The 57,671-nt window shown below is 56.1% G+C and carries 44 protein-coding genes (2 of these 44 cut by a window edge); 27 read left to right on the plus strand and 17 right to left on the minus strand.

Annotated elements, in window-relative coordinates; all coding sequences use genetic code 11:
• Both mupP and ACI7MX_RS12090 read left to right on the plus strand, forming a co-directional pair.
• Positions 1–351, plus strand: the 3' portion of a protein-coding gene (gene mupP / locus ACI7MX_RS12085; protein WP_314488133.1) for an N-acetylmuramic acid 6-phosphate phosphatase MupP. Its footprint begins 321 nt before the window's first position; 351 of the gene's 672 nt are visible here — the last part of the coding sequence; the start codon falls outside the window, past its left edge; it ends in the stop codon at positions 349–351.
• Positions 352–387: 36 nt separating this feature from the next.
• Positions 388–1,128, plus strand: a complete 741-nt coding sequence (locus ACI7MX_RS12090; RefSeq protein ID WP_405587566.1) for a YciK family oxidoreductase — start codon at positions 388–390, stop codon at positions 1,126–1,128.
• 82 nt (positions 1,129–1,210) lie between these two features.
• On the opposite strand, the gene ACI7MX_RS12095 is transcribed toward ACI7MX_RS12090, so the two are convergent.
• From ACI7MX_RS12095 to ACI7MX_RS12125, 7 genes are all read right to left on the minus strand, one after another.
• Positions 1,211–1,996, minus strand: a complete 786-nt coding sequence (locus ACI7MX_RS12095; protein ID WP_314488127.1) for an iron-containing redox enzyme family protein — start codon at positions 1,994–1,996, stop codon at positions 1,211–1,213.
• A 44-nt stretch (positions 1,997–2,040) separates the two neighbouring features.
• A complete protein-coding gene (locus ACI7MX_RS12100; RefSeq protein WP_405587569.1) occupies positions 2,041–4,500 on the minus strand; it encodes an EAL domain-containing protein in 2,460 nt (819 codons plus the stop codon).
• A 125-nt stretch (positions 4,501–4,625) separates the two neighbouring features.
• Entirely contained in the window at positions 4,626–6,425 is a 1,800-nt protein-coding gene (locus ACI7MX_RS12105) for an ABC transporter ATP-binding protein (protein WP_405587962.1), read from the minus strand.
• Between the two features lie 10 nt (positions 6,426–6,435).
• Positions 6,436–7,068, minus strand: coding sequence for a DsbA family protein (locus ACI7MX_RS12110; protein ID WP_405587572.1), 633 nt, complete (start codon positions 7,066–7,068; stop codon positions 6,436–6,438).
• Between the two features lie 2 nt (positions 7,069–7,070).
• Positions 7,071–8,009, minus strand: a complete 939-nt coding sequence (locus tag ACI7MX_RS12115) for a rhodanese-related sulfurtransferase (RefSeq protein WP_314488120.1) — start codon at positions 8,007–8,009, stop codon at positions 7,071–7,073.
• Positions 8,010–8,376: 367 nt separating this feature from the next.
• Positions 8,377–8,673, minus strand: a complete 297-nt coding sequence (locus tag ACI7MX_RS12120) for a BolA family protein (RefSeq protein ID WP_405587575.1) — start codon at positions 8,671–8,673, stop codon at positions 8,377–8,379.
• Positions 8,674–8,684: 11 nt separating this feature from the next.
• Positions 8,685–9,200 carry a DUF2059 domain-containing protein gene (locus ACI7MX_RS12125; protein WP_153377322.1) on the minus strand — a complete coding sequence of 172 codons (516 nt, stop codon included), beginning with the start codon at positions 9,198–9,200 and terminating at the stop codon, positions 8,685–8,687.
• Between the two features lie 195 nt (positions 9,201–9,395).
• Between ACI7MX_RS12125 and ACI7MX_RS12130 the strand changes: the two genes are divergently transcribed.
• Positions 9,396–10,787, plus strand: coding sequence for a class II fumarate hydratase (locus ACI7MX_RS12130; protein WP_314488113.1), 1,392 nt, complete (start codon positions 9,396–9,398; stop codon positions 10,785–10,787).
• A 56-nt stretch (positions 10,788–10,843) separates the two neighbouring features.
• Here the strand turns inward: ACI7MX_RS12130 and pap are convergent, their stop codons facing one another.
• Positions 10,844–12,358 carry a polyphosphate:AMP phosphotransferase gene (pap, locus tag ACI7MX_RS12135; RefSeq protein WP_405587580.1) on the minus strand — a complete coding sequence of 505 codons (1,515 nt, stop codon included), beginning with the start codon at positions 12,356–12,358 and terminating at the stop codon, positions 10,844–10,846.
• A gap of 139 nt (positions 12,359–12,497) precedes the next feature.
• On the opposite strand from pap, the gene mnmC reads away from it, so the two are divergent.
• Positions 12,498–14,474 carry a bifunctional tRNA (5-methylaminomethyl-2-thiouridine)(34)-methyltransferase MnmD/FAD-dependent 5-carboxymethylaminomethyl-2-thiouridine(34) oxidoreductase MnmC gene (gene mnmC / locus ACI7MX_RS12140; RefSeq protein ID WP_405587583.1) on the plus strand — a complete coding sequence of 659 codons (1,977 nt, stop codon included), beginning with the start codon at positions 12,498–12,500 and terminating at the stop codon, positions 14,472–14,474.
• Here mnmC and ACI7MX_RS12145 read toward each other — a convergent pair.
• On the minus strand, positions 14,461–19,287 hold the full coding sequence (locus ACI7MX_RS12145; protein WP_405587586.1) for an NEL-type E3 ubiquitin ligase domain-containing protein: 4,827 nt from the start codon (positions 19,285–19,287) through the stop codon (positions 14,461–14,463). The genes mnmC and ACI7MX_RS12145 overlap by 14 nt on opposite strands.
• Before the next feature lie 317 nt (positions 19,288–19,604).
• Between ACI7MX_RS12145 and ACI7MX_RS12150 the strand changes: the two genes are divergently transcribed.
• The 3 genes from ACI7MX_RS12150 to ACI7MX_RS12160 all read left to right on the plus strand — a co-directional run bounded on the left by ACI7MX_RS12150 (position 19,605) and on the right by ACI7MX_RS12160 (position 24,384).
• The gene (locus tag ACI7MX_RS12150; RefSeq protein ID WP_405587589.1) at positions 19,605–21,377 is read left to right on the plus strand and encodes an N-acetylglutaminylglutamine amidotransferase; all 1,773 of its coding nucleotides are present in this window, start codon (positions 19,605–19,607) and stop codon (positions 21,375–21,377) included.
• 3 nt (positions 21,378–21,380) lie between these two features.
• Positions 21,381–23,126: an N-acetylglutaminylglutamine synthetase gene (gene ngg, locus ACI7MX_RS12155; RefSeq protein ID WP_405587592.1), complete on the plus strand. Its 1,746-nt coding sequence runs from the start codon at positions 21,381–21,383 to the stop codon at positions 23,124–23,126.
• Positions 23,127–23,196: 70 nt separating this feature from the next.
• On the plus strand, positions 23,197–24,384 hold the full coding sequence (locus tag ACI7MX_RS12160; RefSeq protein ID WP_405587594.1) for an osmoprotectant NAGGN system M42 family peptidase: 1,188 nt from the start codon (positions 23,197–23,199) through the stop codon (positions 24,382–24,384).
• A gap of 259 nt (positions 24,385–24,643) precedes the next feature.
• On the opposite strand, the gene cysG is transcribed toward ACI7MX_RS12160, so the two are convergent.
• The 6 genes from cysG to ACI7MX_RS12190 are packed head-to-tail and all read right to left on the minus strand — an operon-like array spanning position 24,644 to position 32,139.
• Entirely contained in the window at positions 24,644–26,038 is a 1,395-nt protein-coding gene (gene cysG / locus ACI7MX_RS12165) for a siroheme synthase CysG (RefSeq protein WP_405587597.1), read from the minus strand.
• The gene (gene serS, locus ACI7MX_RS12170; RefSeq protein WP_405587600.1) at positions 26,039–27,319 is read right to left on the minus strand and encodes a serine--tRNA ligase; all 1,281 of its coding nucleotides are present in this window, start codon (positions 27,317–27,319) and stop codon (positions 26,039–26,041) included.
• Between the two features lie 16 nt (positions 27,320–27,335).
• Positions 27,336–27,710 carry a fluoride efflux transporter CrcB gene (gene crcB / locus ACI7MX_RS12175; RefSeq protein ID WP_314488087.1) on the minus strand — a complete coding sequence of 125 codons (375 nt, stop codon included), beginning with the start codon at positions 27,708–27,710 and terminating at the stop codon, positions 27,336–27,338.
• The gene (locus tag ACI7MX_RS12180) at positions 27,707–29,032 is read right to left on the minus strand and encodes a replication-associated recombination protein A (RefSeq protein ID WP_405587603.1); all 1,326 of its coding nucleotides are present in this window, start codon (positions 29,030–29,032) and stop codon (positions 27,707–27,709) included. The genes crcB and ACI7MX_RS12180 overlap by 4 nt, the downstream gene beginning before the upstream one ends.
• A gap of 29 nt (positions 29,033–29,061) precedes the next feature.
• Positions 29,062–29,685 (minus strand): outer membrane lipoprotein chaperone LolA, encoded by a 624-nt coding sequence (gene lolA, locus ACI7MX_RS12185; RefSeq protein ID WP_405587606.1) that lies wholly within the window; start codon positions 29,683–29,685, stop codon positions 29,062–29,064.
• A 51-nt stretch (positions 29,686–29,736) separates the two neighbouring features.
• Positions 29,737–32,139: a DNA translocase FtsK 4TM domain-containing protein gene (locus ACI7MX_RS12190; protein WP_314488078.1), complete on the minus strand. Its 2,403-nt coding sequence runs from the start codon at positions 32,137–32,139 to the stop codon at positions 29,737–29,739.
• A gap of 417 nt (positions 32,140–32,556) precedes the next feature.
• On the opposite strand from ACI7MX_RS12190, the gene aat reads away from it, so the two are divergent.
• The 3 genes from aat (at position 32,557) to infA (ending at position 34,350) form a co-directional block, all read left to right on the plus strand.
• Positions 32,557–33,243: a leucyl/phenylalanyl-tRNA--protein transferase gene (gene aat / locus ACI7MX_RS12195; protein WP_405587610.1), complete on the plus strand. Its 687-nt coding sequence runs from the start codon at positions 32,557–32,559 to the stop codon at positions 33,241–33,243.
• Positions 33,244–33,325: 82 nt separating this feature from the next.
• Entirely contained in the window at positions 33,326–34,033 is a 708-nt protein-coding gene (locus ACI7MX_RS12200) for an arginyltransferase (RefSeq protein WP_405587613.1), read from the plus strand.
• A 98-nt stretch (positions 34,034–34,131) separates the two neighbouring features.
• Entirely contained in the window at positions 34,132–34,350 is a 219-nt protein-coding gene (gene infA, locus ACI7MX_RS12205; RefSeq protein ID WP_002553999.1) for a translation initiation factor IF-1, read from the plus strand.
• Positions 34,351–35,215: 865 nt separating this feature from the next.
• Here infA and clpA read toward each other — a convergent pair.
• Together clpA and clpS are read right to left on the minus strand one after the other, a co-directional pair.
• Positions 35,216–37,486, minus strand: a complete 2,271-nt coding sequence (gene clpA, locus ACI7MX_RS12210; protein ID WP_405587624.1) for an ATP-dependent Clp protease ATP-binding subunit ClpA — start codon at positions 37,484–37,486, stop codon at positions 35,216–35,218.
• A 29-nt stretch (positions 37,487–37,515) separates the two neighbouring features.
• The gene (gene clpS / locus ACI7MX_RS12215; protein WP_122784569.1) at positions 37,516–37,878 is read right to left on the minus strand and encodes an ATP-dependent Clp protease adapter ClpS; all 363 of its coding nucleotides are present in this window, start codon (positions 37,876–37,878) and stop codon (positions 37,516–37,518) included.
• 227 nt (positions 37,879–38,105) lie between these two features.
• Between clpS and ACI7MX_RS12220 the strand changes: the two genes are divergently transcribed.
• The 17 genes from ACI7MX_RS12220 to nuoH all read left to right on the plus strand — a co-directional run.
• Positions 38,106–38,384: a cold shock domain-containing protein gene (locus ACI7MX_RS12220; RefSeq protein WP_405587628.1), complete on the plus strand. Its 279-nt coding sequence runs from the start codon at positions 38,106–38,108 to the stop codon at positions 38,382–38,384.
• 510 nt (positions 38,385–38,894) lie between these two features.
• Positions 38,895–41,117: an NADP-dependent isocitrate dehydrogenase gene (locus ACI7MX_RS12225; RefSeq protein ID WP_405587631.1), complete on the plus strand. Its 2,223-nt coding sequence runs from the start codon at positions 38,895–38,897 to the stop codon at positions 41,115–41,117.
• Between the two features lie 255 nt (positions 41,118–41,372).
• Complete coding sequence (locus ACI7MX_RS12230) at positions 41,373–41,819, plus strand: NUDIX hydrolase (protein ID WP_405587634.1); 447 nt, start codon at positions 41,373–41,375, stop codon at positions 41,817–41,819.
• Between the two features lie 59 nt (positions 41,820–41,878).
• Entirely contained in the window at positions 41,879–43,012 is a 1,134-nt protein-coding gene (mnmA, locus tag ACI7MX_RS12235; RefSeq protein ID WP_405587637.1) for a tRNA 2-thiouridine(34) synthase MnmA, read from the plus strand.
• A complete protein-coding gene (gene hflD, locus ACI7MX_RS12240; RefSeq protein ID WP_405587640.1) occupies positions 43,009–43,632 on the plus strand; it encodes a high frequency lysogenization protein HflD in 624 nt (207 codons plus the stop codon). The genes mnmA and hflD overlap by 4 nt, the downstream gene beginning before the upstream one ends.
• A 128-nt stretch (positions 43,633–43,760) precedes the next feature.
• Positions 43,761–45,131: an adenylosuccinate lyase gene (purB, locus tag ACI7MX_RS12245; RefSeq protein WP_016780205.1), complete on the plus strand. Its 1,371-nt coding sequence runs from the start codon at positions 43,761–43,763 to the stop codon at positions 45,129–45,131.
• Positions 45,132–45,214: 83 nt separating this feature from the next.
• Positions 45,215–46,381, plus strand: coding sequence for a cupin domain-containing protein (locus ACI7MX_RS12250; protein ID WP_314492897.1), 1,167 nt, complete (start codon positions 45,215–45,217; stop codon positions 46,379–46,381).
• On the plus strand, positions 46,374–46,796 hold the full coding sequence (locus ACI7MX_RS12255) for a GNAT family N-acetyltransferase (protein ID WP_153377297.1): 423 nt from the start codon (positions 46,374–46,376) through the stop codon (positions 46,794–46,796). Before ACI7MX_RS12250 ends, ACI7MX_RS12255 begins: the two co-directional genes overlap by 8 nt.
• Before the next feature lie 219 nt (positions 46,797–47,015).
• The gene (locus tag ACI7MX_RS12260) at positions 47,016–47,759 is read left to right on the plus strand and encodes a secretin N-terminal domain-containing protein (protein ID WP_405587645.1); all 744 of its coding nucleotides are present in this window, start codon (positions 47,016–47,018) and stop codon (positions 47,757–47,759) included.
• Between the two features lie 233 nt (positions 47,760–47,992).
• Positions 47,993–49,318, plus strand: a complete 1,326-nt coding sequence (aceA, locus tag ACI7MX_RS12265; RefSeq protein WP_048365296.1) for an isocitrate lyase — start codon at positions 47,993–47,995, stop codon at positions 49,316–49,318.
• 630 nt (positions 49,319–49,948) lie between these two features.
• Complete coding sequence (locus ACI7MX_RS12270) at positions 49,949–50,362, plus strand: NADH-quinone oxidoreductase subunit A (protein WP_003446990.1); 414 nt, start codon at positions 49,949–49,951, stop codon at positions 50,360–50,362.
• Positions 50,363–50,372: 10 nt separating this feature from the next.
• Positions 50,373–51,047: an NADH-quinone oxidoreductase subunit B family protein gene (locus ACI7MX_RS12275; RefSeq protein WP_016780200.1), complete on the plus strand. Its 675-nt coding sequence runs from the start codon at positions 50,373–50,375 to the stop codon at positions 51,045–51,047.
• A gap of 75 nt (positions 51,048–51,122) precedes the next feature.
• Entirely contained in the window at positions 51,123–52,907 is a 1,785-nt protein-coding gene (nuoC, locus tag ACI7MX_RS12280; protein WP_405587650.1) for an NADH-quinone oxidoreductase subunit C/D, read from the plus strand.
• Between the two features lie 2 nt (positions 52,908–52,909).
• Positions 52,910–53,407, plus strand: coding sequence for an NADH-quinone oxidoreductase subunit NuoE (gene nuoE / locus ACI7MX_RS12285; protein WP_405587653.1), 498 nt, complete (start codon positions 52,910–52,912; stop codon positions 53,405–53,407).
• Positions 53,404–54,759 (plus strand): NADH-quinone oxidoreductase subunit NuoF, encoded by a 1,356-nt coding sequence (nuoF, locus tag ACI7MX_RS12290; RefSeq protein WP_405587656.1) that lies wholly within the window; start codon positions 53,404–53,406, stop codon positions 54,757–54,759. The genes nuoE and nuoF overlap by 4 nt, the downstream gene beginning before the upstream one ends.
• 132 nt (positions 54,760–54,891) lie before the next feature.
• Positions 54,892–57,606: an NADH-quinone oxidoreductase subunit NuoG gene (gene nuoG, locus ACI7MX_RS12295; protein WP_405587659.1), complete on the plus strand. Its 2,715-nt coding sequence runs from the start codon at positions 54,892–54,894 to the stop codon at positions 57,604–57,606.
• Positions 57,603–57,671: the start of an NADH-quinone oxidoreductase subunit NuoH gene (nuoH, locus tag ACI7MX_RS12300; RefSeq protein ID WP_122784558.1), read on the plus strand. 939 nt of this gene lie beyond the right edge of the window; 69 of the gene's 1,008 nt are visible here — the first part of the coding sequence; it begins with the start codon at positions 57,603–57,605; its stop codon lies off the right edge, out of view. The genes nuoG and nuoH overlap by 4 nt, the downstream gene beginning before the upstream one ends.

The raw sequence follows: 57,671 nt of genomic DNA on the forward strand, positions 1-57,671 counted from the left end.
GTGGTTACGAACAAACCGTTGCGCTTTGCTCAGCCAATCATGGAGCGCCTGGGGCTGGCACAGCGCTCAGCCGTGCTTATCTGCCCGGATCATGTCACGCACAGCAAACCTGATCCCGAGCCCATGATCCTCGCCTGCAAAATGCTCGACCTTGATCCGGCCAGCGTCTTGTTTGTGGGGGACGACCTGCGCGACATTGAGTCCGGTCGCGATGCAGGCACAAAAACGGCTGCCGTACGTTTTGGCTATATCCATCCGGACGACAACCCGAGTCATTGGGGCGCCGATGTAGTGGTCGATCACCCGAGCGAGTTGCGCAAAGTGCTGGATAACGCCGTATGCAGTTGTTAAGCAGCGCGCCACTCCTGTTTTCTGCCGAGGGTCTTTATGTTTGATTATTGCGCACGCCCTAACTTGCTTCAGGGTCGGGTCATTCTGGTTACCGGTGCAGGCCGCGGCATTGGTGCTGCCGCTGCTAAAACCTACGCAGCCCACGGTGCAACCGTGTTGCTGCTGGGTAAAACCGAGGCCAATCTGACTGAGGTCTACGATGAAATAGAAGCCGCTGGCCACCCACAACCGGCTGTCATCCCGTTCAATCTGGAAACTGCACAGCCCCACCAATACGACGAGTTGGCGGCAATGATCGAGCGTGAGTTCGGCCACCTGGACGGGCTGCTGCACAATGCTTCCATCATTGGCCCACGCACGCCACTGGAGCAACTGTCTGGCGAGCACTTCATGCGCGTGATGCAGGTGAACGTCAATGCCACGTTTATGCTCACCAGCACCCTGCTGCCACTGCTTAAACTGTCTCAGGATGCCTCTGTGATATTTACCTCCAGCAGCGTGGGTCGCAAAGGCCGCGCGTACTGGGGTGCTTATGGTGTCTCGAAATTTGCCACCGAAGGGTTGATGCAAACACTGGCGGACGAAGTCGACTCTATCGCCCCGGTACGCTCCAACAGCATCAACCCTGGCGCTACCCGGACCAGCATGCGGGCCTTGGCTTACCCTGGGGAAAATCCGCAAAACAACCCTGAGCCGCACCAGATCATGCCGGTTTATCTGTATCTGATGGGCCCGGACAGTACTGGAATCAACGGTCAAGCATTCGACGCACAATAACCGCAACCAAAACAAAAACCGCAGGTTGCGAATGAAGCAACCTGCGGTTTTTTTTAATACAAAAACGCTATTCGTGGACCTGTCAGGCTTCCTCTAACAGATGCGCCTCACGGACAACCTGCTTTTTTTCGAACTCCAAGCAGCTCTGCAAGAAGAGGTACTTGTAGTCATAGCTCTTGCAGATGGCTTTGCGCAGTTCGGTCTGCAGCGCTTCGCTGGGATTCATCCCCGCCAGCGTACAAATAATTTCAAGCGCTTCCCATGGATGCTCATCATCATATTGAGCATGCATCTTCAGCCACTTCATGGTGCGTTTACGCCCTTCTTGAGGGAATGACTCTTCGTAAACATCTTTAGAACACACCACCGCAGCCCATTCACCCACCGCGCCTTCGATCGCATAGTTGGTTGCCGCCATGGCAACAGCCAACGAATCTGTTGCACAGCTATGCCAGCACCAATCGTTCAAGGCCTGGAATTCAGCCGGGATGTCTTGTGCGTTCATGTCCTCAACGCTTACACCATGCGCCTTTGCCCAATGCACCCAATAATCAGCATGGTTGAGCTCGACACGAATGTTGCGAATCAACCAGCGTCGAGCCATGTCCTCGCCGCGATGACGTCCATACCGGGTTTTGCCCAGGTTATGCCCCATATACAACGAAAACTGCTCAACGACTGGCCAGCCCCCAATCAGATACATACGCATGGTCTTCGGGCTAAGCGTGTTGTCACGCATTCGCTGAAAAATTTCGTGCTCAACAACCCGGCGCTTGCTTTCAAAGCAATCACGGATCAGCTGTTGGGCCCATTGCGGGTAGCTGGTTGCTTCCATGAGAGGCCCAGTTCTTTCGTATGCATCGATCACTATCGGGTTCCTTCTGAGAGGTGATTTGCAAAACAGGGCAGCACTTAACGTAAGGTGCCCGGTGACTTCAAAGCAAAAGCCTGTGGGCGCTTGGGCCGACAGCGCAAGCTGTCGCAGGTAAACACGCGCGGACGCTCAACGTTGTAGCCTTGAGCATAATCGACACCGATCTCGGCCAAAGCTTGCTCAATTTGCGGGTTTTCGACAAATTCGGCAATAGTCCGTTTACCCATAACATGCCCGATGTGGTTAATCACCTCAACCATCGCCCGATTAATGGGGTCGTCCAGCATGTCCCGGACGAAACTGCCGTCTATTTTCAAAAAGTCGACCGGCAAATGCTTTAAATAAGCAAAAGAAGACATACCCGCACAGAAATCATCCAGCGAGAAGTGACAGCCCAACCCTTTTAACTCATTAATAAAGCGGATAGCACTGCCTAGATTGGCAATTGCACTGGTTTCAGTAATTTCAAAACAAATGCGCTCGGGAGCAACCCCATAACATTCGAACTGCTCGTGCAGGAACGCCAGAAAATCCTCATCCCCAATGGTGGTGCCCGACAAGTTGATCGCGCACATGACCATGGGCTGATCCGGGTTGAGTGTCGTGCAAGTGGAAATAGTCTTGAAGACGTTTTCGACTACCCATCGATCAATTGATGTCATCAACCCATAACGTTCTGCCGCCGGAATGAAACTGTCAGGCATGATCATGCCGCCTTTTTCATCGCGCAATCGCAAGAGGATTTCAATATGCCCTGAGTCCTCATGTTCATGATTGAGCAGAGCGATTTCTTGCGAATACAGGCAAAACTGATTTTCTTCCAATGCCACATGCAAGCGTTGCACCCAGGCCATCTCACCAAAGCGCAAAGACAGCTCCGAATCATCGGCATGGTAAACCTGCACCCTGTTTCGACCTTTCTCTTTTGCCATGTAACACGCCATATCGGCGGCCCGCATGGAAGTTTCCAACGTCGCCGGGGCCTGATGGATATGAACTAGACCGATGCTGATCGTGTTCAAAAACGGGCGACCCTTCCAAGCGAAGTGCAAACTTTGAACCGTCTGGCGCAAGCCTTCTGCAATCTTTTCAGCAGCATCCGCAGGGCAATTCTCCAGCAGAATGCCGAACTCATCTCCGCCAAGGCGAGCCAGCGTATCCCCTTCGCGCAAACCTGACTGCAATAACGCACAAATATGGCGCAGCAGTTCATCACCGGCTGCATGACCGCATGTGTCATTAACCAACTTGAATTGATCCAGATCCAGAAACATCAGCGCATGCCTGCCTTGCTGACGAGACAGATTTTGCAGGATCAGGTCCAGGCGATATTCAAACTCACGGCGGTTGGCTAATCCGGTCAACGCATCGTGGGTGGCCTGCCAGGACAGATTGTCAATGAATTGGCGCTCCCGAGTCATGTCATGCAACACCAGCACGGCCCCAATGACGGTGCCTGCATGAAGTATCGGCGCGCCCACCAGCGTTGCTGACACCGTAGTGCCGTCCATGCGCTGGATCAGCTTGGAATGCTCACTGCTATTGCCCAACTGTCCGCTGAGAATTTGATCTATCAGCTTGAAACCGTCATCCAGCGCATGCTCATCGAGTAACTTGAACAATGCCGCCAGAGGAACACCCCGCGCCTGTTCGGACTTCCAATGGGTGAGTTGTTCGGCGGCCGGGTTCATGTAAACGATCGAGCCGTTCACATCTGTACTGATAACGCCATCACCTATGGACTCAAGCGTGACCTGTACACGCTCTTTTTCCACTTGCAGCGCTTCAGCAAATTCACGGCTTTGGGCAAGAATCTTGTGAGTGCGCAACAAGGCCAGAATGATCAAACCCAGTGCGGTCGTCAGATTGATAAACACCAACAATTGCAAAATAAAGCGCGAACCTTCACCCAGCGCATCACTAAATGCTTTTGCCGCCGGTGTCACACTTTCATTGATCGCGTAAATCTCGGACTTCCAGCGCTTGACGTCATCATTGCTGACTTGCTGGTTATTGATGAGTCTATGCATCTCCTGGGCCAGGTCATTGAGGCGAATGAGATGATCATCCCCCACTGTCCACTTCTCAATGGCCGTGTTCAGGTAGCTGAAGTTACGAAAATAACGATAAAGCCAAATGATGCTCGATACATCGTTCGGGTTGTTACCTCCCTGCAAAATACCTTCACGAGCTGCTTGCAAGTCTGGCGGAGATTGGTCAAGAGCAACGCGTAAACGGTGTCCGCCTTCCGGCACTTGAAGGGCTTGCTTGTATTTTTCGTAAATGGCCGGATCACGGCTGTCCGCATATAAGTTGAGGTAGTAGATCGCGTCTTTCTGACCCTTGCTCCACAGGCTTTCACCTGCAACATAGCCTCTCACCGCAGAGAGCATATAGAGGCTCATACAACCCAACAGCGCCTGAAACAGTACGACCGCAATAAAGGGCCACACAATTCCCAATAAGCGCGGCGTACCGACAGCACGTTTCTGCTTCATGAGTTCCCTATACTTCAGATCAAAATGAAAACCAGAGAAAAAGCCTCAGCAGGATTGAGACTAGGCTTATTTCTGACATTTATGAGGAGAACTCTGCCATTTATAACAACACCCTTATACACCCATCAGCTTTGCTGCAAATGCCCATATAGCTTGGCGTAAAGGCCTCCTTCGGCAATCAACTGTTGATGATCACCGTCTTCAGCGATACGACCACCGTCAAATACCAGCACTCGGTCAGCCTGTTTTACCGCAGATAAGCGGTGAGCAATGATCAAAGTTGTGCGCGCACTCAAGAATTTTCCCAAAGCGTGATGCAGGTTGTATTCCGTTGCAGCATCCAGCGCACTGGTCGCCTCATCAAGAATCACCACCTTGGGTTCGGCCAGTACCATTCTGGCAATCGCCAGACGTTGGCGTTGACCACCAGAGAGGCGCACGCCCGAGCGCCCCACGATGCTGTCGAGTCCCTGAGGCAAGTTCAATATGGTGCCATCGAGCTGGGCGATCTCCAGTGCCCGCCAACAAGCCTCATCGGTTCTCTCGCGGCCCATGGTCAGGTTAGCGCGCACCGTATCATTGAATAGCGCAGGGTGTTGCAGGACAACCGCGACATGCTCGCGGATGGTTTCAAGGCCAATGGCTGACTGGCTTTCTCCGGCGAAAAGAATACTGCCAGACTGTGGCGTATACAGCCCGAGCAGCAATTGCACCAAGGTGCTTTTACCCCCTCCGCTGGTCCCCACTATGGCGACCTTTTCACCCGGCGCGATGGTCAGGTTCAAATGATCCAGCACGCGCTCTTCGCCATAGCTGAAACTCAGGTCACGCACTTCAATGGACACCGTCTCGCGACCGGCAAACGGGTTTTTGCCGCCGGGGTACTGCGGCTCATCCGCACGCGCCAATAACTGGTTAATGCGCGTAATGGCTCCCCCCGCCGCGTAAAACGCATATTGCAGATTTAGCAACTGCTCGACGGGCCCAATCATGAACCACAGGTAACTGAACACGGCGAGCATCTGACCAATCGACAGGTCAGAGAACAGTACCGTGAGCATTGCAGCCGCACGAAAAATATCGATACCAAACTGAAATAACAAACCGCTGGCGCGGTTTGAAGCGTCGCTTTTCCATTGCGAGGCGACGGCAAAATCGCGCACTTCTTTGGCTCGGTGACCCAAGCGCCCCAAAAAGAAGCCCTGTCGATTACCCGCCCGTACCTCCTGAATGGCGTCCAGGGTTTCAGTCAAGGCTTGGGTAAAGCGTGCCGTGCTGTCGTTTTCAAGTTTTTTAAGGTGTTTGACCCGCTTACCCAACTGAACCGTGGCAAAAATGACCAACGGATTGAACAGCAGAATGACCAGCGCCAGCTGCCAGTGCATCCACACCAGAATCGCTGAGGTCCCCACAAGCGTGAGCATGGCCACCAAAAAGCGGCTTAACGTTTCCCCGACAAATTTGTCCAAGGTGTCGAGGTCGGTGACCAAATGCGTGGTGACCGTACCGCTGCCCAAACTTTCATACTCAGCCAGCGAAATACGCTTTAAGCGCTCGATCAGACTTAGACGGATGCGCAATACAATGTCTTTGGCGAGCCTTGAAAACAGTCGGGCTTGCAGCACGTTAAACAACAATGCGCCGCTGCGCAGCAACAGCGTCACGACCAGCATCAGACCGATATAACCGACCGAGGTTTGCCACGCAGAGGGCAGCGCGTGATTCATCACCTTGAGCGCTGCATCACCATTACCCAGCAACACTTCGTCAACCAGAAGAGGGAGCAGCAAAGGGATCGGCACGCTGCATAGCGTAGCCAGCACCGCCACGCCATTGGCAATCCATAAGGCTTTTTTATTGCGCAGGGCCAGACGCCTGATTTCACCCCATGTCAGCCGATCCGGTACAGCGGTAGCCTGAGGCAGATCTTTGGTATCAGACACTCGCAGCACGCTCTAACCAGCGGCCGAGCAAATCTGCAAGGGGTTCAAGCGGCTGATAGCCGTTGGTCAATAAAGCAAGCTGGCCATTACGCTCGGCCAGCAAAGTGGGAAATCCGGCTATTCCCAAACCTTGCACCCAAGCAATGTCGGCTGCGGTGGCAGCGTGTTGCTCGGCACTGTCAAAGGCTGCGGCAAACTCGATACGCGGCAGGCCGGCGGTTTCTGCCAACTCGACCAGCACACTGGCCTGGGTGACGTCACGCCCTTGCACATAAAAAGCCTGCTGGATCAGTTTTACCAGTTTCCAGGCACAGTCTGGCGCCAGGCTGCGGGCTGCTACCAGCGCTCGGCAAGCGGGTTCGGTGTCGTAAATGAACCCTTCGGGCAATGCACCCTCAAGGGTGAAGGGTTGCCCGGTGGCTTCATTGACGGCCTGCCAGTGCTCCAGAATATAGCGACGCTTGGCCGGTTCCAGGGCCGCGCCGCCCGTGCGCAAACCACCCACGACCACGTGCAGCTTCACACCCTGGGCTTGCGCTTGCTCAACCAACGCTTCGGCGACCGGGGAAAAACCCCAGCACCATGAACACATTGGGTCCATCACATAGAGCAAGCGCGCAGACATGGTCAGGCCTCAGCCGGTTTACGATAGTTGTGACCGATCGGGTGCGGCTGATTGCGGGCCTTGGCCAGTTCAATCTGCTTTTGACGATCAATGGCGCTGCGACGGGTTTTTTCGCTCAACGTGTCCCAGCAATGCGGGCAGCTGATGCCGGCCTGGTAGTGCTCGGACTCACGTTCTGCAACGCTGATCGGCGTGCGGCAGGCGTGGCACTGATCGTACTCGCCTTCGGTGAGGTCGTGGCGCACCGTCACACGGTTATCAAACACGAAGCAGTCACCTTGCCACTTGGTTTCTTCCTGCGGCACCTCTTCGAGGTACTTCAGAATCCCCCCTTTAAGGTGATAGACCTCGTCAAAACCCTGGCTGAGCATGTAGCTCGAGGCTTTTTCACAACGAATGCCACCGGTGCAGAACATGGCAACTTTCTTGTGCTTGGCCGGATCGAAATTGGCTTTGATGTAGTCTGGAAATTCGCGAAAACTGGTGGTTTTCGGATCGATGGCACCTTCAAACGTGCCAATCGAGACTTCGTAGTCGTTACGGGTATCAATCAACAAGACTTCTGGATCGCTGATCAACGCGTTCCAGTTCTCGGGGTCGACATAGGTTCCGACTTTTTTGTTCGGGTCTACGCCTTCAACGCCGAGGGTCACGATTTCTTTCTTCAGCTTGACCTTGGTCCGATAGAACGGCTGGTCTTCGCAGTAGGATTCCTTGTGGTCAATATCGACCATCCGCGGATCGTTCTTGAGCCAGGCCATCAGCCCGTCAATGCCTTCACGGCTACCGGAAACCGTGCCGTTGATGCCTTCTTCGGCTATCAGCAAGGTGCCCTTGATGCCGTTATCAACCATTGCCTTGAGCAAGGGTTCGCGCAGTTCGACGTAATCTTCGAGGGTGACGAATTTATACAGCGCCGCTACAACAATTGATGCAGTCATTGTGAATCTCTCCAGGTGGCTACCCTCGTAAAGGGCAAACCGGATGCAAAAAAAACGCGCCAATCAGGGTCTGTTGGCGCTTCATTGGGAGCCGCGTCGCTGGGTCAAATTTTGCCAGGCAAGACGCAGGGTGTAGAGAATGGTTGTTCCCTTCTCAAAATCTGCAACGCAGCCTGGCAAAATTTGACACACGACCCGAAGGGACAAAACCTCACGTGGCGCAGAGCTACGTTGCTCGCAGCTTATTTGGAACAACCAAACTACGCTGCTCGCGCCTTGCCCTGCACCACGTGAGATTTTGTCGCGCTCTCAATCAAGCGCCAACAGACCCTGAAGCGGCGCGTGCGGATTCTAGCAAAAAGACGACTTAGTGCCCACCGCCGGCACAGGTCGGCGATGCCGGGGCCGTGCCGATTTTCGCCCATTCTTCAGGCGTGTACGTGTGCAAGGCCAACGCATGAAATTCGCCCATCAAGTCACCCAGAGTGGCGTAAACCTTTTGGTGACGCTTGACGCTATTGAGCCCGGTAAACAGCTCGCTGACCACCACGGCCTTAAAATGCGTTTCAAGCCCGCGACTGTGCATGTGGCTTTCGTCCAGCACGTTCAAATGCTCGGGCTGCAACGCGTTCAGCGTCGATTCAATACGTTGTTGCATGCTCATTCAGGCTCCGCTTACTTCTTTTTGGCCGGGGCCGCTTTTGGCTCCAGCTCGGCGGTCATGTCAGCCAACAATTTGTTGACGACGGGCACTGCACTTTCCAGCTTGGACTGAGTCATCTGGGCCGATTGCTGAGTCAGTTGCGGCATCTTTTCCAGAACTTTCTTGCCCAATGGAGACTGGTAGAAAGCAACCAGATCCTTAAGTTCGGATTCACTGAAGTTAGTGGTGTACAGCTTGACCATGTCCGGCTTCAGCTTGTCCCAGCCAATGGCTTGGTCCAGAGCGGTGTTGGCTTTGGCCTGGTAAGTTTCCAATACGGCTTTCTTGGCTGCAGGGGCTTTGGTTTGCTCAAAACGTTGAGCGAACATTTGCTGCACTTGCATGTAGACCGGCGTTCCCAGCTTGTCGGCATGTGCCAGCTTCAGGAATGTTTCAGCACTGGCTGCATGGCTGGCAGCATCGGCAAAAACCTGGCCGCTGGCGCATACCAGAGCAACTGCAGTACAGATGGCGCGTAGACGAGTCATCGAATTTCCTTTATCTAGCAAACGAGGTCATACCCCAAGGCCGACCATTCTGCGCCTAACAAAGTGTGTCACTCAACCCCAAGGCTGATAGCGCTTCTCAATAACCCGACAAACGTCTCTAAAACCAAAGTTTGAACCTCTCTTTGTAAACACCGCCTAAGCTGATGGATCAACCCACTGAGGAGAAAGAGCACGATGAGCCGTATCGAAACCGACAGCCTGGGTGAAGTGCACGTTCCGGAGGAGGCTTATTGGGGCGCTCAGACCCAACGTTCGCTGATCAACTTTGCCATCGGCAATGAGAAAATGCCCCAGGCCGTGCTGCATGCGCTGGCGCTCATCAAAAAGGCTGCAGCACGGGTCAATGATCGCAACGGCGATTTGCCCGCTGACATCGCTCGCCTGATCGAACAGGCCGCCGATGAAGTACTCGACGGGCAACACGACGATCAATTTCCGTTGGCGGTCTGGCAGACCGGGAGCGGCACGCAAAGCAACATGAACGCCAATGAAGTGATCGCCGGGCGCGCCAATGAGCTGGCCGGCAAAGGCCGGGGCGGCAAATCGCCCGTGCACCCCAACGACCACGTCAATCGCTCGCAAAGCTCCAATGACTGCTTCCCGACCGCCATGCATATTGCAGTGGCCAAAGCGGTACACAATCAACTGCTACCGGCCATCAGCGAATTGTCCGGTGGTTTGGCGGAGCTGTCGGCCCGTCACATGAAACTGGTGAAAACCGGGCGCACCCACATGATGGATGCCACCCCGATCACCTTTGGTCAGGAAGTGTCGGCCTATATCGCACAACTGGACTACGCAGAAAGAGCTATTAATGCTGCCATGCCGGCCATTTACGAGCTGGCGCAAGGCGGCACAGCCGTGGGTACGGGGCTCAATGCCCCGCATGGCTTTGGTGAGGCCATTGCCGGGGAGCTGGCCGCATTGTCCGGCTTACCCTTTGTCACGGCGCCTAACAAGTTCGCCGCCCTTTCGGGCCACGAACCTTTGACCAATCTGTCTGGCGCCTTGAAAACACTGGCAGTCGCTTTGATGAAACTGGCCAATGACTTCCGCTTACTGGGTTCCGGACCGCGTGCGGGTTTGGCTGAAATCAAACTGCCAGCCAATGAGCCGGGCAGCTCGATCATGCCGGGCAAGGTCAACCCCACCCAGTGCGAGGCTCTGTCCATGCTGGCGTGCCAAGTCATGGGTAACGACGTCACCATCGGCTTTGCCGCCAGTCAGGGTCATCTGCAACTGAACGTCTACAAACCCGTCATCATTCATAACCTCTTGCAGTCCATCCAGCTTCTTGCGGACGGTTGCAGTAACTTTCAGGAACATTGCGTCAACGGCCTGGAGGCCGATGCGGCGAAAATGGCTGAACATCTGGAACGAGGCTTGATGCTGGTCACGGCACTCAATCCGCATATTGGCTACGACAAATCTGCCGAAATTGCCAAGAAAGCCTACGCCGAAGGATTGACCCTGCGCGAAGCCGCCCTGGAGTTGGGTTATCTGACCGATGAAGAGTTTGATCAGTGGGTGCGGCCCGAGAATATGCTGGGTACAGGTAAGCACTGACAGGGTTTAGGGCGACACGGTCGCCCTATCGCCGTCTTCGCTTTTTCAGGGTGCGCTTATTTTTTGTGCTTTTTATCCTGCTTGTCGCGTTTTTCGAACGCGGCTTCCAACGAATCATTAATCGTGCGCAACACCTTGACTCGCGCCCAACGCTTGTCATTGGCCTCTACCAATGTCCAGGGTGATATCTCGGTGCTGGTGCGATCAACCATGTCGCACACCGCCTTGCGGTACTGGTCCCATTTTTCACGATTGCGCCAGTCTTCTTCAGTGATTTTGTAACGCTTGAACGGTATGGTTTCACGTTCTTGAAAGCGTTGTAGCTGGGTATCTTTATCAATCGCCAACCAAAATTTGACGACAATGACCCCTGCATCACTGAGCTGTTCTTCAAAGTCGTTTATTTCACCGTAGGCACGCATCCAGTCGGCCTGAGTGCAGAATCCCTCTATCCGCTCGACCAGCACGCGGCCATACCATGAACGGTCAAAAATGGTGAATTTGCCGCGTGCCGGAATCTGTCGCCAAAAACGCCAAAGATACGGTTGTGCCCGCTCATCTTCAGAGGGGGCGGCAATGGGCACGATGCTGTATTGACGGGGGTCCAGTGCCGCCGCTACCCGTTTGATCGATCCACCTTTGCCCGCCGCGTCGTTACCTTCAAAGACGGCCACCAACGCATGACGGCGCATGCGTTTGTCACGCATCAACCCCGAAAGACGTGCCTGCTCGGTAATCAGTTGTTCCTGATAGTCATCTTTTTCAAGGTGCAGGGTCATGTCCAGGCAATCGAGCAGGCTCAGATCGTCAAACACTTCGGGCAACGGGGCAGCACTGGTTGGGCGAGCCTTGGGCTTGGGCGTATTGAGAGCCGCCTGCAATCCTTCAAGAATAATTTTGCCTACCGTCAGGCTGCGATAGTTAGGGTCTACCCCTTCGACGATGTTCCACGGGGCATAATCGCGACTGGTGCGTCGAATGACGCGTTCACCGAAGCGGACAAACCGGTCATAGGTTTTCGATTGTTGCCAGTCGAGCGGACTGATACGCCAGCTGTGCAGAGGGTCATCTTGAAGGGCTTTCAAGCGGGCTTTCATTTGTTTTTTGGACAGGTGAAACCAAAATTTGAAAATCACTGCGCCTTCGTTGCACAGCATCTTTTCCAGTCGCTCTGCGCCATTTATTGCCTGATCCAGAACCGCATCCTTGAAAACACCGTGGACACGCCCCTGCAACATCTGGCTGTACCAGTTGCCAAAAAATGTCCCCATACGCCCTTTGGCAGGCAATTGTCGCCAATAACGCCAGGCCGCAGGGTGCGCCAGTTCCTCGTCAGTCTGCGTATCAAACGTGCGCACTTCGATCAAGCGCGGGTCCATCCACTCACTCAGCAACTTTACAGTTTCGCCTTTACCCGCGCCTTCAATGCCGTTAATCAGCACAATGATCGCCGAACGCTTCTGCTGATGAAGCTCATACTGAGCCTCAAGTAAGGCTTCGCGCAGAGCAGGTACTTCTTTGTCGTAGGTTTCTTTATCAATTGAATGACCGATTTCAGCTGATTCGAACATGGAAAACTCCCTGTCAAGTTGTCACAAGACTAGCGGATTGTGCCCGCCATGCAGCAAGAAACCTGTATCGCCCTGCCAAGGATCAATCTCGTGTTGACCGATCAGCTAGAATGGCCGACTTGCCGTTGCCGAGCCGCACATGACTACTGATATGCCCAATGCCCAGATTGACTGGGATGAACAAGGTCGCCCCCACTCTCGGGTGTTCGACGATGTGTATTTTTCTGACAAATCGGGTCTGGAAGAGACGCGATATGTGTTTATTGAACAAAACGCCCTGAGCGAGCGCTTTGCAGCCCTCCCCGTTAAGGGTCATTGGGTCATTGGCGAAACAGGGTTTGGTACCGGGCTGAACTTTTTATGTGCCTGGCAGTTGTTTGATCAATGCGCCCCACCGGATGCGCGACTGCATTTCATCAGTGCTGAAAAATACCCCCTCTCCCGCGAAGACTTAGGGAAGGCTTTGGCGTTATGGCCCGAACTTGCCGCTTACCGTGAGCAGTTGATGGCGGCTTACTTTGCCATCCATCCCGGGTTTCAGACGCTGACGCTGGCCAATGGCCGGGTGACATTGACGTTGCTGATCGGGGATGCGCTGGAACAATTTTCGCAGCTGGATGCACAGATTGACGCGTGGTTTCTTGACGGGTTTGCCCCAGCGAAGAATCCAGACATGTGGACACCCGAACTGTTTGCCCAACTGGCACGTCTGGCCGCACCCGACGCCACCATCAGTACCTTTACCAGTACCGGCTGGGTACGACGGGCACTGAACGACGCAGGCTTTAAAATGCGCCGTACACCGGGCATTGGCCATAAATGGGAAATTCTGCGTGGCACTTTTGTGGGTTTACCTGAACACCCACTGGCCGTCACTTCAATAACACCCTGGTATGCCCGGCCGCCTCAACCGGCAGGCGAACGCAAGGCACTGGTAATTGGTGGCGGACTTTCAGGTTGCGCCAGCGCTAATAGTCTGGCCCGGCGGGGTTGGCACGTGGTGTTGCTGGAGCGTCATGAACGACTGGCCGCAGAAGCTTCAGGCAACCCCCAAGGTGTGCTTTACCTCAAATTATCGGCTCACGGTACGACGCTGTCGCAGATGATTGTCAGCGGTTTCGGCTACACACGTCGTTTACTGGAGCAGTTGCAACGCGGTCGCGACTGGGACGACTGTGGCGTTCTGCAACTGGGGTTTAACGCCAAGGAAGCTGCCCGTCAGGCGCAATTGGCTGCGGCCTTCCCGCCAGCACTGGTACACCTGCTTGATCAGCCACAAGCACAGGCACTCGCAGGTATTGAGCTGTCCCATGGCGGGCTGTTTTACCCCGAAGGCGGCTGGGTTCATCCACCAGCGCTGTGCCAGTTCCAGGCCTTGCACCCGAATATCGACGTGCTGACTCACCATGATGTGCTGCAACTGGAACAGATCGATGGCCAGTGGTTGGCCCGACAGGGCGAGCAGGTATTGGCCAGTGCCCCCGTGGTGATTCTGGCCGGGGCTGCCGAGGTCAAATGCTTCCCGGCAGCCAGCGGCTTGCCGCTCAAGCGTATCCGCGGGCAAATCACCCAATTGGTTGAAACCCAAGCCAGCGCCGCGCTGAAAACAGTGGTCTGCGCTGAGGGCTACATCGCCCCTGGACGCTTGGGCGAGCACACCCTGGGCGCCAGCTTCGATTTTCACAATGAAGACCTGACCACCACACCCGCCGGGCACCAGGGCAATCTCGACTTGCTGCAAGAAATATCCCCAAACCTGACACAGCGTCTGGGTGAGCAGCTTGACCCCGAGACCCTGCAGGGTTGGGCTGCCTTTCGCTGCACCAGCCCGGACTACTTGCCGATTGTGGGACCGCTGGCAGACCCGCAATCCTTTGCACAGACTTACGCGGTGTTGCGTAAAGATGCTCGGCAAGTACCCGACGCAGCATGCCCTTGGCTCGAGGGTTTGTACGTGAACAGTGGTCATGGCTCTCGCGGGTTGATTACCGCGCCGCTGTCAGGTGAACTGTTGGCGGCGTGGATCAATAACGAGCCACTACCCTTGCCGCGAGCAGTTGCGCAAGCCTGTCATCCCAATCGTTTTATGCTGCGCACACTGATCAAAGGCCTGTAGAGGGGGATGAAGGGGCCTTGCCCCTACTCACTATTTTATTGGTTTTATTCAGGCACCAGACATCGACCCTGGCATCCATCCTGTTACGAATCCCGGTGACCAACTGCACATAACGGCCGCTGGTCATTTCTGGCGAACGTCTCAAGAGCGCGCTCAACTCGTCATGAAAAGGCTCAGTCATGAGCAGGTAGTCGGCACTGTTGCGCTCGATCAAATACTCTCTCCAGTAATCAAGCGAACTGATAAACCTGTTCAACTCATCGGAGTCTTCGCCGCTAATGACCTGAGCCTTTGCGTTGCTCAGGTCTTCTACTGTGACCCCCGCTAAATTATTAAAGATCATGCTTTGCGGTTGACCGGGCAAGTTCAACGGCTTGGCTAATCCACTGCGGTACGCCAAATGCACCTCAAGTTCATCAGCGCCAATCGCACCGGTGGCCATCTGCAGGGTGTAGTGTTCAGAGGCAATTTTTGTGAGTTTTTCCAGTCGGTACAAGCGCCTACCCAGGTTAATTAAGTCGCTTTCCTGACGCGTCGGGTCTGTAGAAATCCGGGCCAGTTCCATTTGTATTTCCAACGCGCTGAAACTCAAGGCAACGCTGTCGGTACAACTGCGCGGGGCCGCTGCAATATCAATTAAGTCTCGCCGCAAGTCAGAATTCTCATTGGCGGCTTCTATCATCTCCCATACGCGACGACTTAGATCCTGACGCACACTTTGAGCATCCGCGGTGGTGGTTAAACGGCTGACCACATTGAAGAAGTCATCACTGTTGGGCTCAGATCTAAGGGTATTCCACAGCAGCTCACGCCTGCTGCGCTCATGACTGGTAATACCCGCCGTCCAGAACTCAAAAGCGGCCGCCTCACTGAGCAGTTCTTCACTGTCAACCCCCATGGTGCTACCACCTTGCATCACAAAGCGCGCCAAACGCAGTCTACTGACAGCGGATAACGGGTTATTCGATAAGGTGATATTGCGAGTGACCCTGGGCGATGTCTGAAAAATATCTTCCGGTATCTCGGCGATATGGTTTTGTCGCAAGTCCGCTGCTTCTAGCAGTGGCCGGCTTGCAAGGGCTTGGGGCCAGGTGTCTATCCAGGTGCGGCGCAAATAAATGCGCCGCAAATGATTGAGACGACTGAGATCTAACTCTGTCCCCAGAAAATTATCATTGAGATTAAGCACTTCAAGCTTACTCAGGCCCAGGAGTACCAATTTGTTTGCGGCATTCAAGAACAGCTCGTTTTGAGCCAGGGATAAATGACGCAAGTTGGCCATCCCTTCCAGTTGAAACGGCAAAGTGCTCATCTGGTTATTGTCCATTTCCAGCACTTCAACCCCGCTGAAATGTTCCAGAAACCTATCCGCTGTATTCTTGCAATTCATATTGTTTAGCTTGAGCTCACGAATATGGGTGAAGTCAGCCATAACAGGCAATGCAGGAAAACTTCCCAACCGTAAGCCACTCAGGTTCAAGGTGCGACCTTCAACACTGTCCGCCTGAGGGTAAAACGTGGGATGTCTGCGCCAGACACGCGCGATGATTCCGGCGGCCTGATATCGATCATCAGCATGATCAACAGGCGAATGCGTCAACGAAATCTCTGAGGGCGTGGCGTCGATCCATGTTTGCAAGCAGTTGCGCAAAGAGGTTCTGATACGTTTGCGCTCGCGCAATGCGCGTATCGGCTCAACTCCGCTCTCAATCAGCATGTCGAGATAATCCAGCACCTGCTCCTGGTTGTACTCAGGGAACAAGTCGCGGACTCGACGCTGCAAAGAACTGGAATGCCCACCCGCATCCAGACCGCACAAGGGATAACCGGTTTGCCCGTCAGGCATCACGCTGGGTGGCTTGAAGCCGGGCTTAATCGGCTGCATGCCTAACACCTGCGCTGATTCCTCACGCGCATTAGCCGCCTGAGCAGCTAATACCTCGTTAAAGGCTTCACTGCCCCTCGAAGCATCAAGCGCCATGCCTTCGCGCTCTAAAGCGTTCAACGACTTGAAAATGGCATCAGACAGTGAGACCGATGTACCCGGCTCAAGGCTGAATATCGACCCTCTCGGGGTATAACGTAAAATCCCCTGTGCGGTTTTGACCAGCACACGCGGGTTGACGGGCACGCTATTGCCGATACTGCGTAAGACCGGACCTTGCAGCGAATCATTACGCACCTCCCACGGGATGTGGGTGGGCCACCCCGGCACACGCTCCAGAAAGTGCAGCATCAATCGTTCAGTGTCAGCATTAGCCTGATCTTTTAGATAGAAACCCTCGATGGCACGGTCCAGCCGGGCCTCGCGCAAGTAAAGACGGGCCGTTTCGGCCATTTTCAGCGGGACTTTCACCGTGCGCAAAACCTGGCGTTGTTCGGCGCTGGCAGAGTCAACCAACGCTTGAGTCACGGCCCTGGGCAAGCCGGGAAATACGGCTTCGATCGTTTGGGCTTCCGGTGCTCGGGAAACATTAAAGGCCTGGTAAAAACGCTCAAACACCGCCTTTCTGTTGTCCTGCAGATAAACGGCAAGTGTGGTGGCCAATGCAGACGCAGGTTCGCGCGACTGCCTCAATTCATCACTCAATAATGCCTTGCCTTCTGTAGCGGACAACGCGGCGAGCACGGCCTCAAGCAGTTTTCCATCATGCAGGACCGCTGGCGACAAGTTGATCTGCGACGTTGTCGGCCAGAGCGTACTGCCGTAACTCGCCAAGGTATGACCGGACTCGTCTGCCACGACAAAGCCTTTGCCAACGGGCCATTTTTCCAAGTAGGGCAACAGGCTCATTTGCCAGTGTGCCCAGTGCGCAGCGTTGTATTGAGGGGTACTCATTTGTTCGACAAACGCCGATAACGTCCGGTCGATTTCGAAGCGCTTGAGGGTGATTGCCAGCAAAGGAGGTGGAAGCAGGTTTTCCAAGTGTACTCGACGCATGACCTCCTCACTGGTATGGGTCAACTGCCTAACCTGCTCCAAGGTTCGCTCATCCAGAGTCGCCGCGGCGCCCCCCAGCCGACCCACTATGGCCGCACTGCCTTGCCACTCCAACGGTCGTTCATGAGCATGCTGCCAGGCCCCGTCTCCGTTATGCAGCAACCCGGGTTTAAACGCCTGCGGCCTTCGCGCATGAGGGATACGCCACTGCTGCAGCTCACTGTCAAACTCAACGGGGTAGTGCTTTGCATCAACCGTGATGTGCTGCCTGGTCTGATGGGTAAAAAACCCGCGTGCGTCCGCCGTATAGCGGTGCACATGAGCGGTCGGGCTTTCATAGTGCTCAAGGTTGCGGTACCACAGGCGCACAGCGCCGTCCTCGCGTTTTATGGGTTCAAACCCTTCAAAGTGAGCCATGGTGGCTTCACTCAAGCGACTTGCCGCGGCCTTGATTGCGGAGGCCCCCACCACAACGGCGACATTGACGGCGAGGTCCTTGGCGACATTGAGCAGATGTTCTCGCGCATGGTCCGTGTCGCCCTGTGTCCAGTCTTCTACCCCTTCGTAGACCTCCTTGAGCATGTCGCCTATCGCCACCGCCAGCATCAGATCACCCAACACCGGAACAAACAGCGCCGCGACATTGATCAGCAGCAACCCAACGCCTTTGTACAACTGCCAGCGCTCTTCTCGCAGGCGCTCATCCAGCACTCCGGTCGGAACCGCCAGCAGCTGAGCATCGGCAAACATGTTCTTGAGTTGCACCGTACACAAATAATGAGCGGCACTCTGGTTTAACACCTCGGCCGTCAAACTCAAATACACCGGATGTTCATTGAGTTTTTTCACAAAAGCTGCTCGCGCACTCAACGCGACAAACCTCGAAAAAAAACTGACGTAGGCCGGGTCCAGTAGACGCTGTTTCAACTCGTCGCTAAACACCTGCAAAGAAGTGAATTCAAAGAACGGGGCCACGGGATCATTGGGGATATAAGCAATCAACCGGTTGCCGGGATGCAGCAACAGCGTGTCAGGAGAAAAAATCACCACCCCATCAATGGGCGTATCGAGCAGGTGAATTGAACTGCACACCACAGACTTGCCATCGAGTCTGGCCGAGGCTGCGGACGCTGGGGGCGAAGGCGCGACCAACACTGCAACGAGCGCCTTGTAGGCGGTTTCGGTGATGTTTTTTTTCAGCCATGCGATGTGCGCATCCACCTGCATGTCATAGGTTTTAAGCAACCTGAGGTTTGACTCGGTCGCTAACTGGGTCACGTTGGGATTCGCCTCCCCCGTAGGCGCCACCCCAAGAAACGTCTGCAGGTACGTCTGGTACTTAGCTCCCAGATCGAGCTTGCGGCATACCGCCGCAAAGTAATGGGGCTTGAGCGGGCTCAAATGCTCGGGATGGCCGTCCAGACGAATATGACTCTGTGCATGAAAACCCTCGGCAAGGGCTTCATCCGCGGAAAAATTTTGCAGCGCAGCCCATAACAATGACTTGGGTTCGTCATGTTCCAGACGGTGACGCACCGTTGCCAGCAGCGTGTCATCGGTGATCAGGTGCTCATGCACCACCGCCAATTGGTCGAGGTGGATATCGAATCGCAACACAAATTCATGCTTGAGTTCGGCTTCGAGCAAAGCACCGCAGTAAGACTCGACGCTTTGCAACTGACTGAACTTTTTGCCGACCCGCTCATGGTACGAGCGGCTTTGGGCCATCGAGGCGTTCAAGGCATCAATCACGCCCGGTTCAGCGTCCAGCAGCCATTTGGGCATGTGGCTGTAGACAAGCTCCAGCGGTTCGAGATCACTGAGTGTGGCGTCACGGGCATTGAGCGGCGGCCTGCTGGGAATAAGCGTCATATCAGGTCTTCTGTAGGTCGTTGTGGAAGCGAACCCCTAACCTAACGCTGCAAAACCCTGCCGATGACATAGATAAATATCGACGATGCGTTCAATGACCTTCGGTAATTTTTATTGAACGATCGCGCCTCGAATTACTCGATAAACCACGGTCATTCATGGCGGCGCGACACTTTACTGCTGCGTGCCGCACGGGCTGGCGATGCACAAAATGCGGCATCGCTCTTCAAAACCGGGCCCAAGTGCTATCCGGCGCGCCGCAATCGCGCCGAGTCTTACCGGTAGCAACATGCACAGAAACGAAGGATTTACACACCATGTGCGGATTAGCTGGAGAGTTACGTTTTGATCATCAACCTGCCGATTTGGCAGCCATCGAACGCATCACCCACCACCTCGCTCCACGTGGCCCTGATGCCTGGGGTTTTCATAGCCAAGGGCCAATTGCTCTGGGTCATCGTAGACTGAAAATCATGGATTTGTCGGACGGCTCGGCGCAGCCGATGGTCGACAGTCAGTCCGGTTTGTCGCTGGCGTTTAATGGCGCGATCTATAACTTCCCAGAGTTACGCGCAGAGCTGGAAAACCTCGGTTATGCGTTTTACTCCGACGGCGACACCGAAGTGCTACTCAAGGGCTATCACGCCTGGGGCGAGGCCATGCTCCCCAAACTCAATGGCATGTTCGCCTTTGCCATTTGGGAGCGAGACGCTCAACGCCTGTTCATCGCCCGCGACCGGCTGGGCGTAAAACCCCTTTACCTGTCCCGCACAGGCGAGCGTTTGCGCTTCGCATCTACATTGCCGGCACTGCTTAAAGGCGGCGATATCAACCCGATGCTTGATCCGGTTGCACTTAACCATTACTTGAACTTCCACGCCGTCGTGCCTGCACCTCGCACACTGATTGCCGGCATTGAAAAACTGCCGCCAGCGACCTGGATGCGTATTGATGCCAACGGCCATACCGAACAAAAAACCTGGTGGACACTGCCCTACGGCCCACATGCCGATGAGACCCATCTTGGGCTTGAAGACTGGCGCGACCGCGTACTGGACTGCACCCGTGAAGCGGTTGCCATTCGCCAGCGCGCGGCCGTTGATGTCGGCGTGCTGCTGTCGGGCGGTGTCGATTCCAGCTTGTTGGTGGGCCTGTTAAGGGAAACAGGCGTACAGGATTTGTCGACGTTTTCAATCGGCTTTGAGGATGCCGGAGGTGAACGCGGTAACGAGTTCGAATATTCAGATCTGATTGCCAAGCACTACGGCACCCGCCATCACCAGCTACGCATTGGTGAACACGAAATCATTGAGCAGTTGCCCGCGGCCTTCCGTGCCATGAGCGAGCCGATGGTCAGCCACGACTGTATTGCGTTTTATCTGCTTTCCCGCGAAGTCGCCAAGCACTGCAAAGTGGTGCAGAGCGGTCAAGGTGCCGATGAACTGTTTGCAGGCTATCACTGGTATCCGCAAGTGGATGGCGCCAGCGATCCGTATGAAGCCTATCGCAAAGCCTTTTTCGACCGCAGTTACGATGACTACAAAGCCACGGTGCAACCAAAATGGCTGACAGCCAATGACGCGGCTGGCGACTTCGTTCGTGAACATTTCGCCCAACCGGGTGCCGATGCAGGTGTGGACAAAGCCTTGCGTCTGGACAGCACGGTGATGCTGGTGGATGACCCGGTCAAACGCGTTGACAACATGACCATGGCTTGGGGTCTTGAAGCCCGCACGCCGTTTCTGGATTACCGCCTCGCCGAACTCTCGGCGCGCATCCCGGCACGCTTCAAATTGCCGGAGGGTGGCAAGCAGGTGCTTAAAGAAGCCGCACGGTTGGTCATTCCTAGCGAAGTGATTGATCGCAAGAAGGGTTACTTCCCGGTGCCGGGTCTCAAGCATTTGGAAGGTAACACGCTCAATTGGGTCCGCGATCTGTTGCTGGACCCGAGCCAGGACCGCGGTCTGTTTCAGCCGGCCATGCTCGACACGTTGCTGACTCATCCGCAAAGCCAACTGACCCCCCTTAACGGTTCCAAACTCTGGCAACTGGCGGCTCTCAACCTGTGGCTGAGTGAACAAGGAATCTGACCGATGAAACCCCTCGCTACGGCTTACAGCCAGCGCTTGCTGCGCGGTCAAACGCCCTCTTATGAACGCCTGCAAGCGCGTCTTGCCGAAGACGGCAGCGCACTGGATGCGCAGCCCGTGGCCGTGCATTGCGGCTGGGGGCGACTGCTGATCGGGCACACGTTTCCCGACCCGGCCAGCCTTGCCGACGAATTGTTGAATGAACAACCGGGCGAGCGTGACATTGCGCTGTATGTGGCTGCTCCTCAGCAAGTGCTGGCGCAGTCGCCCCAGCAACTCTTTCTTGACCCGTCCGACACGCTGCGTCTTTGGTTTACTGATTACCGCCCCGCCACCCGCGTATTCCGCGGCTTTCGCATCCGCAGGGCGCAAAATGACGCCGATTGGAGCGCCATCAACTCGCTGTACCTGATGCGCAACATGTTGCCGATTGATTCTACCCTGCTCACCGCACGCCATCAGGGCGGCCCGGTGTACTGGATCGCTGAAGATGAAGACAGCGGCGCAGTGATTGGCAGTGTGATGGGCCTGAATCATCACACCGCCTTTCATGATCCGGAAAACGGCAGCAGCTTGTGGTGCCTGGCGGTCGACCCGCAGTGTTCTCGCCCCGGTGTAGGCGAAGTACTGGTGCGCCACTTGATCGAACACTTCATGAGCCGAAGCCTGAGCTATCTGGATTTATCCGTGCTTCACGATAACCAGCAGGCCAAGAACCTGTATGGGAAGTTGGGCTTTCGTAACCTGTCGACGTTCGCCATCAAACGTAAAAACGGGATCAATCAGCCTCTTTTTCTAGGGCCGGGGCCTGAGGCAGGGCTAAATCCCTATGCTCGAATTCTGGTGGAAGAAGCCTACCGACGCGGGATTGACGTACAGATCGACGATGCCTCTTCAGGCTTGTTCACCCTCAGTCACGGGGGGCGGCGGATTCGTTGTAAAGAATCACTGACCGATTTGACCAGTTCGATCAGCATGAGCCTGTGCCAGGACAAAAGCCTGACCCATAAAACCCTCAGTTTGGCGGGCCTGAACGTACCCACGCAGCAAATGGCCGGCAATGCTGATGACCATCTGGCATTTCTTGAAGAACACGGCCGCATCGTGGTCAAGCCGCTGGACGGCGAACAGGGCAATGGCGTGGCGGTGGATCTTGCCTCATTCGAACAGGTACAAGCCGCTGTGGAGGTCGCACGCTCGTTTGACCATCGCGTATTGCTTGAAAGCTTTCACCCAGGGCTTGATCTGCGCATTGTAGTCATCGGTTTTGAAATGGTGGCCGCGGCAATCAGAAGACCGGCACAGGTTATCGGTGATGGCCATCACAGCATCCTGCAATTGATCGAAGCTCAGAGCCGTCGACGTCAGGCTGCCACCGAAGGTGAAAGCCGTATCCCGCAAGACGCAGAAACGCTGCGCGCCGTGCAAGCTGCGGGCTATGAATATGACAGTGTGTTACCAGCAAGCGAACTGCTGGCCGTGCGCAAAACTGCCAATCTGCATACTGGCGGATGCCTGGAAGATGTCACCGCCATTTTGCACCCGGTACTCAAGGACGCGGCCATTCGTGCCGCCCGTGCGCTGGATATTCCAGTGGTCGGGCTGGACATGATGGTGTCGGCAGCCGATCAGCCCGATTATGTGTTTATCGAAGCCAATGAACGCGCCGGGCTGGCCAACCATGAACCGCAGCCTACCGCCGAGCGCTTTATTGATTTGCTCTTTCCTCACAGTCAGCCTGCGCCCTGAGTGCAGCCGCTGAACGTCATACAGGCTCGCCGCATTCACTTGCGCGGCGAGCCTCACCTCAGGAGGCCTTATGAACCGCACCATTCTTGAACCCGACCTCGACTACCTGCAACGGGTATTGCTGGAGATGCTGGCTATCCCCAGCCCCACCGGTTTCACCGACACCATCGTGCGTTATGTGGCCGAACGCCTTGAAGAGCTGGGCATTCCTTTTGAGCTGACGCGACGCGGCACCCTGCGCGCGACGCTCAAAGGCCAGAAAAGCAGCCCGGATCGTGCAGTATCAGCGCATCTGGACACCATCGGCGCCAGCGTTCGCGCCATTAAAGACAACGGTCGGTTAGTACTCGCACCTGTCGGGTGTTGGTCCAGCCGTTTCGCGGAAGGCAGCCGCGTTAGCCTGTTTACCGACAATGGCGTGATACGTGGCAGCGTCCTGCCGCTGATGGCCTCAGGTCACGCATTCAATACAGGTGTCGACGAACTGCCGATCAGTTGGGATCACATCGAACTACGGCTGGATGCATACTGCGCCACGCGCGCGGACTGTGATTCGCTGGGCATTAATGTTGGCGATTTTGTTGCGTTTGATCCGCTGCCTGAATTCACGGAAAGCGGGCATATCAGCGCCCGTCATCTGGACGACAAGGCCGGCGTCGCTGCGCTGCTGGCCGCTTTGAAGGCGATTGTGGAAAGCGGTGAGCAACCTCAAATTGACTGCCATCCGCTGTTCACCATTACCGAAGAAACCGGCAGTGGCGCGGCGGCGGCATTGCCTTGGGATGTCAGCCAGTTTGTCGGGATTGATATTGCGCCCGTGGCTCCGGGGCAGCACTCCAGTGAGCATGCCGTCAGTGTGGCGATGCAGGATTCGGGTGGGCCGTATGACTATCATTTGTCGCGGCACTTGTTGCGCCTGGGGGCAGAAAACGAATTGCCGGTGCGCCGGGATATGTTTCGCTATTACTTCAGCGATGCGCATTCGGCCGTCACGGCGGGGCATGACATTCGTTGTGCGTTGCTGGCCTTTGGTTGTGATGCGACCCACGGTTATGAACGTACGCATATTGACAGCTTGGCAGCGCTTAGCCGTCTATTGGGGGCTTACATGATGAGCCCGCCGGTCTTTGCCAGCGATGCGCAACCGGCGCAAGGTTCACTGGATCGCTTTAGCCATCAGATCGAGCACGATGCACAGATGGAGAGCGACACGCGAGTGCCGTCTGTGGAGAGCTTGGTCGGGGATAATCGGGACTAAAATCAAAAGCCCCTCACCCTAGCCCTCTCCCCGAGGGAGAGGGAACCGACAGTGTTGCTCTTGAATCTTCGTCAGTCCGAAAAACCGAGCCGACTGTGATTTGAAGAACACCACACATCAGAGCCCTCTCCCCGGAGGGAAAGGGCTCTGATTGGGGGAGGCTTGTGATTTTCTTGAATCTGAAGGCACTGCATTGAATCTGAAATCGACTTGATTAAGCTCCCTCTCCCTCCGGGAGAGGGTTGGGGTGAGGGCGTTTTTACACCTGCGATTGAGCCCCTTCAAACCAGGCCAGCTTCTCGCGCAGCAACACCACTTCGCCCACGATGACCAAGGTGGGTGCATGCACTTCATGCTCGGCGACCAAGGTCGGCAGGTCCGCCAGCGTACCGGTGAAAACCCGCTGATTGGACGTCGTGCCCTGCTGAATCAACGCCGCCGGGGTCTCTGCAGCACGGCCATGCTTGATCAACTGCTCACAGATGATCGGCAAGCCGATCAGGCCCATGTAGAACACCAACGTTTGCGCCGGAGCAACCAGATCGTTCCACGGCAAATTGCTGGTGCCATCCTTCAAATGACCGGTCACGAAACGCACGGACTGCGCGTAATCGCGATGCGTCAACGGAATCCCGGCGTAAGCCGCGCAACCGCTGGCTGCGGTAATACCCGGCACGACCTGAAACGGGATGCCGTGTGCTGCCAGTTCTTCGATTTCTTCACCACCGCGCCCGAAGATAAACGGATCGCCGCCCTTAAGCCGCACGACACGCTTGCCTTGCTTGGCCAACGTGACCAGCTGCTGATTGATCTGCTCCTGCGGCACGGCATGATCCGCGCGACGTTTACCGACATACACACGCTCGGCATCACGGCGGCACAGCTCAAGAATCGCGGGCGCCACCAGACGGTCATACAGCACCACATCGGCTTGCTGCATGAGCCGCAGAGCGCGGAAAGTCAGCAGATCAGGATCCCCCGGCCCGGCGCCCACAAGGTAGACCTCACCGGTGGTAATGGCTGCTTCGCCGTTAATCTTGGCGAGGAGCAGGCGCTCAGCTTCACCGCCCTGCCCGGCCAATTGGCGATCCGCAATGGGGCCTTGAAAAACGTCTTCCCAGAACCCCCGACGCTGTTGTACATCCGGGAACAACCCTTTGACCTGTGTACGAAACCGCGCCGCAAGACCGGCCAACTGGCCGTAGGTCGATGGAATCCAGGTTTCAATCTTGGCCCGGATCAAACGCGCCAATACCGGCGCGTCGCCACCACTGGAAATAGCAATGACCAGCGGCGAACGGTCAACGATGGCGGGGAAAATAACGCTGCACAAGGCAGGCGCATCCACCACATTGACCGGCACACAGCGCCGGTGGGCATCCGCTGAGACTTGCGCATTGAGCGGTTCGTCATCGGTGGCAGCAATGATCAGCACGCAGCCATCAAGGTCTGCCTCAACATAGCCGCGCAAGATCTGCTCACCGCCGCTACTGTGGATCAACTCGCACAACTGCGGCTCTATAGCGGGTGCGACCACCCGCAATACGGCGCCGGCATCGGCCAGCAACCGGGATTTGCGCAAAGCAATTTCCCCGCCGCCGACCACCAGCACACGACTGCCCCGCAGGTTATGAAACAGCGGCAGAAACTCCATTTAGCCGATGACCTCAATACCGCCCATATAAGGCTTGAGGACGTCGGGTACGCGAATCGAGCCATCAGCCTGCTGATAATTTTCCAAAACGGCTACCAGCGTACGGCCTACGGCCAAACCGGAACCGTTCAGGGTGTGGACCAGCTCAGGCTTGCCGGTTTCCGGATTACGGAAACGGGCTTGCATGCGCCGGGCCTGGAAATCGCCGCAGTTGGAGCACGACGAGATTTCGCGGTATTTGTCCTGGCTCGGGATCCACACTTCAAGGTCGTAGGTCTTGATGGCGCTGAAACCCATATCGCCCGTGCACAATGCGAGTGTGCGGTAAGGCAGTTCGAGCAGTTGCAACACTTTCTCGGCATTTGCAACCAAACCTTCCAGCGCATCCATCGAAGTGGAAGGCTCTACGATCTGTACCATCTCAACTTTGTCGAACTGGTGCTGGCGGATCATGCCGCGTGTATCGCGACCCGATGCGCCCGCTTCACTGCGAAAGCACGGCGTGTGAGCGACAAATTTGATCGGCAGGGCTTTGTGCTCGACGATTTCACCGGCAACGATGTTGGTCAGCGTAACTTCAGCGGTTGGAATCAGGTAAAAATCAGCTTCGCCTTCGCGGCTGATCTTGAACAGCTCTTCTTCGAACTTAGGCAGTTGACCCGTGCCTTGCAACGCGGGTGCCTGAACCAGATAAGGCGTGTAGGCCTCTTCGTAGCCATGTTCACCGGTGTGCAGGTTGATCATGAACTGCGCTAACGCGCGATGCAGACGTGCGATCGGGCCACGCAGCAACGCAAAACGCGCACCGGACAATTTGGCAGCGGTTTCAAAATCCAGCCAGCCGTACTGCTCGCCCAGCGCCACGTGGTCCTTGATTTCAAAATCAAAGACCTTAGGCGTACCCCAGCGGCGAATTTCAACGTTGTCGTCTTCATCAGCACCGACCGGCACGGAAACATCCGGCAGGTTAGGCAGGCTCAGCAGGATTGAATCCAACTCAGTCTGGATCGCTTCCAGCTGCACTTTGCCGTTGGCCAAGTCAGTGCCCATGGTCTCGACGCTGGCCATCAACGGTGCGATGTCTTCACCGCGCGCTTTGGCTTGACCGATACTTTTGGAGATCGCATTACGCTCGGCCTGCAACTTTTCGGTCAGAGTCTGGACTTCTTTACGCTGGGATTCGAGCGCATCAATACGCGCCACGTCCAGCTTGAAGCCTCGGGATGCCAGGCGATCCGCTACGTCCTGAAGGTTGCTACGTAACAGTTTGGAATCGAGCATGTCGGTTTCTCGTTTATCAAAGTTTGGTCAGGGACAGGCCAGCCCATGTTGCGAGCAGCCCGCCGAATACGCTGAGAGCCGCATAGCCCAGTGCCAGTGGCACTTGCCCGCTTTCAAGCAGGCGCACCGTATCCAGTGAAAAGGATGAAAAAGTGGTCAAACCACCCAAAAAGCCCACCATCAGTCCTGCTCGGACTTCGATTGGCACCTCTGGGCGTATCAAGAAAAGGCCGTACAAAACGCCTATCAGCAGGCAGCCGACGATATTAACGGCCAATGTCGCGGTATAGAAGTGCCGCGGCCAATTGGCATTAATCCAGTTGCCTGTGGCAAAACGCAATAATGTGCCGACTATGCCGCCCGCCGAGACGGCCAAGACCAATGGAATCAAGGCTTTCTCCGCTGCAGGGGGCTTGCGCGATCCAGTGCAGCGAGGTGTTTGAGCTTCTCGCCGATTTTAAGCTCAAGACCGCGTGGCACCGGCTGATAGAGCGCTAAAGGCTCCAGCTCATCCGGGAAGTAATCTTCACCCGCCGCGTAAGCATCGGGCTCATCATGGGCGTAGCGGTATTCGTCGCCGTAACCCAGTTGCTTCATCAGCTTGGTCGGTGCATTACGCAAATGCAGAGGGACTTCGAGGGAGCCGTACTCGGAAGCGCTGCGCAGTGCTGCTTTAAACCCCATGTACACCGCATTGCTTTTAGGCGCACACGCCAGATAGGTGATGGCTTGAGCCACAGCCAGCTCGCCTTCCGGACTGCCAAGACGTTCCTGCACATCCCAGGCCGCCAGACACAGGCTTAAAGCGCGCGGGTCGGCATTGCCTATATCTTCGCTGGCCATGCGCACGACACGGCGGGCAATGTACAGCGGGTCACAGCCACCATCGATCATCCGCGCAAACCAATACAAGGCGCCGTCAGGATTGGAGCCGCGCACCGATTTATGCAGGGCCGATATCTGATCGTAAAAGGCCTCGCCCCCCTTGTCGAATCGACGCTGAGTATCGCCCAGCAGGCTTTGCAGCAGGTCAGAGCCTATCTCGCTGTTGTCCTCGGCCAGATCGGCGGCGTTTTCAAGCAAATTCAGCAAGCGTCGACCATCGCCGTCGGCCGCACGCAGCAATATTTGAAAACCTTCATCGCTGAGGGTCAAACCGCGCTTGCCCAGCCCTTTGTCTTCGGTCAAAGCACGCTCAACCAGCCTTTGCAGCGCCGCTTCGTCAAGGCTTTTGAGCACATACACCCGCGCTCGCGACAGCAGTGCGTTGTTCAGTTCAAACGACGGGTTTTCAGTGGTGGCCCCGATAAAAATCAGGGTACCGTCTTCGACATAAGGCAGAAACGCATCTTGCTGCGACTTGTTGAAGCGGTGTACTTCATCGACAAATAGAATGGTCCGGCGACCATATTGACCGGCCTGCTGCTTGGCAATTTCTACCGCCTGACGAATCTCTTTGACCCCGGCCAATACGGCAGAGACCGTTTCAAAATGCGCTTCGGAGACTTCGGCCAGGAGTCGAGCCAACGTGGTTTTACCCACCCCCGGCGGCCCCCAGAAAATCATCGAATGCAGCGCACCCTGCTCCAGCGCTTCGCGCAAGGGCTTGCCCCGGGCGAGCAAGTGTTGCTGGCCGACGTACTCGTCCAGATTGGCCGCGCGCAAGCGAGCAGCCAAGGGTTGAGCAATCGGGGCACTTCGAAACAAATCCATGGGCAACGCTTAAACCTCTTGTTCCAGGATTATTCCTGGATGACATCAGCCCCTTTCGGGATAACGAACTTGAATTTACTGGCAGGGATCGGCTCGTTGGCTTTTACACCGCTAAACAGAATGTCAGTACGCTGACCAACGCTGTCAACCAGGCGCATGTTGTTGATCATGCCATTGCGAAAGGACAGGTTCAGCGAATCGAACAGCGTGTCTTTGGTCTTGGGCTTAAGGATGAACTCCATGACCTCTCCTGCCTGCTTTGAACTGATGTCAAAGCTTTCACTGATCTTCGACACGTCACCCGACAACAACAAAGCTGGCGTCTGAGTCAGGCGCTGATCCAGCTTTTTGATGGTGGCCTGCTCCAGATCCGGGTCCCAAAGGGTTACTTTCTGACCGTCTGAAATCATCGTTTGCTCTTGCGGAGCTTCGGTGTGCCAGTAAAACAGCCCCGGGCGCTGCACCGACATTTCGCCTTTGGTTTCCTGTAACTGCGTGCCACTGCCATCCAGCGTCAACTGCGAGAAGTTAGCCGTGATTGTCTTCGACTTCTCAAGCAACTGGCTCAAGCGAGTGACATCCTGGGCATCAGCATGAGCTGAAAGAGACGAAAAAGCCAAAATCGGTAGCAACAACATGCTGGTAAAACGCATGAGAATCCTCATTGATTAGTTGAACGCCACTCGCGGATGCCCGCGAGCAGATCAATCGCGCATCGGAGCTGGCGCCAGCACTTCGCGCGAGCCATTAGTGTTCATTGCAGTAACCACACCGGCCATTTCCATGGACTCGATCATACGGGCGGCGCGGTTATAGCCAATCTTAAGTTTGCGCTGCACGGCAGAGATGGAGGCGCGACGGCTTTCCAGTACAAACTGGACAGCTTCGTCATACAGCGCGTCGGTCTCGCTGTCTTCGCTGCCTTCGCCGCTGCCACCTTCAAAGCCACTGCCGGCCTCTTCAACGCCGTTAAGAATGTCGTCGTTATAGTCCGGGCTGCCGCGTAGCTTCCATGCCTCAACCACGCGGTGCACTTCTTCGTCAGACACAAATGCACCATGCACCCGAATCGGCAGGCTGGTGCCCGGCGGCATATAGAGCATGTCACCGTGCCCCAACAGCTGCTCAGCGCCGCCTTGATCGATGATGGTGCGCGAATCGATCTTGCTCGACACCTGAAACGCCATACGGGTCGGAATGTTGGCCTTGATCAGACCGGTGATCACGTCCACCGACGGGCGCTGGGTCGCGAGAATCAAGTGGATACCCGCCGCCCGCGCCTTCTGGGCAATACGGGCGATCAGCTCTTCAACTTTCTTGCCGACGATCATCATCATGTCGGCAAATTCGTCAACGACCACCACAATGGTCGGCAACTTGGTCAGCAGGGGCGCTTCGTCGTGAATGCTTTCACGCTTGTACAGCGGATCGGTCAGCGGTTCGCCCGCTGCCTCGGCATCTTTGATCTTCTGGTTGAAGCCGGCCAAGTTACGCACGCCCATCTTGGCCATCAGCTTGTAGCGGCGCTCCATCTCGGCAACGCTCCAGCGCAGGGCATTGGCGGCATCTTTCATGTCGGTCACTACCGGGCATAGCAGGTGCGGGATGCCTTCGTAGATCGACAGCTCAAGCATTTTCGGGTCGATCATGATCAGCTTGGCGTCTTCAGGACCAGACTTGAAGAGGATCGACAAGATCATGGCGTTGACACCGACCGACTTACCGGAACCCGTTGTACCGGCCACCAGCAAGTGCGGCATTTTGGCGAGGTCGGTGATCACCGGCTTGCCACCGATGTCATGGCCCAAAGCCAGTGTTACTGGGGATTTCGCGTTGTCGAACTCAGGCGTGGACAGCACTTCACTGAATCGTACGATCTGACGGTCTTCGTTAGGGATCTCGATACCGACCGTGGTTTTGCCCGGAATTACTTCAACCACCCGCACACTGGTCACAGCGAGCGAGCGCGCCAGGTCTTTGGCCAGGTTGGCAATACGGCTGACCTTGACCCCGGCTGCGGGCTGAATTTCGTAGCGGGTAATCACCGGGCCGGGATGGATCGAGTCAACGGAGACTTCAACCCCGAACTCCTTGAGCTTGATTTCAAGCAAATGGCCCACGGCCGCCAAGGATTCTGGCGAGTAGTTGAGTTGTTTTTTCTCAGCCGGATCCAGAATGGAAATGGGTGGCAATGTGCCTTCCACCGCGCTGTCAACAAACAAAGGCGCTTGCTTCTCTTTCTGCACGCGCTTGCTGGGTTCAGGCGCTTTGGTCGGTACCGGCGTGATCACCGCGGGCACGTGCTTTTCGCGCTCGGACATGTGTTTGGTCAGTGCCTGTTCGCGCTCGATCAAACGCTCTTTGGCCTTGGCCTGTTCACGCTTATCGGAAACGCTGGGGGCTACCACTTCATTGACGCGGGTGTCGACTTCACGCAATTGAGCGACCAGTTGCTTGCGCTCGTTGCGGTCTGACCACCAGCGATTGGCCGCACCCTGGATGAGTTCAAACAGGTCGAGGGTGATTTTGCCGGTCATGTCCATGACCTTAAACCATGAGAGGTCGGTAAACACCGTCAACCCGAACAGGAACAGGGCAATCAGCAATAGGGTGCTGCCCTGGATATTCAAAGCATTTTTGGCCAGATCGCCCAGGCTTTCGCCCAGCGCCCCCCCAGCACCCGCCGGCAGGCCCGATGCTGAGTGAAAATGAATATGCGCCAGTGCCGCACCGGAGAGCACCAGGAACAGCAACCCGACAAGTCGCCACGAAAACAGCAGACCGCTCCACTGCCAAGGCTGATGCCGTTCGCGGAAGATCTGATAAGCCTTGATTGCCAACAACAGCGGGAATATGTAGGCGAAGTAACCGAGCACCATGAACAGGATGTCAGCGCTGTAGGAACCCGCAGGCCCGCCGAAGTTCTGCACATCAACGATACGGCTGTTGTGGCTCCAGCCAGGATCATCCTTGGCGTAGGTCAGCAAGGCCATGATCATGAACAGGCAGAGGGCGCCAATAGCGATCAGTGCACCTTCCTTGAGCCGGTAGTGCAATTGCTGACGCCAGAGAGGAACAACTTTGGGTGCTGCTGTGGATTTCTTCAAAACGGGTCTTTTCCTGCGCCTGTGGCGCGCCCAACTATTAATTGACTAAATTGACTGCAAGTTACTACGCGTGTCGAGCAGATAACTCGTTAATACCGGACACTGGACTCGCGCTGCGTGCCGCTTTGTACGATCAACCAGCGTTGCCAGCGCGGGTACGCATGCAGTTTAGATCCGCTCAAACAGGCGAGCCATTGTACGGGTTTAAGCCGCTGTTGCCACGCCGACGCATGCGCCGGGCCCATGAACGCCGTAAATGCCTGTTAAGTGCTGATTTGAGCATGCATTATCTTTTGTGACAAAGACTTATAGCACTGCAAAACAGCAACTGGCTCTAATCGGCAGACCGATTGAGACCGCATTGGCGCAGTAGAGTTGCAGGCGCCCTCCTCCCCCACCTGCCCAAGACTAATCATCATGTTGACCTGGTTAAAACGCGACACCCTTACATTCCCGCCGCTGACCAAGGCCATGCGCGAGCCCAACGGGCTTCTTGCCGCAGGCGGAGACCTGTCAGCAGATCGCTTGGTGCAGGCGTACCGTCATGGCTGTTTCCCGTGGTTTTCCGAAGGCCAACCTATTCTCTGGTGGTCGCCGGATCCACGCACCGTGCTGCTCCCTGAAGAACTGCATGTGTCGCGCAGCCTGGCCAAGCTTATGCGCCAGCAACGCTATCAGGTGAGCTTTGATCGCGATTTTGAGGCAGTCATCCAAGCCTGCGCTGCCCCGCGCCGCGACGCAGACGGCACATGGATTACCGACGACATGCAAATTGCCTACACCGAACTCCATGCCCGCGGCCATGCGCACTCTGTGGAAGTATGGGACAACGGTGAACTGGTTGGTGGCCTCTATGGCTTGGCCATGGGCCAGCTTTTTTTTGGCGAGTCCATGTTCAGTCGTGCAGACAACGCCTCAAAATTTGGTTTTGCCACGCTGGTAAAACACCTTCAGGCATGGGGTTTTGTGCTGATTGACTGCCAGATGGCGACTCGCCACTTGGAAAGCCTGGGTGCACGGTCCATCCCGCGGCAGCAATTTGCAGACTACTTGCGCGACCATCTGGACCAGCCTACAACGGCACAGTGGGACCTCAACCCATAAGCACTACAAGATACCGGGCGTTTTACAGACGATTTTTGCGCACTGTCTTACACTTAACTCAAAGATTTCCCGAGGGCCCATCATGACCGAGCTGGCGCGCTTGAAGTTTTATGCCACTCAACCTCACGTTTGCAGCTACCTGCCCGAAGAACAGGCCACGACGCTGTTTCTCGACCCCAGCCAGCCAATGGATGTGCAGGTCTACGCCGATTTGTCCGAAATGGGCTTTCGACGCAGCGGCGACCACCTTTATCGGCCCCATTGCCTGAAGTGCGACGCCTGTAAGGCTGCGCGCATTCCAGTGGCCCAATTTGTACCCAACCGTCAGCAAAAGCGCATCCTCAAACGCAACGCCGACTTGCAGGTCACGGCGGTCAAGCCGTGCTTCAGCGAAGAAAACTTCGATCTTTATCGGCGCTATATCGAACAGCGACATGCCGATGGCGATATGTACCCACCCAGCCGCGATCAGTTTTCGACTTTTCTGGTGCGCGACCTGCCGTTCTCGACGTTTTATGAGTTCCGCCTCGATGGACGCTTGTTGGCTGTTGCGGTAACGGATGTGCTGCCTAACGGGTTATCGGCTGTGTACACCTTCTACGAACCCGAGGAAGAACGCCGCAGCCTGGGTCGTTACGGGATTCTCTGGCAGATCGCAGAAACCCGGCGCATGGGGCTTGATAACCTCTACCTTGGGTACTGGATCAAGAACTGTAAAAAGATGAATTACAAGACAGAATACCGCCCGATTGAGCTGCTGATTAATCAGAGATGGAGCAGTGTTAACTGAACCCTTGGCTTAAACCCCATTTTTCGGGCACAATGCACGCCGCTTTTGCCTGGCGCAGTTGCACCGGGCCATTCATTGGACACCGAGGGCTTTACTGCATGTCGAAAGAAGACAGCTTCGAAATGGAAGGCACTGTCGTCGACACCCTGCCCAACACCATGTTTCGTGTGGAGTTGGAAAATGGGCACGTCGTAACCGCGCATATTTCCGGCAAGATGCGCAAGAACTACATTCGTATTCTTACCGGCGACAAAGTGCGCGTCGAGCTGACGCCCTATGACTTGAGCAAAGGGCGCATCACTTACCGCGCTCGTTAATCAAGTCAATACAAAACGCCCGGTTCTGCCGGGCGTTTTTGTGTGTCTGCGATTTATGGGCTGAAGATCAAGAGCTCCCTCACCCCAACCCTCTCCCAGAGGGAGAGGGAGCAGACCGTGAGCAATCTGGGTTGTTCTGCAGCCCGAAAGCAAATCAGTGAATCTGAAATCGACTCAATCAGTCACCACTCTCGTTAATCAAGTCAATACAAAACGCCTGGTTCTGCCGGGCGTTTTTGTGTGTCTGCGATTTATGGACTGAAGATCAAGAGCTCCCTCACCCCAACCCTCTCCCAGAGAGAGAGGGAGCAGACCGTGAGAAATATTGGTTTTTCTGCAGCCCGAAAGCAAATCACCGAACCTGAAATCGACTCAATCAGTCACCGCGCTCGTTAATCAAGTCAATACAAAACGTCCGGTTCTGCTGGGCGTTTTTGTGTGCCTGCGATTTATGGGCTGAAGATCAAGAGCTCCCTCACCCCAACCCTCTCCCAGAGGGAGAGGGAGCAGACCGTGAGCAATCTGGGTTTTTTCTGCAGCCTGAAAGCAAATCACCGAACCTGAAATCGACTCAATCAGTCACCGCGCTCGTTAATCAAGTCAATACAAAACGCCCGGTTCTGCCGGGCGTTTTTGTGTGTCTGCGATTTATGGACTGAAGATCAAGAGCTCCCTCACCCCAACCCCCTCCCAGAGGGAGAGGGAGCAGACCGTGAGAAATCTGGGTTTTTTCTGCAGCCTGAAAGCAAATCACCGAACCTGAAATCGACTTAATCAGTCCCCTCTCCCTCTGGGAGAGGGCTAGGGTGAGGGTTTGCAGATCAAAAAAAGCGCCTTTCGGCGCTTTTTTTTCTTCAGAGCTAACTCAAGCCATCTCAACATCCGTTTCAAATTCGAACGTCAGCTCACCATCGACCAGGTCGATGTTAACGACGCCGCCATGATCAGCCAGCTCACCAAAGAGAATCTCTTCAGCCAGCGGACGCTTGATCTTGTCTTGAATCAAACGCGCCATTGGTCGAGCACCCATCTGCACATCGTAACCACCTGCGGCCAACCAGCCACGTGCGGCGTCTGTGACCACCAACTGAACATGCTTGTCGTCCAGTTGCGCCTGCAGCTCGGTAAGGAACTTGTCTACCACGTGCTTGATAACCTCATGGCTGAGGCGACCAAACTGGATGATAGTGTCCAGACGATTGCGGAACTCGGGCGTGAAACTCTTCTTGATGGCTTCCATCGCATCGGTTGCATGGTCTTGAACCGTAAAGCCGATCGAAGCCCGCGATGCCGTTTCAGCCCCCGCATTGGTGGTCATGATAACGATGACATTACGGAAATCAGCCTTGCGCCCGTTGTTATCGGTCAAGGTGCCGTGGTCCATCACCTGCAACAGCAGGTTAAAGACTTCGGGATGCGCCTTCTCGATTTCATCCAGCAACAACACACAATGCGGCTGTTTGCTGATGGCCTCAGTCAACAAGCCACCCTGGTCGAAGCCAACATAGCCCGGAGGAGCACCGATAAGACGTGAAACGGTGTGACGCTCCATGTATTCCGACATGTCGAAACGCAGAAGCTCAACACCCAGCGCCTTGGCCAACTGACGCGCTGCTTCGGTTTTACCGACACCGGTTGGACCGGCAAACAGGAACGAGCCCACAGGCTTGTCAGGTGACTTCAACCCGGCCCGCGACAGCTTGATGGCCGTCGACAGCGAATCAATGGCCGCATCCTGACCAAACACGGTCATCTTCAAGTCACGCTCAAGGTTACGCAGCAGTTCTTTGTCAGAACTGGACACGTGCTTAGGCGGAATACGTGCAATTTTTGCAACGATATCTTCGACTTGCTGCACATCGATGCGTTTGACGCGTTTTTCAACCGGCTGCAAGCGCTGATAAGCACCCGCCTCGTCAATGACATCAATGGCCTTGTCCGGCATATGCCGATCATTGATATAGCGCGACGCCAGCTCAGCAGCGGCCCGCAAGGCTTCATCACTGTACTCGATATTGTGATGCTGCTCGAAACGCCCCTTGAGGCCCCGCAGAATGCCGATAGTGTCTTCAACAGAAGGCTCGGACACATCCACTTTCTGGAAACGACGGGCCAAGGCACGGTCTTTTTCAAAAATACCGCGAAATTCCTGGAACGTTGTCGAACCAATGCAGCGTATGTCACCCGAAGACAACAGTGGCTTGAGCAGGTTCGACGCATCCATCACACCGCCCGACGCAGCACCTGCGCCGATAATGGTGTGAATTTCATCGATGAACAAAATCGCCTGAGGGCGTTTTTTCAGTTCGCCGAGCAGCGCCTTGAAGCGCTTCTCGAAATCTCCACGGTACTTGGTACCCGCCAGCAAGGCGCCCAGGTCAAGCGAGTAGACAATGCTGTTAGCCAGCAGGTCAGGCACTTGATTGTCAACGATGCGCTTGGCCAGCCCTTCAGCAATTGCGGTTTTACCCACGCCTGCTTCACCGACCAGCAGCGGATTGTTTTTGCGCCGACGCGCAAGGATTTGAGCAACCCGCTCAACTTCCATTTCACGCCCGACCAGCGGGTCAATACGGCCCTGACGCGCCAGCTCGTTCAGGTTGCTGGCATAGGCATCCAATGGATTGCTGGAAGAAGACGATTCACCCCCTTCCTCATCCTGCATTTCATGCTCACCGTCAGAGTGATCACCCTGGCCTGGCACTTTAGAAATGCCATGGGCAATAAAGTTGACCACATCGATGCGGGCAACGCTCTGCTGTTTAAGCAGAAATACTGCCTGGCTTTCCTGCTCGCTGAAAATCGCAACCAGTACGTTGGCACCGGTCACTTCACGCTTGCCGGAGCTTTGCACATGGAAAACAGCACGCTGTAGTACACGCTGAAAGCCCAGTGTTGGCTGGGTTTCACGGTCTTCATCGTGAACAGGGATCAAAGGGGTGGTGGAATCAATAAACTCTTGCAGATCATGCTTGAGTTTGTCGAGATTTGCGCCACAGGCGCGTAGAACGGTGGCGGCCGCCTCGTTATCCAGTAGCGCTAGAAGGAGGTGCTCAACCGTCATGAATTCATGACGTTTGGAGCGGGCTTCCTTAAAGGCAAGATTGAGGGTGACTTCGAGCTCGCGATTTAACATGGCTTCACCTCATACCCAAGTGGTCGGCGTTAACCGTCCTTCTCGATTTCACAGAGTAGCGGATGCTGGCTTTCGCGTGCGTACTGATTTACCTGCGCTGCCTTGGTCTCGGCAATGTCGCGGGTATAGATACCACACACAGCCCGTCCTTCTGTATGAACGGCCAGCATGACCTTGGTCGCCAATTCGCGATTCAAGTTAAAAAACACCTCAAGTATCTCGACAACGAAATCCATGGGTGTGTAGTCATCGTTGAACAAAACCACCTTGTACATAGGCGGCACCTGAAGCGCAGGCTTAGCCTCTTGCACAGCCAAGCCAGCGGCATCGTCGTCATCAAAACCGGGCTGGTCCTGATTGAATGTTAGTCGAATCTGGCTAAATGCATGCATGGAATGAAAGGTTCGTCATTGATCGATTACAGAGATGGAGGCAAGCACATTAAATTTCAACTGCGCCTGCCGCGTGACCTTGACTATCGGTAAAACGGTGTTACAACCAATAGGGCCCACAGTGGGTAGTAAAGACCCGCGCAGTCAACCACATTTGCTGGTTTTTTGTGCGGATGAACTGGATGATACTCCAGTGATGGAGTCGTTTGCAGCAGAGGGATATGAGTATGCAAGGCAAGGTCAAGTGGTTCAACAACGCCAAGGGCTTCGGCTTCATTAATACGCAAGCCAAGGAAGGCCTCGATGAACACGGAAACGCGATCGATTTTTTTGCTCATTTTTCGGCCATCAATATGGACGGCTACAAGACGCTCAAGGCGGGCCAGCCGGTGAGCTTTGAAATTATCCAAGGCCCCAAAGGGCTGCACGCCGTCGCAATTACTGATGCAAAGGCCATTACGCCGCTGACCGCGACTGAAGCCGAGGAACTCACCCTTACGGTCTGACCAGCAGGCGAGAAGATAAGCCCCACTTCTACAAATTTGAAAAACCGCCCTATCGAGCCTTCGATCTGGCGGTTTTTTTAGGTCTGAGCGTTGACCCTGAGCCCTGAGCGACCTCCAGCCAACGGTTTAGATCCGGAAAAGGAAGACCTGGCCACAAGCAAGCCTGACACGCTGCAACAACCGCAAACACTGAGCCAAAAGCAAAAGAAGGCGCGCTCTTAGACCAATTGATGATCCGCGATTCACCAGACCCCTCGCAGCAACCTGAGCGACCTATGTATACTGCGCCGGTGACCATCGAGTCACCGAGCAACACGTATTGAATTGAGTCTTTCAGGCCTAGAAAGGCTGAGCCGTTACCCCGGTTCGACCGCTTGACGCTCTACTGATGCATTCACATCACCGCGAAGAACCTCGACTTTCGGCTCATTGTTCACTGTGAACGAAAGCGCCTACCCTGCGCATCTCGAGTATCTGAGCACGCTCAGCAAAGAAGAGAGTTAATCCGAAATGCCCAACCGTTCGAAGATCATCTATACCTTCACCGACGAAGCTCCGGCGCTCGCCACCTACTCACTGCTGCCTATCATTGAAGCGTTTACGGCCACCGCCGACATTGATGTCGAAACGCGTGACATCTCTCTGGCCGGTCGAATCCTCGCCAGCTTCCCCGAGCAATTGGGTGCCAAGGCTGTACCCGACCACCTCGCCGAACTGGGCGCGCTGGCCGTTACGCCTGAAGCCAACATCATTAAGCTGCCTAACATCAGCGCCTCGGTCCCGCAATTGCAGGCCGCCATTAAAGAACTGCAAGCGCAGGGCTTTGAGATTCCGGACTACCCGGAAACCGTGACCACTGACGCCGAGAAAGAAATCAAAGCGCGTTACAGCAAGGTCATGGGCAGCGCCGTAAACCCGGTACTGCGCGAAGGCAACTCTGACCGCCGCGCTCCGCTGTCGGTCAAAAACTATGCTCGCAAGCACCCGCACAAAATGGGCGCCTGGAAAGCAGACTCCAAGTCCCACGTCGCTCACATGAGCGAAGGCGACTTCTACGGCAGCGAAAAAGCCGCCCTGATCGAAGCCCCAGACACCGTTAAAATCGAACTGATCGCTCAAGACGGCACCACCACCGTCCTGAAAGAAAAAACCGCCGTACAAGCCGGCGAGATCATCGATTGCTCGGTCATGAGCAAAAAAGCCCTGCGCGAGTTCGTCGCGACCGAAATCGAAGACGCCAAGAAACAAGGCGTGCTGTTCTCGGTGCACTTGAAAGCCACCATGATGAAGGTGTCCGACCCGATCATGTTTGGTCAGATCGTGGCCGAGTTCTACAAGGACGCGCTGGAAAAACACGCTGATGTCCTGAAAGAAATCGGCTTCAACCTGAACAACGGCATTGGCGACCTGTACGCACGCATCAAGGCGCTGCCAGCCGACAAGCAAGCCGAAATCGAAGCTGACATCGAAGCCGTGTACGCCAACCGTCCTGCGCTGGCCATGGTTAACTCCGACAAAGGCATCACCAACCTGCACGTGCCAAGCGACGTTATCGTCGACGCATCGATGCCAGCGATGATCCGCGACTCGGGCAAAATGTGGGGCACTGACGGTCAGTTGCACGACACCAAGGCTGTGATCCCGGATCGCTGCTACGCGACCATCTATCAGGCAACCATCGAAGACTGCAAGCAAAACGGCGCCTTCGATCCGACCACCATGGGCAGCGTGCCAAACGTTGGCCTGATGGCACAGAAAGCCGAAGAGTACGGCTCCCACGACAAAACCTTCCAGATCAAGACGGACGGTGTTGTGCGCGTGACCGACAGCAACGGCAATGTGCTGATGGAGCAAAAGGTCGCTGAAGGCGATATCTGGCGCATGTGCCAGGCCAAAGACGCGCCGATCCGCGACTGGGTCAAGCTGGCCGTTAACCGCGCTCGCGCCAGCAACACGCCTGCCGTGTTCTGGCTCGACCCTAAGCGTAGCCACGACGCCCTGATGATCAAGAAGGTTGAAACCTACCTGAAGGATCACGACACCAGCGGTCTGGACATTCGCATCATGGCGCCTGTTGATGCTATGAAGTTCACTCTGGAGCGCACCCGTAAAGGCCTGGACACCATCTCGGTGACCGGCAACGTACTGCGTGACTACCTGACCGACCTGTTCCCGATCATGGAACTGGGCACCAGCGCGAAAATGCTGTCGATCGTACCGCTGATGAATGGTGGCGGTCTGTTCGAAACCGGCGCAGGCGGTTCTGCTCCGAAACACGTTCAACAGCTGCTGGAAGAAAACTTCCTGCGCTGGGACTCGCTGGGTGAATTCCTGGCGCTGGCAGCCTCCCTTGAGCACTTGGGCACCACCTACAACAACCCGAAAGCGTTGGTGTTGGCCAAAACTCTGGATCAGGCTACCGGTCAGTTCCTGGACAACAATAAATCGCCATCGCGCAAAGTCGGCAACATCGACAACCGCGGTAGCCACTTCTACCTGGCGCTGTACTGGGCACAAGCCTTGGCAGCTCAGACTGAAGACAAAGAGCTGCAAGCCCAATTTGCCCCTGTGGCAAAAGCCATGGCTGAGAACGAGGCAAAAATTGTTGCCGAACTCAACGCTGTGCAGGGCAAACCTGTAGACATCGGTGGTTACTACCACGCTGATGCCGACAAAGTCAGCCAAGTAATGCGCCCTAGCGCCACACTGAACGCGATCATCGCGTCTGTGTAAGAGCAACACGTAACACCACAAACCCCGGCCCACGACGCCGGGGTTTGTGTTTTTGGGCCACCTTAACCCTGTAGCCGCTGCCGAAGGCTGCGATCGACGGCGAAGCCGACGTAGAGTCAGGCGGCGCCGTGTTGCTGGTCTTTACGGTTGCTTCGCAACCGATCGCAGCCTTCGGCAGCGGCTACAGTTTTGGGCTTGGCACCAATTTTATGTAGCATCGAACACAATCCTCCCCAAGAAACCGAGATCAACTCAATGGAATGGAAACCCCACATCACCGTCGCAACAGTCGTCGAAGACAATGGTCGCTTTCTAATGGTTGAAGAGCTCAAACGCGACCGCGCAGTCCTCAACCAGCCGGCCGGCCATCTGGACCCGAATGAAAGCCTGATCGACGCGGCTATCCGCGAAACCCTTGAAGAAACAGGCTATGACGTTGAGCTCACTGGCGTCGTCGGTATTTACCTGTATACCGCCCCCAGTAACGGCGTGACCTACCAGCGCGTCTGCTTTGCCGGCAAGGCCGTCAAACACCACCCCGAGTACACACTGGACACCGGCATCATCAGCCCGCTCTGGCTGACCCGCGACGAGCTGCTAGCACAACGCGAGCGCTGGCGCAGTGAGCTGACCCTGCATTGCATTGACGATTATTTGAGCGGCAAATTGTTCGACCTCTCGTTAATCCGCCCTTCGGTTTAGCCTTGAGCGCTCGGGCCTGCTAGAATCGCGTCCTTTTTAAAGACACTCATTGAATCCTTATGCGTGATCCAGCCTTAGTCGCCCCCGAAACACAGCGCGTCATTGTCGGCATGTCCGGCGGTGTCGACTCTTCCGTTTCCGCCGTTCTGCTTATGGAGCAGGGCTATCAGGTGGAAGGCCTGTTCATGAAGAACTGGGAGGAAGACGACGGAACGGATTACTGCACCGCCATGGATGATCTGGCAGACGCCCAGGCCGTCTGCGACAAAATTGGCATTAAGCTGCACACCGCCAACTTTGCCGCCGAGTACTGGGACAATGTGTTTGAGCACTTTCTGGCCGAATACAAGGCCGGCCGCACGCCGAACCCGGACATCCTGTGCAACCGCGAAATCAAGTTCAAGGCGTTTCTCGACTACGCCCTGATGCTGGGCGCCGACCTGATTGCCACGGGCCACTATGTGCGTCGCCGGGACATTGACGGGCGTACCGAGTTGCTCAAGGGGCTTGATCCGAACAAGGATCAGAGCTACTTCCTGCACGCGGTCGGCGGCGAGCAAATTGCCCGCACCCTGTTCCCGGTGGGTGAACTGGAAAAACCCGAGGTGCGCCAAATAGCCGAGAAACACGGGCTGGCCACCGCCAAGAAGAAAGACTCCACCGGCATCTGCTTTATTGGCGAACGGCGGTTCAGCGACTTCCTCAAGCAGTACTTGCCCGCACAACCGGGCGAGATAAAGACCACCGAAGGTGAAGTCATCGGTCGCCACCACGGCCTCATGTACCACACCATCGGTCAGCGTCAGGGCTTAGGCATCGGCGGCCTCAAGGACGCCAGCGACGAGCCGTGGTATGTATTGTTCAAAGACCTTGAGAACAACGAATTGATCGTGGGTCAGGGCAACGATCATCCATGGTTGTTTTCACGCGCCCTGCTCGCTTCCGAAATTTTCTGGGTCAATCCGATCGACCTGAGCCGTCCGCTGCGCCTGACCGCCAAGGTTCGTTATCGCCAAAGCGACCAACCCTGCACGCTGGAAAAAACCGCGGACGGTTATCGCGCCACATTCGATGACCCACAGCGTGCCGTGACTCCCGGCCAATCTGTGGTGTTTTACGACGGCGAAGTGTGCTTGGGCGGTGGCGTCATCGAAGTAGCTGAACCTTGGACCAGCAAAGGCAACCAGGCATGAACCCCACCCAGGAGCAGTTGGTTGCCCTTGGCGGCGTTTTCCTCGCGGCGGTGCTGGTCGACAAGATCGCCAAAACGGGTCAGGTCGGCGAAGCCGAATTGGCCTGCATGCTGGGCACCCTGCTGGTTCGCGACCCCAAGGACACGCTTGAAGTGTTTGGCGGCGACGACAGCCACCTGCGTGAAGGCTATCGCGCCTTGATCGGCGCCCTTGAGCGTGACCCCAACACCTTGCAACGTGAGCCTTTGCGCTACGCACTGTCCATGCTCGGCCTGGAGCGCCAACTGGCCAAACGCGATGACATGCTGGATCTGATCGGCAAACGCCTTCCGCAGATACAGTCTCAGGTCGAACATTTCGGCCCGGCTCACGAAAATGTGGTGGCCGCTTGTGGCGCGCTGTATCAGGACACGTTAAGCACCTTGCGTCAGCGCATTCAGGTGCATGGCGACATGCGCAATCTGCAACAACCGAGCAACGCCTCCAAAATTCGCGCCCTGTTGCTGGCGGGTATCCGTTCGGCACGGCTTTGGCGCCAACTGGGTGGCCATCGCTGGCAACTGGTGATCAGCCGCCGCAAGTTGCTCAAAGAGCTATACCCGATGCTGCGCGGTCACTGAAACCCGTCAGCAGACACAGATTTAAAAATCGATACGCGTATGACGCCGGTCACTTGGCAACGGACCGGCCGTTTTTTTCATGTATGATACGCGCCCCATTTCGTTGCCCGACTGTCCGAGAACACCCCATGAAGCTTTCTTCGCTCACTGCGGTTTCCCCTGTTGACGGCCGCTACGCCGGCAAAACCCAGGCTTTGCGCCCAATTTTCAGCGAGTACGGCCTGATCCGCGCTCGCGTTCTGGTTGAAGTTCGTTGGCTCCAGCGCCTGGCGGCTCACGCTGCCATCCCAGAAGTGCCGGCCTTCTCTGCCGAAGCCAACGCCGTTTTGAATGAACTGGCCGAAAACTTCTCTCTGGAGCACGCCGAGCGTGTCAAAGAGATCGAGCGCACCACCAACCATGACGTCAAAGCCATTGAGTACTTGCTCAAGGAACAGGCCGCCAAACTGCCTGAGCTGGCCAACGTCAGTGAATTCATCCACTTTGCCTGCACCAGCGAGGACATCAACAACCTGTCCCACGCCCTGATGCTGCGCGAAGGCCGTGATGATGTGATGTTGCCGCTGATGCGTCAGACCGCCGAAGCCATCCGTGAGCTGGCGATCAAATTCGCCGACGTACCGATGCTGTCCCGTACTCACGGTCAACCGGCCTCTCCGACCACTCTGGGCAAAGAACTGGCCAACGTGGTTTACCGTCTGGAGCGTCAAATCGCTCAAGTGGCCGCTGTACCGCTACTGGGCAAGATCAACGGCGCCGTGGGTAACTACAACGCTCACCTGTCGGCTTACCCGCAAATCGACTGGGAAGAAAACGCCCGCGCCTTCATCGAAGACGAGCTGGGCCTGGGCTTCAACCCCTACACCACCCAGATCGAGCCGCACGACTACATTGCCGAGCTGTTCGACGCCATTGCGCGCTTCAACACCATCCTGATCGACTTCGACCGCGACATCTGGGGCTACATCTCCTTGGGGTACTTCAAGCAGCGTACTATCGCAGGCGAAATCGGCTCCTCGACAATGCCGCACAAGGTTAACCCGATTGACTTCGAAAACTCCGAAGGCAACCTGGGCATCGCCAACGCATTGTTCCAGCACTTGGCCAGCAAACTGCCCATCTCCCGCTGGCAGCGCGACCTGACTGACTCCACCGTACTGCGTAATCTCGGCGTGGGCTTTGCACACAGCGTCATTGCGTACGAAGCCAGCCTCAAAGGCATCAGCAAACTGGAGCTCAACGCTCAGAAAATCGCTGCTGACCTGGACGCCTGCTGGGAAGTACTGGCCGAGCCGATTCAGACCGTGATGCGCCGTTACAACATTGAAAACCCGTACGAGAAGCTTAAAGAGCTGACGCGCGGCAAGGGCATCAGCCCAGAAGCACTGCAAACGTTCATCGACGGCCTTGAAATGCCGGAAGCGGCGAAAGCCGAGCTGAAACTGCTCACCCCTGCCAATTACATTGGCAACGCGGTCGAACAGGCCAAGCGCATCTGATCGCAGCAAAGACGTGCTAACGCCCGGCCGTGCCGGGCGTTTTTATTCCCGATTACAAAGTGCAATTTTTCAATAGGTTACACATGAATCCTGATACTCCTCTTCAAATACTGGGCGGCATCACTGCACGCGAATTTCTGCGCGACTACTGGCAGAAGAAACCGTTGCTGATCCGTCAGGCCATTCCTGACTTCGAAAGCCCGATTGATGCCGACGAATTGGCTGGCCTGGCACTTGAAGAAGAAGTCGAATCGCGCCTGGTCATCGAGCACGGTGAGCGCCCATGGGAATTGCGCCGCGGCCCGTTTGCAGAAGATGAATTCGGCAAGTTGCCAGAGCGCGAATGGACGCTGCTGGTTCAAGCCGTCGATCAGTTCGTGCCTGAAGTGGGTGAGCTGCTCGAAAACTTCCGTTTCTTGCCAAGCTGGCGCATCGACGACGTGATGATCAGCTACGCAGCCCCCGGTGGCAGCGTGGGTCCTCACTTTGACAACTACGACGTGTTCTTGCTTCAAGGCGCCGGCAAGCGTCACTGGCAGATCGGCCAGATGTGCGATTCCGAGAGCCCACTGCTGGAACACGCAGACCTGCGCATTCTGGCTGACTTCCAGGCCACCGACGAGTGGACGCTGGAACCGGGCGATATGCTCTACCTGCCGCCACGTCTGGCTCACTGCGGCGTAGCGGTGGATGAATGCCTGACCTACTCCGTGGGCTTCCGCGCACCCAGCGCGGCTGAAGTATTGACTCACTTCACCGACTTCCTCAGCCAGTACCTGCCTGATGAAGAACGCTACACCGATGCCGACGCCCAGCCTGTCAGCGACCCACACCAAATCCAGCATGACGCCCTTGATCGCCTCAAAGGCTTGCTCGCCGAACACATGAGCGACGAGCGCATGCTACTGACATGGTTCGGCCAATTCATGACCGAGCCGCGGTATCCGGAACTCGTGACGGGCCCTGAGCTCGAAGAAGAAGATCTGCTGGGCAGCCTGGAACAGGGCGCAGTTTTGATCCGTAACCCAAGCGCGCGTCTGGCCTGGTCGGAAGTCGATGACGATCTGCTCTTGTTTGCCAGCGGTCAAAGCCGCCTGTTGCCGGGTAAATTACGCGAGCTGCTCAAGATGATTTGCGCCGCTGATGCCTTGCACAGCGACAACTTGGGGCCATGGCTGGCCGATGAAGATGGACGCAACCTGCTCTGTGAGCTGGTCAAACAAGGAAGCTTGGGATTCGCAGATGAATAAAATTCGCGTACGTGTCGCCAATTGGCAAAAGGACATCGCCGACCTTCGACGCATTCGTGAGGCGGTATTTATTAATGAACAACAGGTCCCGCCTGAGCTTGAATGGGACTCTGACGACGCTGAAGCCGTGCATTTTCTGGCCTATGAAGGCGACTATGCGATTGGCACTGCGCGCTTATTGCTAGACGGTCATATCGGCCGCGTATCCGTGCTCAAGGACTGGCGGGGTTTGAAAGTCGGTGATGCGTTGATGAATGCGGCAGTCAGCGAAGCAGAAAAACGGGGCCTCAAGCAGCAAATGCTCAGCGCACAAGTACACGCCTCCGCGTTTTACGAGCGACTGGGCTTTAACATCGTCAGCGAAGAATTTCTGGAAGCAGGGATTCCTCATGTTGATATGGTGCGTGTGAGCTAACGTAACCCTCACGTAGCAATTGCCGAAGGCGACGTCCGATTGCGAAGCGATCGTTAATCCAGCAAATGTGCACACAGGATTTACGACGGCTTCGCCGCCGCACGCAGCCTGCGGCAGCTGCTACGAATTAAGCAACGCCCTGCGATCTCTGGATCGCAGGGCGTTTTGCTATCTGGCACACTCCGCTCTGACCTTCCAAGCATTGTGGAGAATACGGACATGTCCCTACGCACATTCGTCGCCAGTCTGTTACTGCTAACCAGCAGCATGGCGCTGGCCGACACCCAAGTCATCACCCTGCAAAACCGCACCAGCACTGACCTTATGCCTGTCGCACAGAATTTTATTGGCAAGAACGGCAAAGTCAGTGCTTACGGCAACCAATTGATCGTCGAAGCATCGACCTCACAAATCAAAAACCTGAAAAACCTGCTGAGTCAACTCGACAAACCCGCCAAGCGCCTGCTGATTACCGTCGATACCCGTGACAACAACCTGCCTGACTCCAACAGCAACACACGCGTCTACAGCACGGCTAGCCGCGATGGCGGCACTCAGCAACTTCAAGTGACCGAGGGCGTTCCCGCGTTTATCCAGACCGGTCAAAGTGTGCCGCTCACCAGCACCCAGACAGATGGCTATGGCCGCCTACTGACACAGACCGAATACCGAAACGTGACCCGGGGCTTTTATGTCACCGCCACCGTGACGGGCAACACGGCACACCTGGCGATCAGCGCCCAGCGCGACCGCATGAGCCAGGAGCAATCCGATGTAGTGAACGTGAAAAACACCGACACACAGGTCAGCGGTCCGCTGGGGCAATGGATTACCGTGGCTGGGCTCAATGGTCAGAATCAGACCGCACAACAAGGTGAAACCCTTACCTACTCTACTCAAAGTCGCGACGACATGACTTTGCGGGTTAAAGTCGATGCACTTGACCAAAAGGCCCAAAACTGACTGACGGGTCGTATTAGACCAAATATGTAGTGCGACCAAAAAAGCACTACAAAGTGTTTGACGACGCAAAAATGCAAGGGCATGATGGCCCCGCTCCCGCGAATCAGAGGCCTTCCAGAAGTCCTCTGAAAGCAGTTAGCGACAAGCCATTCACGCACTTACACAAACAACATTGATGTGTGCCTGGTGGAGCAAACTTTTCAACCCAGACCTATGCGACGAGGTTTATCACCATGGCACTGACACGCGAACAGCAAATTGCAGCCCTTGAAAAAGACTGGGCCGAAAATCCACGCTGGAAAGGCGTGACTCGCGATTATTCCGCTGCTGACGTGGTCCGCCTGCGCGGTTCGGTTCAACCCGAGCACACCTTTGCAAAAATGGGCGCTGACAAGCTGTGGAAACTGGTGACACAGGGCGCACACCCGTCCTTCCGTCCCGAGAAAGATTTCGTCAACTGCATGGGCGCCCTGACCGGGGGCCAGGCAGTACAACAGGTTAAAGCCGGTATCCAGGCTATCTACCTGTCGGGTTGGCAAGTAGCGGCAGACAACAACTCTGCTGAATCCATGTACCCCGATCAGTCGCTGTACCCGGTGGACTCGGTTCCAACCGTGGTCAAGCGCATCAATAATTCGTTCCGCCGTGCTGACCAGATTCAGTGGAAAGCCGGTAAAAACCCGGGTGACCAAGGTTACATCGACTATTTCGCACCCATCGTCGCTGACGCGGAAGCAGGTTTCGGCGGCGTTCTGAACGCTTACGAACTGATGAAGAGCATGATCGAAGCAGGCGCCGCGGGCGTTCACTTCGAAGATCAGCTGGCCTCGGTCAAGAAGTGCGGTCACATGGGTGGCAAAGTACTGGTGCCCACTCAAGAAGCAGTGCAAAAGCTGACCGCTGCCCGTCTCGCGGCTGACGTCGCTGGCACACCGACCATCATTCTGGCCCGCACTGACGCCAACGCGGCTGACCTGCTGACCTCAGATTGCGACCCGTACGACCAGCCGTTCGTTACAGGCGAACGCACCAAGGAAGGCTTCTACAAAGTGCGCGCCGGCCTCGATCAAGCCATCGCCCGCGGTTTGGCGTACGCCCCGTATGCCGACCTGATCTGGTGCGAAACCGCCAAGCCGGATCTGGAAGAAGCCCGTCGTTTTGCTGAAGCGATCAAAAAGGAATACCCGGACCAACTGCTGTCGTACAACTGCTCGCCTTCTTTCAACTGGAAGAAAAACCTGGACGACGCGACCATCGCCAAGTTCCAGCGCGAACTGTCGGCAATGGGCTACAAGCATCAGTTCATCACATTGGCGGGCATCCACAACATGTGGCACAGCATGTTCAACTTGGCGCACGACTACGCCCGCAACGACATGACCGCCTACGTGAAACTGCAAGAGCAGGAATTTGCTGACGCCGCCAAAGGCTACACCTTTGTGGCGCACCAGCAGGAAGTGGGCACCGGCTACTTCGACGACATGACCACCGTCATCCAGGGTGGCTCGTCATCGGTGACCGCACTGACCGGCTCTACAGAAGAAGAACAGTTCCACTAAATAGTGCGAGCACGGCAATTGCCCAGCGTGTAAAGAACAAACGCAATGCCATGAACATCATGCCCCGACTGGTTCGGGGCATTTTTTTGCGCCGCACTTACACACATTCAACGACCCTCATCCTGTAACCGCTGCCGCAGGCTGCGATAAGGTCGCGGTGACGCATCAAACCCATCGCAGCCTGCGGCAGCGGCTACACCTGTTTCGCGCACCTGCCATTCACCAAAACACTGACCCAGATCCATACCTCAATCGCCTGAGCGGGTTAAAAAACCAAGTTCATAACTTGCTAAGCACTCTTATATAAGTCAACTTCACACAGCCTGCGACATAGCGACTCAACACACAGCCACTTAAACGATATTAATTATCATTACGAGTTGCTTTTGTTGAATACATGGACGCCTAAATATAATCAGTGAAATACGCTGGAACGCCCGTACCACATGGGCTACATCGACATGACCCAGAGCTCTACAACTAAAGGACTGAATTAATTCATCTTAGAAAATTTACTTGCTGGGTGTTTAGCCATAAAATCCCGGCCATCAATTGCGCTGCGACATTTCGTCACTGCTTTATTACCTTTTCAAGCTCAGAGACGCGTGTTCTCTGTTAAGGATTTCCAGCATGCCCGAAGCGACAGGACTCATAGCCCACAACTGGGGCTTTGCCATTTTCCTTCTCGGCGTTGTCGGCCTTTGTGCCTTCATGCTCGGCGTGTCCAGCCTCCTTGGGTCAAAAGCCTGGGGTCGCAGCAAAAATGAACCGTTTGAATCCGGCATGCTGCCCACCGGTGGCGCCCGCTTACGGCTCTCAGCCAAATTCTATCTGGTCGCGATGTTGTTCGTGATCTTCGATATCGAAGCCCTCTTTCTCTTTGCATGGTCTGTGTCTGTACGCGAAAGCGGCTGGACCGGATTCGTCGAAGCTCTCGTTTTCATAGCAATTCTGTTGGCAGGCCTTGTCTACCTATTTCGGGTGGGTGCTCTTGATTGGGCACCGGAAGCTCGTCGTAAGCGGCAGGCCAAGCTGAAACAATGAGGCTTTGGCAATGCAATACGAACTTACCAGGATCGACCCGGACGCTCCTAACGAGCAGTATCCGATCGGCACACGGGAAACCGTTGCTGATCCGTTAGAAGATCAAGTCCACAAAAACATTTTCATGGGCAAGCTGGAAGACGTGCTGAACGGCACGGTCAACTGGGGGCGTAAAAACTCCCTGTGGCCGTACAACTTCGGCCTGTCGTGCTGCTACGTGGAAATGACCACCGCCTTCACGGCGCCCCATGACATCGCGCGCTTTGGCGCCGAAGTGATCAGGGCATCACCGCGTCAGGCGGATTTCATGGTGATTGCCGGAACCTGCTTCATCAAGATGGCGCCGATCATTCAGCGTCTCTATGAGCAAATGCTTGAACCTAAATGGGTCATCTCCATGGGTTCGTGCGCCAACTCCGGTGGCATGTACGACATCTACTCCGTGGTTCAAGGGGTCGACAAGTTCCTGCCCGTGGACGTTTACGTACCCGGCTGCCCGCCCCGCCCAGAGGCTTTTTTGCAAGGCTTGATGCTGTTGCAAGAGTCGATTGGCCAGGAGCGTCGCCCACTTTCCTGGGTCGTTGGCGAACAAGGCGTTTACCGCGCCGAGATGCCATCGCAAAAGGAACAGCGCCGCGAACAGCGTATTCAGGTGACCAACCTGCGCAGCCCCGACGAAGTCTGACCCAGAGCCGTTTCTAAGCAATAGAACGAATCACTGGCTTCATTCTTTACGTTGAACGAAAGCGATAAAAAAACCATGACTACAGGCTCCGCTCTGTACATCCCGCCTTACAAGGCTGACGACCAAGATGTGGTCGTTGAATTGAATAACCGTTTTGGCCCTGATGCATTCACCGCTCAGGCCACGCGCACCGGCATGCCGGTGCTTTGGGTTGCCCGCGCCAAATTGGTCGAAGTACTGACCTTCCTGCGCAACCTGCCAAAACCCTACGTCATGCTCTATGACTTGCACGGTGTGGACGAGCGTCTGCGCACCAAGCGTCAGGGCTTGCCATCGGACGCAGAGTTCACCGTCTTCTACCACCTGATGTCGCTGGAACGTAACAGCGACGTGATGATCAAGGTGGCGCTGTCTGAGGGCGATCTGAGCTTGCCGACCGTGACCGGTATCTGGCCAAACGCCAACTGGTACGAGCGTGAAGTGTGGGACATGTTCGGCATCGACTTCAAAGGTCATCCGCACCTGTCGCGCATCATGATGCCGCCGACGTGGGAAGGTCACCCGCTGCGCAAGGACTTCCCGGCCCGTGCCACTGAGTTCGACCCGTACAGTCTGAGCCTGGCCAAGATCCAGCTGGAAGAAGAAGCCGCGCGCTTCAAGCCTGAAGACTGGGGCATGAAACGCTCCGGTGATAATGAGGACTACATGTTCCTCAACCTGGGCCCGAACCACCCTTCCGCTCACGGTGCTTTCCGTATCATCCTGCAACTGGACGGCGAAGAAATCGTCGACTGCGTGCCGGACATCGGTTACCACCACCGTGGTGCCGAGAAAATGGCTGAACGCCAGTCCTGGCACAGCTTCATCCCGTACACCGATCGTATTGATTACCTCGGCGGCGTGATGAACAACCTGCCTTATGTGCTTTCGGTCGAAAAACTGGCCGGCATCAAGGTGCCGGATCGGGTCGACACCATCCGCATCATGATGGCCGAGTTCTTCCGCATCACCAGCCACCTGCTGTTCCTGGGTACTTACATCCAGGACGTGGGCGCCATGACCCCGGTGTTCTTCACGTTCACTGACCGTCAACGCGCTTACAAAGTGATCGAAGCCATTACCGGTTTCCGTCTGCACCCGGCCTGGTACCGCATTGGCGGCGTTGCCCACGATCTGCCGAACGGCTGGGAACGTCTGGTCAAAGAATTCATCGACTGGATGCCCAAGCGTCTGGACGAATACCAGAAAGCCGCTTTGGATAACAGCATCCTGCGCGGTCGTACCATCGGTGTCGCCCAATACAACACCAAAGAAGCCCTGGAATGGGGCGTCACCGGTGCCGGCCTGCGTTCGACCGGTTGTGACTTCGACCTGCGTAAAGCGCGCCCGTATTCCGGCTACGAGAACTTCGAATTTGAAGTGCCACTGGCGGCCAATGGCGATGCCTACGACCGCTGCATCGTGCGCGTCGAAGAAATGCGCCAGAGCCTGAAGATCATCGAGCAATGCATGCGCAACATGCCGGCCGGCCCGTATAAGGCGGATCACCCGCTGACCACGCCGCCGCCTAAAGAGCGCACGCTGCAACACATCGAGACCTTGATTACGCACTTCCTGCAAGTTTCGTGGGGCCCGGTCATGCCGGCCAACGAATCCTTCCAGATGATCGAGGCGACCAAGGGCATCAACAGTTATTACCTGACGAGCGATGGCGGCACCATGAGCTACCGCACCCGGATTCGCACCCCAAGCTTCCCGCACCTGCAACAGATCCCTTCGGTGATCAAAGGTGAAATGGTCGCGGACTTGATTGCGTACCTGGGTAGTATCGATTTCGTTATGGCCGACGTGGACCGCTAAGCATGAACAGCACGCTTATCCAGACAGACCGTTTCGCCCTGAGCGAAACCGAGCGCTCGGCCATCGAGCACGAGATGCATCACTACGAAGACCCGCGCGCGGCGTCGATCGAAGCCCTGAAGATTGTTCAGAAGGAACGCGGCTGGGTGCCAGACGGTGCCATCTACGCCATCGGCGAGCTGCTGGGCATTCCTGCCAGCGACGTCGAAGGCGTGGCCACGTTCTACAGCCAGATCTTCCGTCAGCCGGTTGGCCGTCACATCATCCGTGTGTGCGACAGCATGGTCTGCTACATCGGCGGCCACGAGTCGGTGGTTGGCGAAATTCAGAACAAACTGGGCATCGGCCTGGGCCAGACCACTGCTGACGGCCGCTTCACGCTGCTGCCGGTGTGCTGCCTGGGCAACTGCGACAAGGCGCCGGCGTTGATGATCGACGACGACACATTCGGTGACGTGCAGCCAGCTGGCGTCGCCACGTTGTTGGAGGGCTACCCATGACCCTGACTTCCTTCGGCCCAGCCAACCTGATCAAGCGTTCGGCTGAAACTCACCCGCTGACCTGGCGTCTGCGTGATGACGGCGAGCCGGTATGGCTCGACGAATATCAGGCCAAAGACGGTTACGCCGCTGCACGCAAGGCGTTTGCTGACATGGCTCAGGACGACATCGTCCAGACCGTCAAGGATGCAGGCCTCAAGGGTCGCGGCGGTGCGGGCTTCCCCACCGGGGTGAAGTGGGGCCTGATGCCTAAAGACGAATCCATGAACATCCGTTACCTGCTGTGTAACGCCGATGAAATGGAACCCAACACCTGGAAAGACCGCATGCTGATGGAGCAACTGCCCCATCTGCTGATCGAAGGCATGCTGATCAGTGCCCGTGCGCTGAAAACCTACCGTGGCTATATCTTCCTGCGTGGCGAATACACCACCGCGGCCGTGCACCTGCGTCGCGCGGTAGAAGAAGCCAAGGCTGCCGGCCTGCTGGGCAAGAACATTCTGGGCTCGGGCTTTGACTTCGAATTGTTCGTGCACACCGGCGCCGGGCGCTACATCTGCGGTGAAGAAACCGCACTGATCAACTCCCTCGAAGGCCGTCGCGCCAATCCGCGCTCCAAGCCGCCGTTCCCGGCTGCTGTGGGCGTATGGGGCAAGCCGACTTGCGTGAACAACGTTGAAACCCTGTGCAACGTGCCGGCCATCATCGGCAACGGCGTTGACTGGTACAAATCCCTCGCCCGCGAAGGCAGCGAAGACCACGGCACCAAGCTGATGGGCTTCTCTGGCAAAGTGAAGAACCCAGGCCTGTGGGAGCTGCCGTTCGGCGTGACCGCTCGCGAGTTGTTCGAAGACTACGCAGGCGGTATGCGCGACGGCTTCAAGCTGAAATGCTGGCAGCCAGGCGGCGCCGGTACGGGCTTCCTGCTGCCTGAACACCTGGACGCGCAAATGTACGCCGGTGGTATCGCCAAAGTCGGCACCCGTATGGGTACGGGCCTGGCGATGGCCGTGGACGACAGCGTCAACATGGTGTCCTTGCTGCGCAACATGGAGCAGTTCTTCTCTCGTGAGTCGTGCGGCTTCTGCACCCCTTGCCGTGATGGCCTGCCGTGGAGCGTCAAGCTGCTGATGGCCATTGAAAAAGGTGAAGGTCAGCCTGGCGACATCGAGACCCTTTTGGGTCTGGTGGGTTTCCTCGGCCCGGGCAAGACGTTCTGTGCTCACGCACCGGGCGCCGTTGAGCCGTTGGGCAGCGCGATCAAGTACTTCCGTCCAGAGTTTGAAGCCGGTATTGCGCAAGCAAAACCGGGCGTTCCACCTCTGGCACGCCCGATTGTTATCGGTGCGTAACGCTTTGAATGAGGGTGGTCCGTGCCGCCCTCTGATCGTTCGATAACGCCGTAAGGCTGGGTTGCTTCGAACGCATAACAAGATTCCATTAGCCACGCCCGCTGACACCGGGCCAACGAAGAACTTTGAACCATGGCCACTATCCACGTAGACGGCAAAGAGCTCGAAGTCGATGGGGCAGACAACCTGTTACAGGCATGTCTGTCGCTAGGCCTCGATATTCCGTATTTCTGCTGGCACCCTGCCTTGGGCAGCGTTGGCGCGTGCCGCCAATGTGCAGTCAAGCAGTACACCGACGAAAACGACACCCGTGGTCGTATCGTCATGTCGTGCATGACCCCGGCCACCGACGGTAGCTGGATCTCCATCGAAGATGAAGAAGCGAAAGTCTTTCGCGCCAGCGTCGTTGAGTGGCTGATGACCAACCACCCGCACGACTGCCCTGTGTGCGAAGAAGGCGGTCACTGCCACCTGCAAGACATGACCGTAATGACCGGTCACAACGAGCGCCGTTATCGCTTCACCAAACGTACTCACCAGAATCAGGAACTCGGCCCGTTCATTTCCCACGAGATGAACCGCTGCATTGCCTGCTATCGCTGTGTGCGTTTCTATAAAGACTATGCCGGTGGTACTGACCTCGGCGTGTTCGGCGCCCACGACAACGTGTACTTCGGTCGCGTTGAAGACGGCGTGCTCGAAAGCGAATTCTCGGGCAACCTCACCGAAGTGTGCCCGACCGGTGTGTTCACTGACAAAACCCACTCCGAGCGTTACAACCGCAAGTGGGACATGCAGTTTGCACCGAGCATCTGCCACGGCTGCTCCAGTGGCTGCAACATCAGCCCCGGTGAGCGCTACGGTGAGCTGCGTCGCATCGAAAATCGCTTTAACGGTTCGGTTAACCAGTACTTCCTGTGTGACCGCGGCCGCTTTGGTTATGGCTACGTCAACCGCACCGACCGCCCACGTCAGCCATTGCTGGCCGACGGCAGCAAGTTGAGCGTCGACGCCGCACTGGATAAAGCCGCCGATCTGTTGCGCGGTCGCAATATCGTCGGTATAGGCTCGCCGCGTGCCAGCCTTGAAAGCAACTACGCGCTGCGCGAACTGGTCGGTGCCGAACACTTCTACTCGGGCATAGAAGCCGGTGAGCTGGAGCGTATCCGTCTGGTGCTGCAAGTGCTCAAAGACAGCCCGTTGCCCGTGCCGAACATGCGCGAGATCGAAGATCACGACGCCATCTTCGTACTGGGTGAAGACCTGACTCAGACCGCCGCCCGTATGGCGCTGTCACTGCGTCAATCGGTCAAGGGCAAAGCTGAAGACATGGCCGACGCCATGCGTGTTCAGCCTTGGCTTGACGCCGCAGTGAAAAACATCGGTCAGCACGCGCTGAACCCACTGTTTATCGCCAGCCTGGCTGAAACCAAGCTCGACGACGTCGCCGAAGAATGCGTCCACGCCGCACCAGACGATCTGGCCCGCATCGGTTTCGCTGTGGCCCACGCCATCGACGCCAGCGCCCCTGCCGTAGCCGGTTTGGACGCTGAAGCCCTGGAGCTGGCCAAACGCATCGCTGACGCCCTGCTCGCCGCCAAACGCCCATTGATCATTGCCGGTACTTCGCTGGGCTCAAAAGCCCTGATCGAAGCCGCAGGCAACATCGCCAAGGCCCTGCACCTGCGTGAGAAAGCCGGTTCCATCAGCCTGGTCGTACCGGAAGCCAACAGCCTCGGTCTGGCCATGCTCGGCGGCGACTCGGTAGACGCCGCCCTGCAAGCGGTGATTGACGGCAACGCCGACGCCATTGTGGTACTGGAAAACGACCTGTTCACCCGTGTGGACGCGATCAAGGTCAACGCTGCACTGGACGCTGCCAAAGTGGTCATCGTAGCTGACCATCAGAAGACGGCGACCACTCACCGTGCCGATCTGGTGCTGCCGGCCGCAAGCTTCGCCGAAGGCGACGGTACGCTGGTCAGCCAGGAAGGCCGCGCCCAGCGCTTCTTCCAGGTGTTCGAACCTCGCTACCTGGATGCGAGCATCCTGATCCACGAAGGCTGGCGCTGGTTGCACGCCTTGCGCAGCACCCTGCTGAACAAGCCGGTTGACTGGACCCTGCTTGATCACGTCACGCAGCTAACAGCGGCAAGCACACCGGAACTGGCCGGCATCATTGATGCGGCGCCGTCGGCTGCCTTCCGTATCAAAGGCTTGAAACTGGCGCGCGAACCGCTGCGTTACAGCGGCCGTACGGCCATGCGCGCCAATATCAGCGTGCATGAACCGCGTACCCCGCAAGACCCGGACACCGCGTTCGCGTTCTCGATGGAAGGCTACTCGGGCTCCGTCGAACCGCGTCAACAAGTGCCGTTCGCCTGGTCGCCGGGCTGGAACTCGCCACAAGCGTGGAACAAGTTCCAGGACGAAGTCGGTGGGCATATCCGCGCGGGCGATCCGGGCATTCGCCTGATCGAAAGCAAAGGTGACTCGCTGAACTGGTTTGCCAACATTCCGGGCGCCTTCAACCCGGCCCGTGGCACTTGGCAAGTCGTGCCGTTCTTTCACCTGCTGGGCAGCGAAGAGAACTCTTCCAAAGCCGCACCGGTTCAAGAACGCATTCCAGCGGCCTACATCGCGCTGGCCAAGTCCGAAGCCGATCGCATGGGCGTCAATGATGGCGCACTGCTCAGCTTGAACGTTGCCGGTGTGACCCTACGTCTGCCGCTGCGTATCAATGAAGAGCTGGGTGCAGGTCTGGTGGCACTGCCAGCCGGCTTGCCCGGTATTCCGCCGGCGATCTTTGGCCTTACCGTTGACGGTTTGCAGGAGGCAGCCCAATGACCTGGTTCACGCCTGAAGTGATCGACGTGATTATCTCGGTGGTGCAAGCGGTGGTGATTCTGCTC

The sequence above is a fragment of the Pseudomonas sp. 2024-210 genome, from assembly GCF_045062345.1.
GTDB lineage: Bacteria > Pseudomonadota > Gammaproteobacteria > Pseudomonadales > Pseudomonadaceae > Aquipseudomonas.

Excerpts from the sequence above, each read along its gene's own strand:
- ACI7MX_RS12090 (WP_405587566.1), top strand. The coding sequence starts at position 388 with ATGTTTGATTATTGCGCACGCCCTAACTTGCTTCAGGGTCGGGTCATT.
- ACI7MX_RS12100 (WP_405587569.1), bottom strand. The coding sequence starts at position 4,500 with ATGAAGCAGAAACGTGCTGTCGGTACGCCGCGCTTATTGGGAATTGTG.
- ACI7MX_RS12110 (WP_405587572.1), bottom strand. The coding sequence starts at position 7,068 with ATGTCTGCGCGCTTGCTCTATGTGATGGACCCAATGTGTTCATGGTGC.
- ACI7MX_RS12115 (WP_314488120.1), bottom strand. The coding sequence starts at position 8,009 with ATGACTGCATCAATTGTTGTAGCGGCGCTGTATAAATTCGTCACCCTC.
- ACI7MX_RS12120 (WP_405587575.1), bottom strand. The coding sequence starts at position 8,673 with ATGAGCATGCAACAACGTATTGAATCGACGCTGAACGCGTTGCAGCCC.
- ACI7MX_RS12125 (WP_153377322.1), bottom strand. The coding sequence starts at position 9,200 with ATGACTCGTCTACGCGCCATCTGTACTGCAGTTGCTCTGGTATGCGCC.
- ACI7MX_RS12130 (WP_314488113.1), top strand. The coding sequence starts at position 9,396 with ATGAGCCGTATCGAAACCGACAGCCTGGGTGAAGTGCACGTTCCGGAG.
- pap (WP_405587580.1), bottom strand. The coding sequence starts at position 12,358 with ATGTTCGAATCAGCTGAAATCGGTCATTCAATTGATAAAGAAACCTAC.
- mnmC (WP_405587583.1), top strand. The coding sequence starts at position 12,498 with ATGACTACTGATATGCCCAATGCCCAGATTGACTGGGATGAACAAGGT.
- ACI7MX_RS12145 (WP_405587586.1), bottom strand. The coding sequence starts at position 19,287 with ATGACGCTTATTCCCAGCAGGCCGCCGCTCAATGCCCGTGACGCCACA.
- ACI7MX_RS12150 (WP_405587589.1), top strand. The coding sequence starts at position 19,605 with ATGTGCGGATTAGCTGGAGAGTTACGTTTTGATCATCAACCTGCCGAT.
- ngg (WP_405587592.1), top strand. The coding sequence starts at position 21,381 with ATGAAACCCCTCGCTACGGCTTACAGCCAGCGCTTGCTGCGCGGTCAA.
- ACI7MX_RS12160 (WP_405587594.1), top strand. The coding sequence starts at position 23,197 with ATGAACCGCACCATTCTTGAACCCGACCTCGACTACCTGCAACGGGTA.
- cysG (WP_405587597.1), bottom strand. The coding sequence starts at position 26,038 with ATGGAGTTTCTGCCGCTGTTTCATAACCTGCGGGGCAGTCGTGTGCTG.
- serS (WP_405587600.1), bottom strand. The coding sequence starts at position 27,319 with ATGCTCGATTCCAAACTGTTACGTAGCAACCTTCAGGACGTAGCGGAT.
- ACI7MX_RS12180 (WP_405587603.1), bottom strand. The coding sequence starts at position 29,032 with ATGGATTTGTTTCGAAGTGCCCCGATTGCTCAACCCTTGGCTGCTCGC.
- lolA (WP_405587606.1), bottom strand. The coding sequence starts at position 29,685 with ATGCGTTTTACCAGCATGTTGTTGCTACCGATTTTGGCTTTTTCGTCT.
- aat (WP_405587610.1), top strand. The coding sequence starts at position 32,557 with ATGTTGACCTGGTTAAAACGCGACACCCTTACATTCCCGCCGCTGACC.
- ACI7MX_RS12200 (WP_405587613.1), top strand. The coding sequence starts at position 33,326 with ATGACCGAGCTGGCGCGCTTGAAGTTTTATGCCACTCAACCTCACGTT.
- infA (WP_002553999.1), top strand. The coding sequence starts at position 34,132 with ATGTCGAAAGAAGACAGCTTCGAAATGGAAGGCACTGTCGTCGACACC.
- clpA (WP_405587624.1), bottom strand. The coding sequence starts at position 37,486 with ATGTTAAATCGCGAGCTCGAAGTCACCCTCAATCTTGCCTTTAAGGAA.
- clpS (WP_122784569.1), bottom strand. The coding sequence starts at position 37,878 with ATGCATGCATTTAGCCAGATTCGACTAACATTCAATCAGGACCAGCCC.
- ACI7MX_RS12220 (WP_405587628.1), top strand. The coding sequence starts at position 38,106 with ATGCAAGGCAAGGTCAAGTGGTTCAACAACGCCAAGGGCTTCGGCTTC.
- ACI7MX_RS12225 (WP_405587631.1), top strand. The coding sequence starts at position 38,895 with ATGCCCAACCGTTCGAAGATCATCTATACCTTCACCGACGAAGCTCCG.
- ACI7MX_RS12230 (WP_405587634.1), top strand. The coding sequence starts at position 41,373 with ATGGAATGGAAACCCCACATCACCGTCGCAACAGTCGTCGAAGACAAT.
- mnmA (WP_405587637.1), top strand. The coding sequence starts at position 41,879 with ATGCGTGATCCAGCCTTAGTCGCCCCCGAAACACAGCGCGTCATTGTC.
- hflD (WP_405587640.1), top strand. The coding sequence starts at position 43,009 with ATGAACCCCACCCAGGAGCAGTTGGTTGCCCTTGGCGGCGTTTTCCTC.
- purB (WP_016780205.1), top strand. The coding sequence starts at position 43,761 with ATGAAGCTTTCTTCGCTCACTGCGGTTTCCCCTGTTGACGGCCGCTAC.
- ACI7MX_RS12250 (WP_314492897.1), top strand. The coding sequence starts at position 45,215 with ATGAATCCTGATACTCCTCTTCAAATACTGGGCGGCATCACTGCACGC.
- ACI7MX_RS12255 (WP_153377297.1), top strand. The coding sequence starts at position 46,374 with ATGAATAAAATTCGCGTACGTGTCGCCAATTGGCAAAAGGACATCGCC.
- ACI7MX_RS12260 (WP_405587645.1), top strand. The coding sequence starts at position 47,016 with ATGTCCCTACGCACATTCGTCGCCAGTCTGTTACTGCTAACCAGCAGC.
- aceA (WP_048365296.1), top strand. The coding sequence starts at position 47,993 with ATGGCACTGACACGCGAACAGCAAATTGCAGCCCTTGAAAAAGACTGG.
- ACI7MX_RS12270 (WP_003446990.1), top strand. The coding sequence starts at position 49,949 with ATGCCCGAAGCGACAGGACTCATAGCCCACAACTGGGGCTTTGCCATT.
- ACI7MX_RS12275 (WP_016780200.1), top strand. The coding sequence starts at position 50,373 with ATGCAATACGAACTTACCAGGATCGACCCGGACGCTCCTAACGAGCAG.
- nuoC (WP_405587650.1), top strand. The coding sequence starts at position 51,123 with ATGACTACAGGCTCCGCTCTGTACATCCCGCCTTACAAGGCTGACGAC.
- nuoE (WP_405587653.1), top strand. The coding sequence starts at position 52,910 with ATGAACAGCACGCTTATCCAGACAGACCGTTTCGCCCTGAGCGAAACC.
- nuoF (WP_405587656.1), top strand. The coding sequence starts at position 53,404 with ATGACCCTGACTTCCTTCGGCCCAGCCAACCTGATCAAGCGTTCGGCT.
- nuoG (WP_405587659.1), top strand. The coding sequence starts at position 54,892 with ATGGCCACTATCCACGTAGACGGCAAAGAGCTCGAAGTCGATGGGGCA.